The sequence below is a fragment of the Vibrio sp. B1Z05 genome, assembly GCF_052955985.1.
Map to the genome: position 1 here is coordinate 865,068 of NZ_CP130464.1, position 57,671 is coordinate 922,738.

Here is a 57,671-nt window from a genome sequence, read left to right on the forward strand (position 1 = left end):
TGCCTTTAGAAAAATGCTCATTTCGCACCCTGAGCAAAAAATTTATCAGACAGCTAGCTTGTGTGGTTTTTGGCACATGGGAAAATTAAGCGAAGATTACTTCAGCATGTTTGGCGAGTTACCTAGCCAAACTAGGCGAGCTGCCGAGCATGCGCCTAGAAAGAGGTTAACGGTAAGTTAGAGTAAGTGATAATACTTACAGCGACGATCTATAGATTGCGAGCATAACAAAACCAGCCATTTCAGACTGGTTTTTGTTTGTCATACCCTAACACTCAGAACTAACTGTTGTGATGATGAGTAATTGGATCCACTAAGTGATTGTCCATCTGATCATGGGCATTATGGTTACCATCGTGGCTACCTGTATCCGCCAGATCGTGATGCTTAACATCATGATTATGTTTATGACCCTTATGATCATGCTTATCATCAAGTGGATTAGCAAAAGCATCATGCCCGTGTTGCTGAGCATGTTTTGGATCTTGGAAATCATCCGCCAATGGATTGTGCGCAAAATGTTTGTGGGTATGAAGATGATCATCCCCATGTTTGTTATGCTCAATCTTCACATCTTTCGCATCCACACCCACCATATTCAGATAGTGACTCGCACTGTCTGATACGCTTGCGCCTTGCGAGTGACTTGCCACAGGGGCAGGAGATGCCGCAGACGTATCATGATGCTGCTGCGTAGGTTGTGCATGTGCTTGTACCATATCTAGGTATGGGTTGCTCGTTGCCGCTACGCTATGGGTTGAAGCGTCATCTTGGTCATGAGTTGCTGTGGCGACGCTTGGCATATCATCTGGCGCGTCGTGCTGCTCTGGCGCTGTGATGGTGACTGTTGGGACGTCGTCTGGTTCGTCGCTCTGGTCGTGTACGATTGGTAATCCACTATGACTACCAATGTTTTTAACCTCACCTTTTGCCATATCATCTTTCGCATCTTTATTCAGATAAATAGATAGTGGATGGGTCAACTGCGTATGTCCATCAGGCGCGTAAGCGTTCACCTCAATATGAAATGTGAATTGATCAGTACCTATCTTTGGAGTACGTACAAACAAACCAAGTGCAATCTGTCCTTGTGTTATATCTTGAAGACCACTAATAGTACCACTACCATCTGTCTTAAGAATTGAATGCCAACCAGTATGAGATATAGGATCGTCAAAATAACCAACTTGTGTTCCTGGGGTTGTAGAACCACTTTTGCTTTCCACTGTAAACTGATATATCACCCCTTCAACATGGTGGCGTAAGTGCACTGATTGACCTAAATCAAAACGCCAATATGTATGACCATCATGCTCATAGGCATAGCTATCATGGCGGTACTTAGTAGTATCTTTAAAATCATTTTTACCATCTGCATTATTAGCATCACTACCACCAGTACTACTATCATAAATAAGAGCCTGATCTTTAAATGTCGGATTTCCGAGTTCATCCTTGCCCGTAATAAGCACATCAATTGGCACTTTGACACCCGAGTTACTTACAACTTCAAAGTGCTCAACCAAGGCATTCTTACCTTCATGAATAAGCCCTGATTGTAAAAGCTCTTCTGTTATCTGGTAGGTTGAGTGCGTTGTACCTTGATGTGAAGAAATAAATTCATCAATCTTCACATCCGCATTTAACTCTTGAACTGCACGCTGATCATTGTTGGCATGATATGCCCAAGTACCATCTTTTTGGAGTTCAAGATCACCATAACGTCCATGAATAATCTGCGCTTGGAAAGCTAAATGACTATGGCTAGGGTTAATTCCGCCCTGCGCTATTACACCGTTGATATCAGCCGACGCGGTTAACATATGACCGTTACTTTTATCGAACGTAACATCTTCGACAAGGTGTATACCCGAGCCAGGTTTAGGCGCTTCTACCGTGACATCCATTATCGTTGCCGCCGAAGTAATCTGGCGTGTTTGACCTACAACAATTTGTCCTTGGTGATCATGTACTGGTATTTCCGCAGTTTGACGCACATGAATATGATTTTTACCGATATGCGTAGCGGGCTTAGTCGCTGACCAATGAGTACCATCTGTCGAATATTCAAGATGCGCACCAGACTGAGGTGCATCAACAGTGTAACTACCATCAGTGGTAACCCCATCACCAACTGTTCCAGTGTCATGCGTCAAATGTGCCGCGACTTCTGGCAGTTTATTCCCATATAAATTGATTTCAAAACTTGAGCTATAACTGTTACCCGCTGAGTCAATTAACTTGATTTCAAACTTACCCAAATCCGCCTTTTCACCAAATAAAAGTGCCGATTGGTCTGGGTTGTAATGACCAACACCTAATGTGTCATATGTGCGAACACCATGAGCTGGATCATGACCTGAATCATAATGAATAAACTGTTTTACGCCCGAATGTGTGCCTGAATGTACTTCAGAAACAGTTAAAACCCCTTGGTTTATACGAACACGAACACAACCGTACGGGCTTTCAATCATGAACTCACCATTGGCCCCTAGATGATAAGTTTTACCACCTATAACCATATCCTTGTGTATTACATCTATCGCTTCATTCGGATCTTTAAGGTCCATCTGCATAAACATACGCGAAGTATTGGTATTGATTTTATGTCCATGTTTATCAATAGGTAGACCTTGTGTATGGTGCTCATTGACAAAACGTTCAAGGACATAGTGATCTGCTTGAGCAAGAGGTTGAGATTGATCCTTTGCCGTCCATTCAGTATTAAAATATGGCACGAGTTCTGGATGGCGATTAATTTGGATCTGAGCGTGTTTAATTTTTGTATTACCTGCAGCATCTGATACATGCGCATGAGCAATCAGGCTTCCATCTGCAAACGGCGTTACATTTTGAATAAACTCATAATGACCCTGTGCATCAAGTGTCACCGTTATACCATTTACTACCTCTGTATGTGCCTTCCCATCATTCACTAAATGGTTGAATTTTAGTGTTTCTGTATGATGCCCAGAGCCTGTTAGTGTAATGCTATTGAGAGCCGCACCTGCATCGACAAAACCACTAATATGAGTAGTTGCAAGCTCTGCATCATTAATCTTACGATCATGATGATAGACTGTATTTTGATGAGCTGGATTGACCCCATCATCAATAGCAATTTTAGCAGCAAGCTTAGTATCAATCGTCACCGTAATTGGTATACCTATAGCCCTATTACCATGAAGGTCTTTTGTCTCTGTATGCAAAGTATGCAGACCGTCTGGCAATGCTGTGGTATCTGAATGGAAAGTCCATTGTGTGGCACCATGGCTACCAGTTGTCGAACTAAAGGAGCCTGTAATGATATTACCAGCTGCGTCTTTAACTACCACGCCACCGTTTTTCGGATCAACATCTGGATCAACAGAGCCCAGATTGAATATGAGCTTGCCATTGGCATCACCATGGGTGATGTTATCTGTGTGACTTGTACCTGAATCCGTACCATCGGTTAGATCGAGCGTTACTGGCGTTATATCGGTATCAACACTAAAGTGGCTATTGGCCGGTTGAGTAAAGGCATTCCCTGCGACATCTGTACCTGTCACCGTTGCTTTTACTTGGCCTGACATCACAGCATGACCATTGTTATCTGTCGTAAACTCACTGCCATCAACATCTAAATTAAAGACATTGCCTTTTTCGACCAACACATTGTTGTGCGTATTACCGTTGATCTCAATGCTAACGTAATCACCCACACTAGCATCTCCACCAACCTTACCCGATACGTGAACATTGCCTTTGGCATCCGTTTGGTTGATTGGATCGCCACCATTGATCTTATCAACAGAGATAGTAGCTGATGCATCAGTATCAATAGTGATATTGGTCGGTGTGCCTGTGGCGGTATTACCATGGCTGTCCGTTACCTCAGTGTGCAACGCATGATCGCCGTCGGTTAGCTTGCTCGCCGTCGTTGTGAAGGTCCATTTTCCGTTATGTTGATCAAAGGTGCCGTCAATTTTATGACCTTGACTGTCTTTAACAACAATGTCTTTAGCTGGATCAACATCTGGGTTAACCGAACCTAAATCAAATACCAACTGACCCGTACCATCACCGTGAGTGATGCTGTCTGTGGTTATCCCTGAGTTACTACCTGCTTGCAGTGTCAATGACACACCATCAACATGACTGTCCACTATTGGTGTAGAAGTGTCATGAACTTTGTTACCGGCGACATCCACAACCGTTGCGGTAAAGGTTGGCGTAAAGCCATCTGGAAGATTGGCGGCGCTCAGCTCTGATGCTGGAATGTGCGCATTCCAAGTTCCTGCGGTTTGACCTGCCGTTACCTGCGTTATTGCGTTGGCATCGGTCACGGTGTGTGTGGCGCCACTTTGGTCTTTCCAAGTGATGACCACTTGCTGACCTGCTTCTACGTGGTCAACCGTACCGGAGATAGTAAAGCCGTTGGTGATTTCAGAACTGTCAATGATGTCATCTTTAGCTACGTGCGTAATGCTGATGCCGGCTTTTGTATCGACGGTGACATTAGTGGGTGTGCCTGTGGCAGTGTTGCCATGGCTGTCCGTCACCTCGGTGTGCAACACATGATCGCCGTCGGTTAACTTATTCGCTGTCGTGGTAAAGGTCCAATGGCCGTTATTCGAAGTAAAACTGCCATCCACTTTATTGCCTAAACTGTCTTTCACCACAACGTCTGTAGCTGGATCAACATCTGGGTTGACCGAACCTAAATCAAATACCAACTGACCCGTACCATTACCGTGAGTGATGCTGTCTGTGGTTATCCCTGAGTTGCTACCTGCTTGCAGTGTCAATGACACACCATCAACATGACTGTCCACTATTGGTGTAGAAGTGTCATGAACTTTGTTACCGGCGACATCCACAACCGTTGCGGTAAAGGTTGGCGTAAAGCCATCTGGAAGATTGGCGGCGCTCAGCTCTGATACTGGAATATGCGCATTCCAAGTTCCTGCGGTTTGACCTGCCGCTACCTGCGTTATTGCGTTGGCATCGGTCACGGTGTGTGTGGCGCCACTTTGGTCTTTCCAAGTGATGACCACTTGCTGACCGGCTTCTACATGGTCAACCGTACCTGAAATAGTAAAGCCATTGGTAATTTCAGAGCCGTCTATGATGCCATCATTTGCCACGTGCGTAATGCTGATGCCGGCTTTTGTATCGACTGTTACTGCCGTCACACTACCATCAACGTTATTACCTGCTGTGTCTGTTGCAGACACATGAAGTGTATGATCACCTTCTGGCAATGCTGTAGTATCGGTGTGAAATTCCCACTTGCCATTAGTTTCTTTGAAACTGCCGTTTACAATGTGATCAGCACTATCTTTTACTACAATGCCACCGTTTTTTGGATCGATATCTTTATCAATTGTACTTAGGTCAAATACTAAATCACCCTTATGATTCGTATCATCAAAGTGGTTACCATGAGTAAGGTGGTCCGCTTTATCACCAGAATTACTACTTTCTTGAAGCGTAAGAGTCACTGGCGTGATATCAGTATCGACACTAAATTGCCCATTGTGTACTGGCGTGCCACCTGCCAATGCTGGCGTATGGTTCGTCACGGTAACTGAGTTACCCGCTGTGTCAGTGCCTGTTACCGTCGCTTTCACTTCACCCGAAGTCACTGCTTGACCTGATGCATCTGTTGTAAAATGAGTTGCTGGGATCGCAGCTGCGGTAAAGGTATGTCCTGCACCTACTACTGCTGTATGTGAATAACCGTTGATGTCTAAAGTGACGGTTTCACCCGTCTTAACATCCCCGGATACCGTACCTGTGACTGTAATATCACCCGTGTTCGCATTAATGGTAACGCCACCATTAATTCTATTAATGGTGATACCTGCATCCGCATGCAAATCCGTAGTTAAATGACCGTCAGTTACAGTCGCAGGGTTACCTGCCGCATCGCTGACTGAAGGGGTGATCTCAAGTGATGCGCCATCTTTGATACCAACAAGATCGGCATGGGGTACAGTCAATGTCCACTGGTTTCCGTGCACTTCAATAGGTACACCTGAAGCTGCATCGCCGTATTTATGGCCATTAAACTCCACAGTGACATACTGACCGTCTTCAATGCCTGTTGTCGTACCACTAATGACCAAGTCTTGCCCTTGCTCTGCAAGGTTTAGTACATCATCTTTATTGGCTGTGAGGCCTGTGTCGACTGCAATGGTGCCTGCTTGCGTATCAACACTGAATTGGCCATTGTGTGTCGCACTTGAAGTCGGACCCACTGGCGCTGTACCTGATATCGCTTGAGTAAATGCAGATTGACCATTGTTATAGGCTGAAGCCGTGTTACCTGATGCATCGGTCACTGAAACTCGCGCTTGCACCTCTCCTGATCCAGCTTTAAATTCGCTGACTGGAACGTCTATAGAGAAACCTTGACCGGTAGCGTCCACTTCCCCCGTAAACTGATGACCATTAACCACCAATACGACAGGATCGTGCTCTTTAGCATCACCACTGACTGTACCCGTGACCGCAAGGTTGCCATTTTGGTCGCCAGTGAAGGCCGCATTAATGGTTACGCCATTATGGATGCTATTCAGGGTGATTCCTGCTTCCGCATGTAAATCGGCATGAATAGACTCGGCTGTGCCTGTCATTGTTGCCGCATTGCCCGCCTTATCACTGACCTCTGCGGTTACAGGATAGTTCGTACCATCAACAAGATGAACAACATCCGCAGCCGGCACGGTTGCGTGCCACGTGCCATCAGTTTGGCTACCGGTATTTAACACTACTTTGGTCGTGTAATCGTGACCATTAAAGTGAACCGTCACCTCTTGGTCAGCCTCAATGCCTGTAGTGGTTCCCGATAAAACCAAATCTTGACCATGCTCAATGGCATTGACAATATCATCGGACTTCAGGGACGTAAGGTGATGATCGACTGCAATAGTGCCTGCTTGCGTATCGACACTGAATTGGCCATTGTGTGTCGCACTTGAAGTCGGACCCACTGGCGCTGTACCTGATATCGCTTGAGTAAATGCAGATTGACCATTGTTATAGGCTGAAGCCGTGTTACCTGATGCATCGGTCACTGAAACTCGCGCTTGCACCTCTCCTGATCCAGCTTTAAATTCGCTGACTGGAACGTCTATAGAGAAACCTTGACCGGTAGCGTCCACTTCCCCCGTAAACTGATGACCATTAACCACCAATACTACAGGATCGTGCTCTTTAGCATCACCACTGACTATACCTGTGACCGCAAGGTTGCCACTTTGGTCTCCAGTAAAGCCCGCATTAATGGTTACGCCATTATGGATGCTATTCAGGGTAATCCCCGCATCCGCATGTAAATCGGTATGAATAGACTCGGCCGTGCCTGTCGTTGTCGCCTGATTGCCCGCCTTGTCACTTACCTCTGCGGTTACAAGATAGTCAGTACCATCAACAAGATGAGCCACATCCGCAGCCGGCACGGTTGTATGCCACGTGCCATCAGTCTGGCTACCAGTATTTAACACTACTTTAGCCGTGTAATCTTGACCATTAAAGTGAACCGTCACCTCTTGGTCAGCCTCAATGCCTGTAGTGGTGCCCGATAAAACCAAATCTTGACCATGCTCAATGGCATTGACAATGTCATCGGACTTGAGGGACGTTAGGTGGTGATCGACTGCAATGGTGCCTGCTGCTGTATCAACTAACGGAGCACTCTTGTCTGTTCCAGTAAATGGGTTACCGTGGTTATCCGTACCTGTCACGATCGCTGTAACGTCACCACTGTGATTCTTAAGCTCCGACGATGGCACTTTAGCCGTAAAACCATATTGGCCTGCACTGCCTGTAATCGTACCGGTGTAGTGTTGACCGTTAAATACGACATCAACTTTGGACGTAGAGTCAACATCACCGGTTAATGTGCCTATAACGTCAACATCACCTGTCGTCGCCACATTAATGGCATTGCCACTATTGATGCTATTAATGGTGATACCCGCATCCGCATGTAAATCCGTAGTTAAATGACCGTCAGTTACAGTCGCAGGGTTACCTGCCCTATCGCTGACTGAAGGGGTGATCTCAAGCGATGCTCCATCTTTGATGCCAACAAGATCGGCATGGGGCACTGTCAATATCCACTGGTTGCCGTGCACTTCTATCGCTGTACCTGAAGTAGCATCACCGTATTTATGGCCGTTAAACTCCACAGTGACATGCTGGCCGTCTTCAATACCTGTTGTTCTGCCACTAATGACTAAGTCTTGCCCTTGCTCTGCAAGGTTTAGGACATCATCTTTATTGGCTGTGAGGTCAGTGTCGACTGCTATTGTGCCTGCGTGTGTATCAACCCAAAATTGACCATTATGTACTGACGGGCCACCGGCCGTTGCTGGCGTATGGTTCGTTGCCGTAAACGAATTACCTGCAGCATCTGTGCCTGTGACCGTTGCATTGACTTCACTCGATGTAACAGTTTGACCATTGATATCTGTCGTAAACTCACTGCCATCAACATCTAAATTAAAGACATTGCCTTTTTCGACCAACACATTGCTGTGCACATGACCATTGATTTCGATACTAATATGGTCTCCCACACTAGCATCTCCGCCAACTATTCCTGATACCTGAATTTTTCCTTTGGCATCCACCTCGTTGATTGGATTACCGCCATTAATGCTTCCAACAGAGATAGTGGCAGATGCACTTGTGTCAACAGTAACTAGAGTTGAACCACCTTCAACACTGTTTCCTGCTATATCTGTTACAACGGTGTGAAGTGTGTGATCACCATCTGGTAATTCAGAGGTAGTAGTATGGAATTCCCACTGACCATTAACCGGTATAAAACTACCTTTGACTTCATGACCAGTAGCATCTTTAACAACAACCCCACCATTGGACGGATCAATGTCTTTATCGACAGCACTGAGGTCAAAGATCAAATCCCCCTGCCCCGGATGCGTCTTATCATTAAAGTTTTCACCATGAGTAAGATGATCCGTTTGATCACCCGAATTACTACTGTTTTGAAGTGTAAGCGTTACTGGATTGATATCAGTATCAACAGTGACAGCCAGCGCAGGGGAACTATTACTCGTATTCCCTGCAGAATCTGTCACCTTAGCAGTGATTTTATAATCGCCATCAGCTAGATGGGCAGCAGTGAATGTCCAGTCGGTACCAGAGCGCATTGCAGTGCCTACAGACTTATCATCAATAAATACTTCTACTGAAGTAGCATCAGTATCAATACCATTTAATGTAAAGGTCGGATTTGTATCCTTGGTGATATTGTCCGTATCAGTACCAGCAGTATTTATGCCGTACGTATCAGAAGTCGCATTTAAATCAACTGTAGGAGTACTGACGACAAGATCTGATCCTGCTGCTGTTCCAAATGCATCCTTTGAAGTGTTACCCGCAGCATCGGTAACCGTAGCCGTAACTGTATCTCCTGGGCGAACTTCAATATCTACGCCTTGAGTTAAATCTATCGCAGTCAGTATATGTGTTTGCTTCACTCCGCTGGCTACAGTGTAGGTCAGAGTATCGCCTACCTTCGCATCTGTATTAGGAGTGATAGTCGCAGTCACTGTGCCATCAGTTCCGACTTCAACACTGTTATAAATGCTATCTTTACCTGTGCTTTCAAAGCTAACGGTTGGAGAAGCAACGCCTGTATCTAATGTGCTGTGCGTCGGTGTGGAAGTCGCCGTGTTACCCGCTTTATCCGTTGAAGATGCACTAACGGTTAAGTCACCATCAACCAACTGAGTCGCCGCACCTGACTTATCTTTCACACCCTTAGTTAAATCCACAGCAATGCTAAAGTCACCATTGCCATCGATTGTCATGCCTGTGGTATCCACATCTAAATGGTTACCCGCACTGTCCGTAATCGCTAATGTATCAAGGTGTGCACCAGGTTCTACATGACCTGTGATGACGGTAGCCGACTGTTCACCACTACCAATCAGTTTGTCCGTTAACTTGGCATTCACTGAGGTCTGAGTATCAACTGTAATGGTTAATGCTGGAGACGTCGTACTGGTGTTACCTGCGGTATCCGTCACTAAGGCCGTCACTTTATGATTGCCATCTGCTAGAGCCACTGATGTGAATGTCCAATCAGTACCGGTGTTCGTTGCATGACCTACAGATTTACCATCGATAAATACCTCAACAGACGCGGCATCCGTATCCACGCCATTTAACGTGAAGGTTGGCGTGGTGTCTTTGGTCAGATTATCCGTATCTGTACCAGTGGTATTCGCGCCATGGCTATCCGAGCTATCATTAAGATCTACCGTTGGCGTCGCAACGCCTGTATCTAAAGTGCTGTGCGTTGGCGTGGAGGTTGCCGTATTGCCGGCTTTATCCGTTGAAGATGCACTAACGATTAAGTCCCCATCAACCAACTGAGTCGCCGCACCTGACTTATCTTTCACACCCTTAGTTAAATCCACAGCAATGCTAAAGTCACCATTGCCATCGATTGTCATGCCTGTGGTATCCACATCTAAATGGTTACCCGCACTGTCCGTAATCGCTAATGTATCATGGTGTGCACCAGGTTCTACATGACCTGTGATGACGGTAGCCGACTGTTCACCACTACCAATCAGTTTGTCCGTTAACTTGGCATTCACTGAGGTCTGAGTATCAACTGTAATGGTTAATGCTGGAGACGTCGTACTGGTGTTACCTGCGGTATCCGTCACTAAGGCCGTCACTTTATGATTGCCATCTGCTAGAGCCACTGATGTGAATGTCCAATCAGTACCGGTGTTCGTTGCATGACCTACAGATTTACCATCGATAAATACCTCAACAGACGCGGCATCCGTATCCACGCCATTTAACGTGAAGGTTGGCGTGGTGTCTTTGGTCAGATTATCCGTATCTGTACCAGTGGTATTCGCGCCATGGCTATCCGAGCTATCATTAAGATCTACCGTTGGCGTCGCAACGCCTGTATCTAAAGTGCTGTGCGTTGGCGTGGAGGTTGCCGTATTGCCGGCTTTATCCGTTGAAGATGCACTAACGATTAAGTCCCCATCAACCAACTGAGTCGCCGCACCTGACTTATCTTTCACACCCTTAGTTAAATCCACAGCAATGCTAAAGTCACCATTGCCATCGATTGTCATGCCTGTGGTATCCACATCTAAATGGTTACCCGCACTGTCCGTAATCGCTAATGTATCATGGTGTGCACCAGGTTCTACATGACCTGTGATGACGGTAGCCGACTGTTCACCACTACCAATCAGTTTGTCCGTTAACTTGGCATTCACTGAGGTCTGAGTATCAACTGTAACGGTTAATTCTGGAGACGTCGTACTGATGTTGCCTGCGGTATCCGTCACGATAGCAGTCACTTTGTGGTGACCATCAGCTAGGGCCGCTGACGTGAATGTCCAGTCAGTACCGGTGTTCGTTGCATGACCGACTGATTTGCCATCGATAATGACTTCGACAAAAGCGGCGTCTGTATCCACGCCATTTAACGTGAAGGTTGGTGTTGTCTCTTTGGTCAGATTATCGGTGTCTGTACCTGTAGTATTCGCGCCATGAGTATCAGAAGTCGCATTGAGATCGACCGCTGGCGTCGCAACGCCTGTATCTAAAGTGCTTTGCGTTGGCGTGGAGGTTGCCGTATTGCCGGCTTTATCCGTTGAAGATGCACTAACGATTAAGTCCCCATCAACCAACTGAGTCGCCGCACCTGACTTATCTTTCACACCCTTAGTTAAATCCACAGCAATGCTAAAGTCACCATGGCCATCGATTGTCATTCCAGTGGTATCGACATCTAAATGGTTACCCGCACTGTCCGTAATCACTAGCGTATCTAGGTGAGCACCTTCCTCTACGTGACCGGTAATAACTGCTTTTGCTTGCTCACCACTACCAATCAGTTTGTCCGTTAACTCAGCATTCACTGTGGTCTGAGTATCAACTGTAATGGTTAATGCTGGAGACGTCGTACTGATGTTGCCTGCGGTATCCGTCACGATGGCAGTCACTTTATAGTGACCATCAGCTAGGGCCGCCGAAGTATATGTCCAATCAGTACCATTGTCCGTTGCATGACCGACTGATTTGCCATCGATAAGGACTTCGACAGAGGCGGCGTCCGTATCCACACCATTTAACGTGAAGGTTGGTGTGGTGTCTTTCGTCAAATTATCGGTGTCTGTGCCTGTGGTATTTGCGCCATGAGTATCAGAAGTCGCATTGAGATCGACCGTTGGCGTCGCAACGCTCGTATCTAAAGTGCTGTGCGTTGGAGTGGACGCTGCCGTATTACCCGCTTTGTCTGTTGAAGATGCCGTAACTGAGAGCTGGCCATCGGTAAAGTTGCCAGCTGTTAAATCAACGGTTGTCGTGAAGCTACCATCAGCTTTCACTGTAATACCCGAAGTCGGTACATCTAGATGATGACCTGCACTGTCCGTAATCACTAAAGTATCAAGGTGAGCGCCTTCTTCTACGTGACCGGTAATAACTGCTTTTGCTTGCTCACCACTGCCAATAAGCGTATCGGTGAAGCCCGCATCCACAGCTGTATGAGTATCGACCGTTACCGTCAACGCTGGAGACGTCGCACTGGTGTTGCCTGCATTATCGGTGACTATCGCAGTCACTTTATGATCGCCATCAGCTAGAGTCGCTGACGTGAATGTCCAGTCAGTACCGCTGTAGGCTGCACTGCCTACAGATTTACCATCGATAAATACCTCAACAGACGCGGCGTCTGTATCCACACCATTTAACGTAAAGGTTGGCGTGGTCTCTTTCGTCAAATTATCGGTGTCTGTACCTGTGGTATTCGCGCCATGACTGTCAGACGTCGCATTGAGATCGACCGCTGGCGTCGCAATGCCTGTATCTAATGTGCTGTGCGTTGGTGTAGAAGTCTCGGTATTACCGGCTTTATCCGTTGAAGATGCTGTAACCGTTAATGCACCATCTGTGAAGTTGCCAGCTGTTAAATCAACGGTTGTCGTGAAGCTACCATCAGCTTTCACTGTAATACCCGACGTCGGTACATCTAGATGATGACCTGCACCGTCCGTAATCACTAAAGTATCAAGGTGAGCGCCTTCTTCTACGTGACCGGTAATAACTGCTTTTGCTTGCTCGCCACTGCCAATAAGCGTATCGGTGAAGCTAGCATCCACAGTAGTATAAGTATCGACCGTTACCGTCAATGCTGAAGACGTTGTGCTGGTGTTGCCTGCATTATCGGTGACTACCGCAGTCACTGTATGATCGCCATCAGCTAGAGCTGCTGACGTGAATGTCCAGTCAGTGCCGGTGTTCGTTGCATGACCGACTGATTTACCATCGATAAATACCTCAACAGAGGCAGCGTCAGTATCCACGCCATTTAACGTAAACGTTGGAGTGGTGTCTTTTGTCAGATTATCGGTGTCTGTACCTGCGGTATTCGCACCATGGCTATCAGAGCTAGCATTAAGATCTACCGCTGGCGTCGCAATGCCCGTATCTAAAGTGCTGTGCGTTGGCGTGGAGGTTGCCGTATTACCCGCTTTATCCGTTGAAGATGCTGTAACCGTTAACGCACCATCAGTGAAGTTACCTGCCGTTAAATCGACGGTTGTCGTGAAGCTACCATCAGCTTTCACTGTAATACCCGAAGTCGGTACATCAAGATGATGACCTGCACTGTCCGTAATCACTAACGTATCAAGGTGAGCGCCTTCCTCTACGTGACCGGTAATAACTGTTTTTGCTTGCTCGCCACTGCCAATAAGCGTATCGGTGAAGCTCGTATCCACAGCTGTATGAGTATCCACCGTTACCATCAACGCTGGAGACGTCGCACTGGTGTTGCCTGCATTATCGGTGACTATCGCAGTCACTGTATGATCGCCATCAGCTAGAGCTGCTGACGTAAATGTCCAGTCAGTACCCTTGTGGGCTGCACTGCCTACAGATTTACCATCGATAAATACCTCAACAGACGCGGCGTCTGTATCCACACCATTTAACGTAAAGGTTGGTGTGGTGTCTTTGGTCAGGTTATCCGTGTCTGTACCTGCGGTATTCGCACCATGGCTATCAGACGTCGCATTGAGATCGACCGCTGGCGTCGCAACGCCTGTATCTAATGTGCTGTGCGTTGGTGTGGAAGTTGCGGTATTACCCGCTTTGTCTGTTGAAGATGCCGAAACTGAGAGCTGGCCATCAGTAAAGTTGCCAGCTGTTAAATCGACGGTTGTCGTGAAGCTACCATCAGCTTTCACTGTAATACCCGAAGTCGGTACATCTAGATGATGACCTGCACTGTCCTTAATCACTAATGTATCAAGGTGAGCGCCTGCTTCTACGTGACCGGTGATGGTAGCTTTTGCTTGCTCGCTACTGCCGATAAGTGTATCGGTGAAGCCCGCATCCACAGCAGTATGAGTATCCACCGTTACCGTCAACGCTGGAGACGTCGCACTGGTGTTGCCTGCATTATCGGTGACTACCGCAGTCACTTTATGGTCTCCATCAGCTAGAGCCGCTGACGTAAATGTCCAATCAGTACCATTGTTCGTTGCATGACCTACTGATTTGCCATCGATAAGGACTTCGACAGAGGTGGCGTCCGTATCCACGCCATTCAACGTGAAGGTTGGCGTGGTGTCTTTCGTCAGGTTATCGGTGTCAGTACCTGTGGTATCCGCGCCATGACTATCCGAGCTAGCATTAAGATCTACTGTTGGTGTCGCAACGCCTGTATCTAATGTGCTGTGCGTTGGTGTGGAGGTTGCCGTATTGCCAGCTTTATCCGTTGAAGATGCACTAACGGTTAAGTCGCCATCAACCAACTGAGTCGCCGCACCTGACTTATCTTTCACGCCCTTAGTTAAATCCACAGCAATGCTAAAGTCGCCATGGCCATCGATTGTCATGCCAGTGGTATCCACATCTAAATGGTTACCCGCACTATCCGCAATCACTAGCGTATCAAGGTGAGCACCAGGTTCTACATGACCTGTGATGACTGTAGCCGACTGTTCACCACTACCAATCAGTTTGTCCGTTAACTCGGCATTCACTGTGGTCTGAGTATCAACTGTAATGGTTAATTCTGGAGACGTCGTACTGGTGTTGCCTGCGGTATCCGTCACGATGGCAGTCACTTTGTGGTGACCATCAGCTAGGGCTGCTGACGTAAATGTCCAGTCAGTACCATTGTTCGTTGCATGACCTACAGGATTCCCATCAACCAATACTTCGACAGAAGCCGCATCGGTATCCACACCGTTTAACGTAAAGGTTGGCATAGTGTCTTTGGTTAGATTATCCGTATCTGTACCTGCGGTATTCGCGCCATGGCTATCCGAGCTTGCATTAAGATCAACTTTTGGCGTCGCAACGCCTGTATCTAACGTGCTGTGCGTTGGAGTGGAGGTCGCAATATTACCTGCTTTGTCTGTTGATGATGCACTAACGGTTAAGTCGCCATCAACCAACTGAGTCGCCGCGCCTGACTTATCTTTCACACCCTTAGTTAAATCCACAGCAATGCTAAAGTCACCATGGTCATCAATTGTCATGCCAGTGGTATCCACATCTAAATGGTTACCCGCACTGTCCGTAATCTCTAATGTATCGAGGTGTGCACCAGGTTCTACATGACCTGTGATGACGGTAGCCGACTGTTCGCCACTACCAATCAGTTTGTCCGTTAACTCATCATTCACTGTGGTTTGAGTATCAACTGTAATGGTTAATTCTGGAGACGTCGTACTGGTGTTGCCTGCGGTATCCGTCACGATGGCAGTCACTTTGTGGTGACCATCAGCTAGGGCTGCTGACGTAAATGTCCAGTCAGTACCATTGTCCGTTGCATGACCGACTGATTTGCCATCGATAAGGACTTCGACAGACGCGGCATCCGTATCCACACCATTTAACGTGAAGGTTGGCGTGGTGTCTTTGGTCAGATTATCGGTGTCAGTACCTGTGGTATTTACGCCATGACTATCAGACGTCGCATTGAGATCTACTGTTGGTGTCGCAACGTCTGTATCTAACGTGCTGCGCGTTGGTGTAGAGGTCGCCGTGTTGCCCGCTTTATCCGTTGAAGATGCCGTGACTGTTAACGCACCATCGGTGAAGTTGCCAGAAGTTAAATCAACGGTGGTGGTGAAGCTACCATCAGCGTTCACTGTAATACCCGAAGTCGGTACATCTAGATGATGACCGGCACTGTCCTTAATCACTAATGTATCAAGGTGAGCACCTGCTTCTACGTGACCGGTGATGACCGTCGTTGATTGCTCAGTATTACTAATCAGGTTATCAGTGAAACCTGCATCCACAGCAGTCTGAGTATCAACCGTTACCGTCAACGCTGGAGACGCCGCACTGGTGTTACCTGCATTATCGGTAACCACCGCGGTCACTGTATGGTCTCCATCAGCTAAAGTCGCTGACGTGAATGTCCAGTCAGTACCATTGTCCCTTGCATGACCTACAGATTTACCATCGATAAATACCTCAACAGAAGCGGCGTCCGTATCCACGCCATTTAACGTGAAGGTTGGTGTGGTGTCTTTGGTCAGATTATCGGTGTCTGTACCTATGGTATTCGCGCCATGACTGTCAGACGTCGCATTGAGATCTACCGCTGGCGTCGCAACGCCTGTATCTAATGTGCTGTGCGTTGGTGTGGAAGTCGCGGTATTACCCGCTTTGTCTGTTGAAGATGCCGTAACTGAGAGCTGGCCATCGGTAAAGTTGCCAGCTGTTAAATCAACGGTTGTCGTGAAGCTACCGTCAGCTTTCACTGTAATACCCGAAGTCGGTACATCTAGATGATGACCTGCACTGTCCTTAATCACTAATGTATCAAGGTGAGCGCCTGCTTCTACGTGACCGGTGATGGTAGCTTTTGCTTGCTCGCTACTGCCGATAAGCGTATCGGTAAAGCCCGCATCCACAGCAGTATGAGTATCGACCGTTGCTGTCAACGCTGGAGACGTTGTGCTGGTGTTACCAGCATTATCGGTAACCACTGCAGTCACTTTATAGTCTCCATCAACGAGAGCCGCTGACGTGAATGTCCAGTCAGTACCGGTGTGCGTTGCACTGCCTACAGATTTACCATCGATAAATACCTCTACAGAAGCGGCGTCCGTATCCACACCATTTAACGTGAAGGTTGGCGTGGTGTCTTTGGTCAGATTATCGGTGTCAGTACCTATGGTATTTGCGCCATGACTATCAGACGTCGCATTGAGATCTACTGTTGGTGTCGCAATGTCTGTGTCTAACGTGCTGTGCGTCGGTGTGGAAGTCGCAGTGTTACCCGCTTTATCCGTTGAAGATGCCGTAACGGAGAGCTGGCCATCGGTAAAATTGCCAGCTGTTAAATCGACGGTTGTCGTGAAGCTACCATCAGCTCTCACTGTAATACCCGAAGTCGGTACATCTAGATGATGACCGGCACTGTCCGTAATCACTAATGTATCAAGGTCAGCACCTTTCTCTACGTGACCAGTAATGGTAGCTTTTGCTTGTTCACCACTGCCAATAAGCGTATCGGTGAAACCCGCATCCACAGCAGTATGAGTATCGACCGTTACTGTCAACGCTGGAGACGTTGTGCTGGTGTTACCTGCATTATCGGTAACCACTGCGGTCACTTTATAGCCTCCATCAGCTAGAGCCGCTGACGAAAATGTCCAGTCAGTACCAGTGTGCGTTGCACTGCCTACAGATTTACCATCGATAAATACCTCAACAGAAGCGGCGTCCGTATCCACACCATTTAACGTGAAGGTTGGCGTGGTGTCGTTAGTGAGATCATCATGATCTGTACCCTTTGCACCATAGCTATCGGAGCTGGCATTTAAATCTACTGTTGGCGCACCAACGTTCTGGTCAATCACTATCGGTGTAGTGGTCGTTGTCTGCCCATCATGTCCTGATGGGTCAGTAACCTTCGCACCTAAATCATGATGAGTACCATCAACTGTTGATGATTTACCCAAGTCCACTGCAATTTCAAAATCGCCCTTCGCATCAGCAAAACCTGAGCCGACAATATGATCGCTGCCATCGGCATTTTTACCATCGATAATATCGACTTGTGAGAATGGGATATCAGTACTACCGGTGATCGATGGTGTTGGGTTCGATGTAATACCATCAGTATTATCGATACCGGTATCGGTATTTCCAGTAAGTCCTGTCAGCGTCACTGTTGGCGTGGCCGGTGTTAACGTTGGAGCTATCGGCGCTGTTAGCGTCAATTGCGCTTGAGTAGGAACGTTATTAGTTACGGTTGGCTGAGCGCCGACCACTGATGGCGCCGTTACTGTCGCTGTTGGATTGAAGGTTAAAAACTGAGAATCCTTACCACCATGATGATCATCGGTGCTGACCTCAAAGGTATCTTGTCCCGTGTAAGTCCCTGATTTCGCGTCGTAGTTCATGCCTTGATGAATGGCATCGGCGTGCATTGTATAGCTGTAAACGCCACTTGCATTATCCAGTGTTAAATCACCGAATGTGCCGTGCGCCACAACACTGCTGCCAGTGATAGTGCCACCGACTGCACCATAAGTATGTGTATCGGTTGTATCCACATCTGTTGTGCTGAGTGTACCGGTGGTATTAGCACTTTGAGCGATCTGCAGTGATGGGATATCGTTACTGCCATGGATAGTGACGGTAATTTCACCGGTATTGGTGTTGCCCGCTGTATCAGTCACAGTGTATTTAACGCTGTCTGTTTCAGATTCACCTTGCGCAAGATGCTGAGCCGCATTGTTATCAAGCGTATAGGTGTAAGTCCCATTCGCCTTCACATCAAAGTGACCATGCTTACCATCAGCATCGATGACAGTGACTACGTCACCCGCTTCGCCTTGCGGGTTAACATCACCTGTCGCAATAACATTTGTATCTTCAGTAACGGTATCTGTTGCATCCGGCGCAGCAACATTTTGGTCAATCACTATCGCTGTTGTTGCCGTTGTCTGTCCATCATGTCCTGATGGGTCAGTGACCTTCGCGCCTAAATCATGATGAGTGCCATCAACCTTTGATGATTTACCCAGATCTATAGCAATCTCAAAATCGCCCTTCCCATCAGAAAAACCTGAGCCAACAATATGATCGCTGCCATCGGCATTTTTGCCATCGATAATATCGACTTGTGAGAATGGGATGTCAGTAGTACCAGTGATCGATGGTGTTGGGTTTGATGTAATACCATCAGTATGATCGATACCGGTATCGGTATTTCCAGTAAGCCCTGTCAGCGTCACCGTTGGCGTAGTCAGTGTTATTGCCGGAGCGATTGGCGCCATCGGCGTCAATTGCGCTTGAGTAGGAACGTTATTAGTTACTGTTGGCTGCTGGCCAACCACTGACGCCGCTGTTACTGTCGCCGTTGGATTAAAGGTTAAAAACTGTGAGTCCTTACCACCATGGTGATCGTCGGTGCTGACCTCAAAGGTATCTTGTCCCGTGTACTTTCCGGAGTTCGCGTCGTAGTTCATGCCTTGATGAATGGCATCGGCGTGCATTGTATAGCTGTAGACGCCTGTTGCATTATCTAGTGTTAAATCACCGAATATGCCGTGCGCCACAACGCTGCTGCCTGTAGTGGTGCCACCGACTGCGTCATAGGTGTGTGTGTCGGTTGTATCAACATCGATTGTGCTGAGCGTACCGGTGGTATTCGTGCTTTGCGTAATATGCAAATCAGGAACGTCATTACTGCCATGGATAGTGACTGTAATTTCACCCGTATTAGTATTGCCCGCCTTATCGGTCACCGTGTATTTAACGGTGTCCGTTTCAGATTCACCTTGCGCAAGGTGTTGAGCGGCTTTGTTATCAAGCGTATAGGTGTAAGTCCCATTCGCCTTCACATCAAAGTGACCATGCTTACCATCAGCATCGATGATAGTGACTACGTCACCCGCTTCGCCTTGCGGGTTAACATCACCTGTCGCAATAACATTTGTATCTTCAGTAACGGTATCTGTTGCATCCGGCGCAGCAACATTTTGGTCAATCACTATCGCTGTTGTTGCCGTTGTCTGTCCATCATGTCCTGATGGGTCAGTGACCTTCGCGCCTAAATCATGATGAGTGCCATCAACCGATGATGATTTACCCAGGTCTACCACAATCTCAAATTTACCATTCACATCAGAAAAACCTGAGCCGACAATATGATCGCTGCCATCGGCATTTTTACCATCGATGATATCGACTTGTGAGAATGGGATATCAGTACTACCGGTGATCGATGGTGTTGGGTTCGATGTAATACCATCTGTATGATCGATACCGGTATCGGTACTTCCAGTAAGCCCTGTCAGCGTCACTGTTGGCGTGGCCAGTGTTAACGTTGGCGCTATCGGCGCCATAGGCGTCAATTGCGCTTGGGTTGGCACGCTATTGGTTACGGTTGGCTGAGCACCGACCACTGACGGAGCCGTTAATGTCGCTGTTGGGTTAAAGGTTAAGAACTGAGAGTCCTTGCCTCCATGATGATCGTCAGTGCTGACCTCAAAAGTATCTTGCCCTGTGTACGTCCCTGATTTCGCGTCGTAGTTCATGCCTTGATGAATGGCATCGGCGTGCATTGTATAGCTGTAAACGCCTGTTGCATTATCGAGTGTTAAATCACCGAATGTACCGTGCGCCACAACACTGCTGCCAGTAGTCGTACCACCGACTGCGTCATAGGTATGTGTATCAGTTGTATCGAGATCTTTTGTGCTGAGCGTACCGGTGGTATTCGTACTTTGTGTAATATGCAGATCAGGGATGTCATTAGTACCATGAATGGTAACGGTGATTTCACCTGTATTGGTATTACCCGCTGTATCAGTCACAGTGTATTTAACGCTGTCTGTTTCAGATTCACCTTGTGCAAGGTGTTGAGCGGCTTTGTTATCAAGCGTATAGGTGTACGTCCCATCCGCTTTCACGTCAAAGTGACCATGCTTGCCATCGGCATCGATGACCGTGACTACGTCGCCCACTTCGCCTCGCGGATTAACATTGCCCGTAGTGGTCACTTTAGTATCTTCGGTGACGGTATCTGTGGCATCCGGCGCAGCAACATTTTGGTCAACCACTATCGCTGTAGTCGCAGTTGTCTGTCCATCATGTCCAGATGGGTCAGTAACCTTCGCGCCTAAATCATGATGAGTGCCATCAACCTTTGATGATTTACCCAGATCTATAGCGATCTCAAAATCACCATTCCCATCAGAAAAACCAGAGCCAACAATATGAGCGCTGCCATCGGCATTTTTGCCATCAATGATATCAACTTGTGAGAAAGGGATGTCAGTAGTACCAGTGATCGATGGTGTTGGATTCGACGTAATACCATCGGTATGATCGATACCGGTATCGGTACTTCCAGTAAGCCCTGTCAGCGTCACTGTTGGCGTGGCCAGTGTTAACGTTGGCGCTATCGGCGCCATAGGCGTCAATTGCGCTTGGGTTGGCACGCTATTGGTTACGGTTGGCTGAGCACCGACCACTGACGGAGCCGTTAATGTCGCTGTTGGGTTAAAGGTTAAGAACTGAGAGTCCTTGCCTCCATGATGATCGTCAGTGCTGACCTCAAAAGTATCTTGCCCTGTGTACGTCCCTGATTTCGCGTCGTAGTTCATGCCCTGATGAATGGCATCGGCATGCATTGTGTAGCTGTAGACGCCTGTTGCATTATCTAGCGTTAAATCACCAAATGTGCCGTGGGCCACAACGCTGCTGCCTGTGGTGGTGCCACCGACTGCGTCATAGGTATGTGTATCGGTTGTATCTGTATCTTTTGTGCTGAGCGTACCGGTGGTATTCGTGCTTTGCGTAATATGCAAATCAGGAACGTCATTACTGCCATGGATAGTGACTGTGATTTCACCCGTATTGGTATTACCCGCCGTATCGGTCACGGTGTACTTAACGCTGTCTGTTTCAGATTCACCTTGCGCAAGATGTTGTGCCGCGTTGTTATCAAGCGTATAGGTGTACGTCCCATCCGCTTTCACATCAAAGTGCCCGTACTTGCCATCTGCATCGATGACTGTGACTACGTCGCCCACTTCACCTTGCGGATTCACATCACCCGTCGCGGTCACTTTGGTATCTTCAGTAACGATATCTGTGGCGTCTGGCGCAGCAACATGCTGATCAATCGTCACAGTCAAAGCATTTGACGTACTGGTGTTGCCCGCAATATCGGTCACTGTTGCGGTAATATCGTGATCGCCTTCACCCATGAATGATTTAGGCACAGTAACTTGCCAAACACCATTCTGGATAGCAGCATCACCAATAGAATGACCATCCACAAACACTTCAACTTGTTGAGCGTCTGTATCGATATTACCCAATGTAAAAGTCGGGTTAGCGATATTGGTAATGTTGTCAGTATTGGTGCCCATACCACCAAAACTGTCTGAAGTCGCATTCAAATCAACCGTTGGCTGAGCGGTATGTTGGTCAATCACTATCGGTATAGTGATCGTTGTCTGTCCATCATGTCCGGATGGGTCAGTGACCTTAGCGCCTAAATCATGATGAGTGCCATCAACCGATGATGATTTACCCAGATCTATAGCAATCTCAAAATCACCCTTCCCATCGGCAAAACCTGAGCCGACGACATGATCGCTACCGTCTGCATTTTTACCATCAATGATATCGACTTGTGAGAATGGGATATCAGTAGTACCCGTGATCAATGGTGTTGGGTTCGACGTAATACCATCGGTATGGTCGATACCGGTATCGGTATTTCCAGTAAGCCCTTTCAGCGTCACACTTGGCGTGGCCGGTGTTAACGTTGGAGCTATCGGCGCTGTTGGCGTCAATTGCGCTTGAGTAGGCACACTATTAGTTACGGTGGGCTGAGCGCCGACCACTGACGGCGCCGTTAATGTCGCTGTTGGGTTAAAAGTTAAGAACTGAGAGTCTTTGCCGCCATGATGATCGTCAGTGCTGACCTCGAAGGTATCTTGTCCTGTGTACGTTCCGGATTTCGCGTCGTAGTTCATGCCTTGATGAATGGCAACGGCATGCATTGTGTAGCTGTATACGCCTGTTGCATTATCTAGTGTTAAATCACCGAATGTGCCATGGGCCACAACGCTGCTGCCTGTGGTGATGCCACCGACTGCATCATAGGTATGTGAATCGGTTGTATCGACATCTGTTGTGCTGAGCGTACCGGTGGTATTGGCACTTTGAGCAATCTGCAGTGATGGGATATCGTTACTGCCATGGATAGTAACAGTAATTTCACCGGTATTGGTGTTGCCTGCCGTATCCGTCACCGTGTACTTAACGCTGTCTGTTTCAGACTCTCCTTGAGCAAGATGCTGAGCCGCATTGTTATCCAGCGTATAGGTATACGTCCCATCCGCCTTCACATCAAAGTGACCATGCTTACCATCGGCATCGATGACTGTGACTACGTCGCCCACTTCGCCTTGCGGGTTAACGTCACCCGTAGTGGTCACTTTGGTATCTTCAGTGACGGTATCTGTGGCATCCGGCGCAGCAACAATCTGGTCAACCACTATCGCTGTAGTTGCCATTGTCTGTCCATCATGTCCTGATGGGTCAGTAACCTTCGCACCCAAATCATGATGAGTACCATCAACTGTTGCGGAGTTGCCTAAGTCCACCACAATCTCAAATTGGCCATTCCCATCAGCAAAACCTGAGCCGACAATATGATCGCTGCCGTCGGCATTTTTACCATCGATGATATCGACTTGTGAGAATGGGATATCAGTACTACCGGTGATTGAGGGTGTTGAGCTCGACGTAATACCATCGGTGTGATCGATACCGGTATCGGTATTTGTAGTAAGCCCTGTCAGCGTCACACTTGGTGTGGCCGGTGTTAACGTTGGATCTATCGGCGCTGTTGGCGTCAATTGTGCTTGAGTAGGAACGTTATTAGTTACGGTTGGCTGAGCGCCGACCACTGACGGCGCCGTTAATGTCGCGGTTGGGTTGAAGGTTAAGAACTGTGAGTCTTTGCCGCCATGATGATCGTCAGTGCTGACCTCAAAGGTATCTTGTCCAGTGTAAGTCCCTGATTGTGCATCGTAGTCCATGCCCTGATGAATAGCATCGGCGTGCATGGTATAGCTGTAAACGCCTGTTGCATTATCCAGTGTTAAATCACCGAATGTACCGTGGGCTACAACGCTGCTGCCTGTGGTGATGCCACCGACTGCATCATAGGTATGTGTATCGGTTGTATCGACATCTGTTGTGCTGAGCGTACCGGTGGTATTAGCACTTTGAGCGATCTGCAGTGATGGGATATCGTTACTGCCATGGATAGTGACTGTAATTTCACCGGTATTGGTATTGCCCGCCGTATCGGTCACCGTGTACTTAACGCTGTCTGTTTCAGACTCACCTTGTGCAAGGTGTTGAGCGGCTTTGTTATCAAGCGTATAGGTGTACGTCCCATCCGCTTTCACATCAAAGTGACCATGCTTGCCATCGGCATCGATGACAGTGACTATGTCGCCCACTTCACCTTGCGGATTCACATCACCCGTAGTAGTCACTTGACTATCTTCCGTAACGGTATTTGTGGCATCCGGCGCAGCAACATTTTGGTCAACTACTATCGCTGTGGTCGCCGTTGTCTGTCCATCATGTCCAGATGGGTCAGTGACCTTCGCACCCAAATCATGATGAGTGCCATCAACGGTTGATGATTTACCCAAGTCCACTGCAATTTCAAAATCGCCCTTCGCATCAGCAAAACCTGAGCCGACAATATGATCGCTGCCATCGGTATTTTTACCATCGATGATATCGACTTGTGAGAATGGAATGTCAGTGCTACCGGTGATCGATGGTGTTGGGTTCGACGTAATACCATCGGTGTGATCGATACCGGTATCGGTGTTTATAGTAAGCCCTTTCAGCGTCACTGTTGGTGTGGCCGGTGTTAACGTTGGAGCTATCGGTGCTGTTGGCGTCAATTGCGCTTGAGTAGGAACGTTATTAGTTACGGTTGGCTGAGCGCCGACCACTGACGGCGCCGTTAATGTAGCCGTTGGGTTAAAGGTTAAGAACTGAGAGTCTTTGCCGCCATGATGATCGTCAGTGCTGACCTCAAAGGTATCTTGTCCAGTGTACGTTCCGGAGTTTGCGTCGTAGTTCATGCCTTGATGAATGGCATCAGCGTGCATTGTGTAGCTGTATACGCCTGTTGCATTATCTAGCGTCAAATCACCGAATGTGCCGTGGGCCACCACACTGCTGCCTGTGGTGATGCCACCGACTGCGTCATAGGTATGTGTATCGGTTGTATCGACATCTGTTGTGCTGAGCGTACCGGTGGTATTGGCACTTTGAGCGATCTGCAGTGATGGAATATCGTTACTGCCATGGATAGTGACGGTAATTTCACCCGTATTGGTATTACCCGCCGTATCGGTCACCGTGTACTTAACGGTGTCTGTTTCAGACTCACCTTGCGAAAGATGTTGTGCCGCGTTGTTATCAAGCGTATAGGTGTACGTCCCATCCGCTTTCACATCAAAGTGCCCGTGCTTACCATCAGCATTGATGACAGTGACTACGTCGCCCACTTCACCTTGCGGATTCACATCACCCGTCGCGGTCACTTTGGTATCTTCAGTAACGATACCTGTGGCGTCTGGCGCAGCAACATGCTGATCAATCGTCACAGTCAAAGCATTTGACGTACTGGTGTTGCCCGCCACATCAGTCACTGTTGCGGTAATATTGTGATCGCCTTCACCCATGAAAGATTTAGGCACAGTAACCTGCCACACACCATTCTGGTTGATGGCATTGCCAATAGAATGTCCATCAACAAACACCTCAACTTGTTGAGCATCTGTATCGATATTACCCAGCGTTAAAGTCGGGTTCGCGATATTGGTAATGTTGTCAGTATTGGTGCCCGTACCACCAAAACTGTCTGAAGTCGCATTCAAATCAACCGTTGGCTGAGCGGTATGCTGGTCAATCAAAATCGGTGTTGATGATATTGTCGAGCCGTCCTGACCAGAAGGGTCAGTGACTGTTGCAGTTAAATCATGATGTGTACCAGAATTTGTAGGCGACTGCCCTAAGCCAACAACTATTTGATAGTGACCATTTACATCAGCATAACCCGATCCAACAATCTTATCTGTGCCATCTAAATTTTTACCATCTACAATGCTAACGTGTGAAAAAGGAACGCCTGCAACCCCTGTTACCGTTGGGTTTTGGTTATTAGTAATGCCATCGGTATGATCCTGACCTGAATCGGTAGTTGGATCTAAACCATCAATACTCACCGTCGGTTGCGCCGGCGTTTTTACTGGCGTCGTTGGTGGTACTGGGGAAACTTGTGTCTGCGTTGGCACTGAATAATGAATTGACGGCTTAGCACCTGAAATTATCGGTACAGACAGTGTTGCTGTTGGGAAAAATGTTAAGTGTTGAGTTGCAGACCCACCATGATTATCTGTAGTCGAGATTTCAAAACTATCCTGACCTGAATAGGTGTGCGTTTTAGGATCATAGTTCATACCATGACCATTCTGAATAGCATCAGTATGGATCTTATACCCATATTCACCAGTAATAGAATCTAAGGTTAAATCACCATAGACGCCATTAGCTACAACTGTCTGCCCAACCGCTGAGCCTCCAACAACTCCATAAATATGTGTATCAGTTACATCGATATCGGTAGTGTGCAATTGACCCGATTTAGTTGAATTTTGGGTTACACTCAGGACAGGCAGATCATTGGTACCGTGTACAGTTACAACTACTTCTTGTGTTGTACCGCCATCTTTTGAAACAGCAGTAAAGGTTTGAGTAAAGGCTTCACCAGCGGCAAGTTGCTGAATGGCAGGATCGGCATTATTTGCAGTGAAGTGCCAGTGGCCTTGGTTATCAAGGGTGAATTCACCATGGTTAGTAGAAATAGTTTGCGGAATAAAGTAGGCATCATCGTGGTCATTATCAGTAATGATCAATTGACCTTCGGTGTTGAGTTTACCATCTTGAACCTGTACATCTTCGGTAACATCACCAGTGTGTACGCCCGCAATAATGGCTTTATCTTCGGCCCCTTTAATCACAACCGTCACACTAGAATCGATGCCACTATTGGTTGCAACCGTAAATGTATCGGTAATCGAATCACCCGGCTTCAATGACTGAATAGCCATTTGATGATCGTCGGCATGATATTGCCATTGACCATCGCTATTCATGCTTAAATGCCCATACTTGCCGTCGTGCTGGTATGTTTGGAACGCAGATGGGCCTTCTGTTTCATCAACCAAGGCACCTGAAGCCACCAAATCACCCGCTTTAACGTCCACATCCTCTGTTAGCACTACCGCACTATCACCAGAGATCACCACAGCGCCAGCTGAACCTGTTGTAAATGTGATTGGGTGGTTAATCTCATGCCCATCTACCACTTGACGAGCCATAAAAATGCCACCGCCAGAAGCTAAGATTCCTGGAGTAGTAAAGATATTAAAGGCACCCGTTGAAGCTACCTCTACAATACCGTGAGTGCTTCCAACGCGTGTAGCTACAAATTGTTGTGGATGCTCATTATTTGCCACCACTTTACCAGTAAATATTGGTTTAGCATCGGATACATGATGAGGCTGATGCATTGCTACAGGCGGCATGATATCTAGCCCTTGATGCGGCGCAGCATGTGTTTCTGTATTCTCAACAACTTGCTGTTGATGATGAGAATGTTGTGGCGCATTGTGAGCAAACACAGCGTTAGATTCCGCCATGACTAAATCTGATATAGGTAGTTCCGTATCACCCTCTTGATAGCGCAGTTCAGAGGCACGCAACTTTTCTGCTTGTTTTTGCTGCTCTTTAGCCTTTGCGATAGTTGGGTCGACAGGTTTTACTTCAGGTTTCTTAGCCATGGGTGGTTCCTATGCATTATTTTACTGTGGTATTTAAAATAAAATGCTCACAAAATATTTCGTTAACTTATTGAAGAATCAATAGAATAAATAGCTGGCACTAATTCAATAGTTAGAAAGTGATTCTTTCTTACTGCACATAATACCAATTAATTATCTAGATATAAAAAAAACCCTGATATTTTAATATCAGGGTTAATCACTCTTATGTAGGCGTTAAATAACTTAATATAATGTTTTGAAATCTTAATATTAAGTTAAAACTATTATTTTTGAAAACTTAGCGCTCACCAAAAGCACTTGCCATATTGGTAAATACTGGTTTCCACAAGTATTCAAATACAGTTTTTTTGCCTGTTATTATATCGGCCTCACCGGTCATGCCGGGGATGGTTTTAAGATACTCAGGATCCTTTTCAAAATAGGGTTTAGCAATGGCAATCTTAACTTTATAGTAAACGCCACCCCGTTCATCTTGGTCTGTTGTCGGAGAAATACTTTTAACCACTCCAGTTAAGGAACCATAACGAGAATAATCAAACGCATCTATCTTAATTCTCGCCAAATCACCCACTTGCACAAAACCAATATCACGAGGTGATAATTTGGTTTCCATCAAACCTTGCTTGGTCACAGGCACAATGACCGCGACCATACCACCGGGCTTAACCACACTTCCTGCAGAAGTGGTTGGAATAGATTGAATCACCCCTTCAACTGGCGCTTTAACCACGTCATCCTTTACATCAGCCGCACTAGAGCGCAGGCGAGCATTAGTTGCAATTAAGTCAGTTTGTGCTTCGGTACGCTTTTCAGATACCTCTGAAACCAAATCTATATCTTTTTGAATAAGCTGTTTATTTAAATTATCCAATGAACGTTTCAGCACCTTAGAGCGACTATTAAGCGAATTCACTTGTTGCTGATACGAATCGTATTTCTGCTTGGTTTCTAAGAACTTCACTTCAGATATAGACTGATTCTGCCCCGCCTCTTTCATCAATAAATACATTCGATGTGAAGCCTTTAGCTGATTGCGCAGTGAAGGTAATTCTTCCAACACCCCACTTAATTCCGCATTGGTCTTTTGAATCTCCGATTCAATCACCTTTTCACTGGCTTCACGCTTTTCCTTCATTTTATCAAAGGCTTCAATGTGGTTGGCCGTCAGCTTGGGGTACTTGGTGGCATACTCCGTAAGATCTAACGCTTGTTTGTTGATATAAGCATCGTAGCGTTTGATTCTCATCTCAAAATTAGCGCGCTTAACTTCTAATTCATCTTTAGTTGATAGATTTTTCTCGGAAACAAAGTGCACCAAATGCTGACCTTTTTTCACCATTTGCCCTTCTTCAACATCAACCGATGCAATGGTGCCGCCACTCTGAGATTGAATCACTTGCTTATGGCCCAAAGGAATAATTTGCCCCTTACTCTTTGAGATCTCTTCGACCGTAGCTTGAGTCGACCACAACAATAAAATAGCAATCGCAAAACAAATCAGCAGTGCCACACGACGAATCAGTCGGCGATCTTTAGAGGATTCAATGCTATTAGAAAACTCATAGTCTGGCCAATCATCGTTATGTGGCGTTCGGCTATTACGCATCGGCTTCTCCTTGTGGTTCAACAGCAGGTTGCTGTGGTAAAGGACCGGCAAAGGCCACTGCGCCCTTGTCCAGCACGACAACCTTATCTACCAGCGGTAGAAGATTTTGATCATGCGTCGAGAAAATCAGGGTTTTCGAGCCCTTGCAAGACTGGATAAATTTAACAAAAGCGGCCTTCACTTTCGGATTGCCACATGCAACCGGCTCGTCCATCAAAATAAAGTTTGAGTCAGAGATGATAACGCGAGCCAATGCGATAGCCTCAGCATCGACCGAACGTAGCATGATATTGCATGCCTCAAACATGCTTGCGTATATGTCACCTTCAACCAAATCAAGCAGTGCTTGTCCACCTGCTTGTTTAAGCGCAGCAATGATTTCTTCATCCGTTGCTGACGGCTTTTGCAAACGAATATTATCCGCCAGTGAGCCCTCAACTAGCTGTGTTTCTGCAGGGGCATAACTGCACCAAGTTCGATACACCTGTGGATCATACTGACGGATATTTCGTCCATTTAATGAAATATAGCCTGCTTGAGGCTCTAAAACACCTAACGTAGTGATCAGCAAAGAGGATTTTCCGCAGCCATTTGGCCCTAATACAGCAACGCTTTCACCCGCGAGCGCCTCAAACTCAACACCATAGAGCGCAGGAGCAGATTCAGCATCATAGCGCAAAGTCACTCCTTTAAAGTTAACCTCAGGGGCTTTATCCATCTGCGGAATGTCCAAACGCAATTCATTATTTTCCGTTTGCACTGTTAAAAAACCATCAAATTGAGTCACCGCGCTCTTTAACATATCAATTTTAAGTGATGACGAAAACGCCATAGCTGCCGGGCCTGTAATGCGCCAAATAAGCATCACACAAGCAATCAAAGCACCGGAGGTAATGCTATGGTTTAGCACCAAAAAGATACCGACAAAGATAGTGACTAGGCCTGTAACCATGGTCATTACATGGCTTACCGCGCCATACAATCCATTGCGTTTAGCAAACATAAAGTTTTGACGGCTATTTTCACGATTTAAACGATGTAAACGCTGAATCCAGCCTTTGGCATTACCACCCGATTTTAAAAACAGAATATTTTTCGATAATTCGGTAATGCCGTCTTGATGTTCATTATAGATAGCCGGCAAGGCCGCATTGGTAAATTTAGTCAACAAAGAAGAGACGAGTTTATGGAGCAGTATCATAATAATCGGAACTAACACTAACCAACCTGCCAGCAGTGCAATGGTAATCAATACAATGACGACAAAAGGCAGATCCAACATACCGCCACCCACAGTACCCGCTAACATAGAACGTACACGTTCTGTATTTCTCATACGGTTGATGTGGTTAGTGATCCCCACTCGCGTAAGCAAAGTGAGAGGCATATGGATTAATCGATGTAACGTCGTGTTTGATATTTCACGTACAAACTCAGTCACAACCTTAGATAAAATATAGCCACGAACTAGCCGCGCACTCACATAAATAAAGACTGCAATCGCCGCACCCATACCAAGTTCAGGCAACACCTCAACTAAGTGTCCACCAATGACTTTGTCATAAACAGACATAGTAAACAGTGGAATGGATAGGCCAGTAACCGTCGACATAAAGGTTAAAACAAGGACAGGCCAATACCATTTTTTACGCAGGTTCACTTCCTTGATAAAAGTACGAACTGATAATTGCTTACTTGGGATCGATTCCAGTACCACAATATGGCTAAACTGTTGTATTTCACTAAAATCAGCATCTTGCCAGCGGCGATGTCCAGGCACTTGTTTTTGAAATTTTTTACCGCTGCGACGAAACAAAATAGCATGATACTCACCATCCTCTTCACGCCCTGACGTAATACCAATAAACGGATAATGGGTATCCTCAAGCTGGTCTTGGTTTGGGATATCAATGGTATAGGTAACGTTAAACTTTTTTAGTTGCTCTACCAAATCTAGCGGTGACATGTGTTCAAGATGCGGATTTTTTGCAATATTGCGCGCCTGTGCATGCATACCCACTTGCTTTAAGAAACTGCCTGCAATACTGCGCAATGTATTTTCAGATTGTGTCGTCATCTTATACGTTTCCTTGCTCATTCATCGCAGGGTTTGTGAGCAGTTTGCCCTCACCTGTCGCATCAATTCTCAATATGTAATCATATTGCAGGCTCTGTGGACTCAAATAGCCGGTTGTGAAAATACTGCGTTGATGTTTTTCCTCTTGCAATACTTGTGCTACTAATTCTGCAGAGGGAATGTCTAATGATAAAAAGGGTTGTTCAAGCATTAAAAATGCTGGGTCTTGTACTAACGCTCGTACCAAGGCGATAAGCTTAATGGTGCCTTTATTAAAGGTTTCTATACCACTTTCATCAATTCGAGTTTGATAACCGGAAGGCAACTCCGCAAGTGTGGCTGTCAGGCCTAATCTATCGGCCATTTGCATAGCATCGGCCTCTAACTCTGGCTTAAACATGGTCATATTTTCAAGCAGGGTTCCTGAGAATAAATTTGGCCATGCGGATACCAACACCACTCCATCACGGTAAGCTTCATATTCAAGATCATAAATATTATTCTCACCAATACGTACTTCACCTTCCGTCGGTGGCTCAAGCCCTACCATCATAGATAATGCTTCACTGGCAAAATACAGTGAATCGGATGTAACCTGAATCAGTGATTTTTCAGGCAATGCGATATCATCTAGCGACAATAGCTTGCTCGCGACTGGCATTTTTACGCCATCAAAAGAGATAACATCTGATTTTAGCCGCTCATCAAGTTTTACTTTGCCGCTAAACTTAGCCTCTGGAATATTAATTAATTCAAGAACTTCTTCTTTAGCCACTTCTGCAGACGCAACTCGTGTATATAAGCCAATAATTGCTGATAGCGGGGCAACGGCGCGACCCGCCAGAATTGAACATGCAGTCAGCCCCCCAGTGGTCATATGACCATCAATAACAAGAAGCGCACCAAGCATAATGATTAATAGTGTTGTTGCCTGTGATGCCCCGCCGATACACTCTTGAAGTCGGATAGAGAGCCAATCAACGCGCTTTTGCTGTTGCTGCAATTGATAGTTGGTTGTTCTAAAAGAGGCTGAAAGCTGCGCTTCTTGCGCAAGGGCTTTCACGCTTGTCAGGCCCGAAAAAACGCGAATAAAAATACGTGTACGTTGGCTTTCGGTTAACGAAAGAGATTTGGTTAGCTTAGTCAACTTGCGACCCAAGAAAAGAATCATCAAGGTCACTACTACCCACACCGCAATAGGGATGAAGACTAGATTGCCACCGATAAAATAGACCAGCCATAGGAACAAACAAGCAAAAGGGAGATCGATTAAGGCAACTTTTGCCTGACCTGAGTACATATCACGCATGTGTCCAATGGCACTGACGCCGTTAAAGATTCGGCCGACATTCATATTAGCAACGAGTTTATAATCACTTTTGAACAGAGACGTCACTACCTCTTTAGACACTTTGAGCTCGAAATTAGCGGCGGCAGAGGCCATCATCCAACTGCGAAAATAGCGTAGGAAACCTTCCAGAAGTACCGCAGTTACTACTCCAACAAATAAAATAGTCGCAGTGTCGTAGCTCTGATTCGGTAATATTCGATCATAGGTATGCAGCAGGGAAAATGGCATTGCCAATGATAAGATATTAATAAATAAAGAAATTAGTAGCAGAAAAAATAAACTGCTATCGCGATTAAAAAAAAGTCGAAAATTTCGTTTCATTGGTTGTATGCGCCCAAATGCATTAAATAATTAGTATTGACCTAAGTACCATTGAATTAATCCGAAGATATCATTTTGTTTATTAAGCAATTTTTTGAATTTATACCAAACCCATTTCCTATAAGAGCGAAACAAAAACGATGCTCATTTTCAATGAGTCGTTCAAATATTAAAATTAACGTGTACAATAAACAACTAGGCATTATATAGCCAATTTAAAATTAATCACTTTTACTTGCGATCTTCCGTTGAAGCTATGAAACGAATTCCATTATCCCTACTTATCTCAGGCCTTGTTGGCTTGCCACATCTTGCAGCCGCAACCAACCTGTCAGAAGTCTATTCTCAGGCTAAAAGCAGCGATACTGTGGTACAAACAGCCAAAGCAAATAAAGACGCTGCCTTTGCCAATGTCGATGCAAAACGCGCGCCACTACTACCACAAATCAGCTTAGTTGGTACTGCTGAGGGTGAATTAGGCGATCATTATTATCAGGCCCCTGGTAACAAACCGTATAGTGATGGATATACTACAGGTGCTAAGATCGTCTTAGAACAAGACTTATATCTTCGCTCTAGTTGGATTGAACTGGGCATTGCCGAGAAACAAGCCCGTCAAGCTGACGCCAATTACGCCGCTGCCCAGCAAGAGCTGATCATGCGCTCTGCTCAAGCTTACTTTGACGTATTGAAAGCGCAAGATGAGTTGATATCCGTTCAAGCGGAAAAAAAGGCCACGAAAAAGCAATGGGATCAAGCGAAACAACGTAATCGTGCAGGACTTGCCGCTATTACAGATGTCTATGATGCCGAAGCTCAATACGATACTGTGCTAGCAACGGAAGTATTGAAACAAAATGATCTCACCAACAGCTATGAAAAGCTACGTAAGATCACCAACCAACCTTATAATGAAATTGACACTCTAGACTCTGAACGTTTTAGCCCCGCTAAAAACAACACCGATTCTACTGCTCTTATCAATGAAGCCCACGAGAAAAACCTTGAGCTTCTGGCCGCACGTATCGAAAAAGATGTTGCGCAAGATAACATTAAGTCTGCTAATTCAGGCCATTTACCTAGCCTGCACTTCAATGCTTCCTACGGTAATGAAGACTACCAAAATGCATGGGGTAGCTCGCCAGTGGATCACAGCCATGGTAACGACCTGCATGCAGGACTGACGCTATCTGTTCCTGTATACAATGGTGGTGCTACTTCGGCTAAAACAGATTCCGCACAAGCACAGTACATTGTCGCCAGCCAAAGCCTTGAAAACAAATACCGTGAAGTAGACGCCAACATTCGCGCCTATAACAACAATGTTTCCGCAGCTTACAGCGCCATCCTAGCCTATAGACAAGTGGTTAAATCAGCGCAAGCTGCACACAAAGCCACACTGTCTGGCTTCCGAGTCGGCACCCGTACCATTGTGGATGTTCTCAACTCTTCGCGTCGCGTTTTTGAAGCGCAACGCAGCTTATCCGATGCACGCTATGACTACATTACCGCAGGGCTTCGCGTGAAGTTAGCGGCAGGTAGCCTAACCGAGCAAGATATCCTAGATATTAATGCTGGGCTTGAGTCGCCACACAAATCGAGTGATGCTGCACTAAAATAAATAGCTTCAGTAGAGAGTAGAAAGGCTGCTAATTAGGCAGCCTTTTTTGTACGCTGTTACTCAGCATTAGACCATTCACTTTGCTGTTGAATGCCGTGATTTCACTTTGATAAAAACGATAGAAAGATCTTGAGAGTCTCTCTGAATCTGTAAATTTCAGACACAAAAAATCACGCAACAAAGCGTGTTATTTTAAATAATTAAGCAAGAGATTTGATAGAGAGAGATTGGAGCGTGCAGCGGGAATCGAACCCGCATCATCAGCTTGGAAGGCTGAGGTAATAGCCATTATACGATGCACGCACATCGTGTTGACGAAAGTTAATATGCCATAATAATTTGAAAATAAAAGCTCTAATTTCAGATTATTAAGGATTTCCAATCTGTTTGCGTGCTTTTCAGGCTATATGCATAAAAAAGAGGCAGGCTGTAGTCACCTATATTCCTATGCAATTTATCGATGTTCCACCGTGATAACTCGCCTCGCACAGGCTTTAACCCTAGCTAAAATTAAGATAATTGCTCTCCTGCTTGTTGGAGACTGTAGGCGGTAAGTGGATCAATTTCTGCTATCAAGCGTTCTATCTGTTTTATCGCATCTATAGAGTTGCTGGATTTTCTGTAGCTAAGATAGATGGGTCTGCACCAACCTTTACTGTCATCCACTTTATATAATTGTTCACTTGCCACAAAAGGCTCTACCACAGAGGTGGGTAGATAGGCTGTGCCGCCTTTTTCCAGAACAAAATCTAAGGCTATTCTGGCGGTCGATGTTCTCAAAAAAGGAGCCGGAATATTCGGATGGCGCTCTGCATGTTCCGAGGCGAAGCGGGTTCCCCAATCTATGTATACGTATTTATTGTCGAACGCTTGCTCTTCATGGCAGGGCTCGGTTGATACTAAGGTAAGGTTAAAATCAGCAATATGTTGGCAAGCCAGTTCGTCAGACTTAATTGGGTCTAAGGCAAATGCCATGTCGAGTGTTCGCTCTAGCAACTGTCTATTAATTTGTTCTCTGGATAACGCTTCAGCAATAAAACCATAGCCATCAAATGCATCCGTCACTACGCTTAGACAGTTTTGTAAATATGCATCCCAAATCGTCGGCGTGCCACCGATAGTCAGTTGCAGTGCTTTACCTTTTTCTAATGACAACTCAAATTTTGCCTGCTTGAGGGAAGAAACCATCACTTCGGCATATCCGACTAAACGCTCCCCTGCAGATGTGAGTTTTATGGCATTTCTATCGCGAGTGAACAAGCGCGTATCAAAGAAGGATTCTAGTTGTTTGATTCTCGCGCTCACCGCAGCTTGAGTGATATAAAGATTCTCTGCCGCGTGACCAAAATGTTTCTCTTTCGCCACTTCAAGGAAGGTCTGGAATACTTTTACATCCATATTTATATCTCTGATTATTGCTGATAAAACATAGTAATATTTAATGATTGAGACGACAAAATGTTTTTGATTTTCTCGATTTGATTAAGTCTAAGACTATGAAAAATTATCCCAATTCTTTCGATAAATTTTCTTTATCGTGAAGATAAAACTTTTTCGTTTTACTCCCCTCTCTCAAAAGCTCATATTCGCTAAAAATAGAGATTTAAATCTATTTGTCACATGGCTGATTGATGAGGTGATAAAGTGGAAACCACAACGGATTTGCAAGTAAAAACAGGCTTTAAAGTGCCCATTGCGGCGCTATCACTTTATGCAATATCTTCTGCTTACCTCATGACTCTCGTACCACTGTTACTCAGTAAATACGGTATCGATGATAGCAATGCCAGTTGGTTAGCAAGTGTGTTTTATTTAGGTTTATTTGTCGGCGTAACATCAATTAAGTCACTTATTACCTACATTGGCTATCGTTTAGCTTTCATCACCTGCTTATTATTATTCATTGCCACTATTATTGTCCTTCCACTGGCGCCAATCGTGGCGATATGGTTTGTGGCTCGTTTTGTGGCAGGTGTTGCAGTGGCGGGATTATTTGTGGTCGTAGAATCTTGGTTACTTGCAGGGGACGAAGCCAATAGAGCAAAACGTTTTGCTTTATATGTATGTTCGTTCACTGGCGGTGTTGCACTTGGGCAATTAGGCATTGGTTTTGTGGGCGTGCAAGGCGCGTTACCTTTTGTGGTTATACTATCGCTATTATTTATCTCAATGCTAGTCATGTTGCTCGTCCCAACCCAACCGCCCTTGATTCAACATTCTGTCACTTTATCATTAAGAAAAATTTCACATCTCAACCACTCCGCGATTATCGGTTGTACTGTCGCGGGGTTAATACAAAGTTCTATTTATGGATTGATGCCAATTGAACTTTCCAATCGCGACATATCACAAACTGATCTTAGTCTTTTAATGGCACTGATTATTGTGGGTGGCATGTTAGTGCAAGCAATTATTCCCAAACTAATACGAGTTTCTGGACGTACACCTTTGATGGGGATGTTCTGCATCCTTGGTATCTTTGCCGTAGGTTTAATCATTCTAAGTAACCGCCTAAATGTGCTCGCAATTAGCTTATTGTTGATTGGCATGACAAGTTTTGCTCTCTACCCTATTGCTATCAACTTGGGCTGCGATAAGTTAAATAAAAACTGTATCGTCTCTGCAAGCCAAGTGATGCTGTTTAGTTACAGCCTAGGCTCTGTTGTTGGCCCCTTAGTCGCGGGGTGGTTTATGGGTAGCACACAAGGTTTGATGACCTATTTGCTAGCGATTATGATGAGTACTGCTATTTATATGGCGGTAGCGAGTGTTCGCACACATAAACATGTCATCGTAAAATAATAAACTCTAGCCAATGACGCCCCTTTGTTAGTTCACTACCAAGGGGCGTTATAGATCTCAGAAAAGGTTTTGTTTGCGTTGACTATCTCGTTGTTAATGATCTTGGTAACTTCTCAGCACTTTCACCGAGCCTATAGCTGTAGAACGATCGCTATGATCTTACTTATTTTCCGAGTCACTCTATGCTTAGTACAAATTATCGCCTCCAACAGCGTAAGTATCCCTTCCTAATACATATCAAACTTAGCTGAAATCTAACCCATCTCTGTCAATGCGAAGATTTGTAAACCTTGTTACTCGTCATTACGACTATCAAGATCTATAGCTTCTATTACTGACCAATAAGGCAAACAATCTAGGTTATTTCATTGTCGAAATAACGAGCACTTAGTTTCATATTAATATAAAACTAAGTGCTTTGATTTTCTGCAAGCAAGATAAAACTCAAAATAAAGTGTAACAAAATATAGAGATCCTCATCACACGAATCGTTAAATAATACAATAATACTCAATGATAAATAACACCTCGTAAACCACTGATTTAAAACATATTTTTAAGCGGAAAATATGTTTTAAATCGTGTTTTCCGAATAAACAGCACTTAAAAACAAGATCTGAATCACTGTTTGAAACATCTCTAAGAGTAAGCTTTTGTCCATAGATATTACCAAGAGGTAGAAAATAATGAACAAACATGCACTCGCCATTTTAATAGGATTGGCACTCGCTGGGTGTAACAGCGAATCCAATACAAACTCCACCTCTCAAACTCAAGTTAAAGAGCCAGTAACTGCTTCTCAGCCAGTAGTAACCGAGTCAAATACAAAGACTCCAGAAGTTGTAAAAGCACCAACTACTACTCCATCGAATGAAGTAGCTAAAGCACCAGCGACTACACCTTCAGGTGTTGCTCTAATACAACCTGAAAACCAAAACGACTCTATATTTGAAAGTTCAGGTATTCCATCTGGCGTTGTAATGGTTCCTAGTGTTAATTGTACAGAAACCTTTCAATCAGTAAGTAAGCTACAAGATGCTGCTGAGGAGCTTGTTGACGCGCTTAAAGATGAAGACAACCCAACAAAACCAGCTGCAAATACAACCCTGTGTTTAGCTGACGGTACTTATGATAAAGACCTTGAATTAAAAATCTCCGGATTTAAAGTTGCTGCGGAAAACCCTGGTCAAGCAATCCTTAAAGGTGGTGAAGTATCCGTTGCAATGGGTGGTGAACACAGCCAATTCCAAGGCTTCGTTCTAGATGGTGTGAAATTTGACAGTGCTTTAATTAATACTCGTCTAAGCAGTAGTGATATTTGTCAAGATTGTCGTATTTCTGAAGTATCGGTACTTAACGCTGTAGGTGAAAATGAATACGGTAACTTAGTTAAAGTTTACGGTGGCGGTACTTGGTTAGACCATAATATTTTTAGTGGTAAAACTATTAAAAATCCTATGGTTTCATTGGTTCGTGAAAAAGGTTTATCAACAGAACAACGTGCACACAAAATCGTTGTTTACAAAAACTACTTTGCAAACCGTCCACCAGCAGATGGCAAAATCTATGCAGGCTCTAAAGACAACGACTATGAAGCCATTCGTACTGGTTTAAGTGAAACTCATGGTGAAGACAGTAACTCTTTTGTTGTTGGTAACCTGTTTGAAAACATTCAAGGTGAAGCTGAAGTTATCTCTAACAAAGCCAGTCACAACACCATTAGTTTCAACACTATCCGTAATAGTTATGGTTCTCTTACCAACCGTCACGGTCACGCCAACACCATTGAAAATAACTTCATTCTTGGTGAAGGTTACCCACTAGCAGGCGGGATTCGTATCGGTGACTCTGACCATCAAGTGAACAACAACTACATCGAAGGTACACGTTACTTAAGCTCAACTCACCACGGTGGTATTGTTCTATTAGGTTCTGATAGTGATCAAAAAGATGGCAATGGTACCGGCAATGGCTACCAATTAGTTACAGATGTTCATGTCTCTCACAATACCATTGTAGATAGTGTAAATAGCTTCAACCTAGATGGTGGCGGTAAATCACATCAACCAAACCATGTTTTCATTGACCACAACATTGTTGAACAAGCGATTGGCCCAGTATTCAAAAGCTCTGACCGTGGTTTACCAGAAAATTCAGAAATTATTGGTAACCTATTCTCTGGTCAACAAGTTGCCGATAGCGATGGAATCAAACAATCTGATTTAGCATCTCAAAACAGATTTAAATCAGCGGTTCTAGCACGTGATGATCATGACAACTTATTCCGTCCAACAGTAAATAGCCCAGATCTCACTGTAGCTGTGCAAGCTACTAAAGCACTTGATTCTATATATGATATGGATGGTCAAGTACGTAGCACTACTACTACAATCGGTGCAGATGAACCCAGCACCTCTGAAATCAAAGTGAAACCACTGACTTTCGCTGATGTAGGTCCTGTAAGCTACACAGTTCCAAAACCTGCTGCAATTGTGATTACTGCACCGATTAAAAATAGTAATTTTGAAAACTGGTTAACTGACTGGGATAACGGTAAAGGCGACTACTACACAGTTACTGGTCAAAATGCATTCTCTGGTCAAACACTAGAACTTGCTAACAACGGTTCTATTAGTCAAAAAGTTGATGTTCTACCAAATCATCACTACGAGCTAAGTGCCTTTGTAAAAGGTAACTATGCACTGTCTATTGATGGTAAAGAGCTGACTAAAGGTGCTGTATCTGGCGACCAATACAAATGGGTAACTGTGCCTTATGATTCTAAATCAGCAACAAGTGTAGAAAGTGTAGATTTATCATTAAGCATTCCTGAGTATGTGACTGTCAACGCACCAGTTACTGACCCTGACTTCACTAACTACTACCACAAAGATGCTGGTAGCTGGATTATCCATGAAGAAAGTGGTGATGTAGGTTCTTCAAGCGACAGTGCATTCACCGAAAAAGGTTCTATGCGTCTACGCTTTAAACTTGACGATGATGCAACTAATAACTTCCAAGACCAACCTGGTGTAAGCCAAATTGTTGATGGATTGCCAACCAACACAGACGTTACTTTCTCTATGTACTACTGTGACAAAATGGGTGACAACTCTATTGCAAGCCTTGGCTTTGGTGCTAAAACTGTAGCCGCTAAATCACTACAAGGTGCTGTTCTTGGCCAATCAGTTGCTCACAATAAAGACTTAGCCGATGCTGCGAAAGGCACATACAAAGATTGCTTCAAACATGTATCTACAACCTTTAACACTGGTGACAATGGTAGCGTTGAACTCTTCGCTAACTTAATCATCGATCAAAGCTTAACTAGCGACGATGTTAAAGCTGATAGCAACTACAAAAATGGCAAACTTGAAGTTCGTATCGACCACTTTGCTCTTACTTACCAAGCTAAAGCAAGTGACGACTTAACTGCAAACTTTGACGAAGTGCGCCTAGCAACTCGTACTGACCAAAATACTCCAAAAACTGATGACTAATCCATTAGTTAATTATAACTAGCCAAAGGCACCTCAAATGAGGTGCCTTTTTTTACTCTTGTCACTTTATTCTTGCCACTATTGCCTTGCTCGCTTATTAAAGCTCATTGTCTTCTGCTACTTCCCAGCCCTTAGCACTACTCATCAGCAAAACAGTCATAGACTTTATTTATAGCAACCCTAGTCATCAATTGTAGGTTCTAGCGTAGCAACAGCATTGAACGTTTTGATTATATAGCTATGGCTTATCGGGAAGCGAACGCTTTACTTGGTGGTTTTTCTACGCCATTTATGGATGGGTAATATTAAGAAGATACATTATAAGTAAGCCATCCTACCTGCGTAGCTCAGCAATGCAGAACCTAATATAACTATGGCTATAAAAAGAAAGCGACATACAGAGAAGAGTAATGTCTAAAGAGTCGTAAACAGTTGGAATAAAAAGAATTACAGCGTTTTCGAAGTGAAATAATAATTTGAGTTTTCAGTGATATTTACAGCGTTCTAAAGAAGTCTTTTAGCAGGCACACCCCTTCAATAAATACCAAGGGTTGCGCCCGTTATTTAAGCATTAACGCTTATAAGTCACTGCTTCACTTTCATCTAAGTGAATAGATGTTTGTGCAGGTTTCGTCTCTGCAATCACCTGTCCGTGACGAACAGAATAACGCACAGGAACTTGGCGACGCACAGCGTCAAAACCATTTTCTGCAGGAAGGATAAGAAGGCTAGCGGGTTTGCCCTCTTCAATGCCGTATTGATCTTGAATATTTAACGCCTTGGCGGAGTTAGTGCTGATCAAATCTAATGATTGGTTTATCTGATCGTAACCCATCACTTGCGTGACATGTAGCCCCATATGCAGAACTTGAAGCATGTTTGCGGTGCCCAATGGATACCAAGGGTCAAACACATCATCGTGACCAAAACAGACGTTGATATTCGCCTCTAGCATCTCTTTAACTCGGGTAATGCCACGACGCTTAGGGTAATCATCGAATCGACCTTGCAGGTGAGTATTCACCAGCGGGTTTGCCACAAAGCTAATGCCTGACATTTTAAGCAAGCGGAATAAGCGAGAAGCGTAAGCCCCATTGTATGAACCCATTGCAGTGGTGTGACTTGCCGTCACCTTATCGCCCATTTGGTGTTTATGAGCCAATGCCGCTAGCGTTTCGACAAATCGCGATTGCTCATCATCAATTTCATCACAATGCACATCAATCAAGCAGTCGTATTTACGCGCTAATTCAAAAGCAAAATGCAGCGATTCCACCCCATACTCACGAGTAAACTCGAAGTGTGGAATAGCGCCAATGACATCAGCGCCAAGCTGTACGGCTTCTTCTAATAGCTCTTTACCGTTAGGGTAAGACAAGATGCCTTCTTGAGGGAATGCTACAATTTGGATATCTACCCATTGCTTCATTTCTTCACGCACTTCGACTAAAGCGCGCAGTGCCAACAACGTAGGATCAGAGACATCAACATGAGTTCTAACATGCTGAATACCATTCGCTATTTGCCATTTTAAGGTTTGTTTTGCTCTAGATTTTACGTCTTCAATGGTGAGCGTTTGTTTGCGCTCAGCCCAACGTTCAATCCCTTCAAATAAGGTACCAGAGATATTCCAGCTAGGCTCACCGGCTGTTTGCGTGGCATCTAAGTGAATGTGTGGCTCACAAAAAGGAGCGACCACTAATCCGCCTTCAGCATCTAGCGTTTTGCCATTAAATTCGGTAATCGAGTTGGCATCAGCAATGCGTTTAAATTTGCCGTCTTCGATTAAAATCTGTTGCAGATCGTTTTTATCCGCCAAGCGAACGTTATTAATTAATAGTGAAGTCATAATGCACCGTTACGCCGTTTGTTTATCAAGTGATTTTTTGTTTAACGCAGGGTTTAATATCACATAAGAGATAGCGCCGCCCAATACCGCATTTAAAGGTACGATACCTGGGATAAATGCACCCGCTGCCACGCCAATCGCTACCGCAATAATTGCTGCCCAATTCACGGTGACAAACTCAGCTTTAGCGAAGTTTTTGTAACGCTCTTTGTTCATCACAAAGTCGGCAATGATAACGCCGCCAATCGGTGGAATCGCCAACGACAAGAAGGTTAACCAACCCACAAAGTTATTGTACAGCCATAAAGCAAATACAGTACCAATCAAGCCGTTAATGATAGAAAGCATAGTGCTTGAACGGCCGGTAATATTCGAAAATCCGAGGCCAGACGCGTAGAGCGCATTCTCGTTGGTCGTCCAAATATTAAGACCTAATACCACAATTGCAGGCAGCAATAAGCCCTGAGCCATCATCACATCAGAGATATCCGCTTGACCGGTCACAGCTGCGCCTGCCGCGCCAAAGATAAACATTAAAGAGTTACCGATAAAGAATGCCACCATAGTGATCACTACTGCGCCAGAAGCTTTTTTACCAAAGCGCACAAAATCGGCAGTCAACGTACCCGCACTGATAAATGAGCCCACAACCATAGCTAACGCAACCGAGAAATCGATTGGTGTTTCAGGCTGGATAAGTTGCAATTGATCTACGCCACCCACAGAGTGCACTGCGGTCAAAACCGAATATCCACCTAATACTGCAATAGCAGGAACGGCGATAGCTGATAACACCATTAGTGCCTTAATGCCAAAGTAAACCGTACCCGTCATTAGTAGGCCAGATACAACAATCAAAATGTTGGTATCAATGCCAGTCGCTTTTTGCACAGGAATAGCAAACATAGCTACACCCACACCAAACCAACCCACTTGAGTTCCGCCAAGTAGTGCCGACGGCAACCAAGAACCTTTAGTACCAAAAGAGAAGCGAGCTAATAAGTGAGTGGAAAGTCCAGTAGAAGCGCCGATGTAACCAAGAAAAGAAGTGTAAATACCTAGAATAAGGTTGCCGATAATCACGGCGAGGAAGAAATCGTTGAAATTAAGCCCTGTACCTAGTGAGCCACCTGTCCACATACTTGCTGAGAAGAAAGTAAGCCCTAACATCACCATTGTAAGTGATGCCATACCCTTTCGAGCATTCGCCGGAACCGGACCAAGACTGTAATTGTTGTCGCTTGCCATTTTTATCTCCGTACTACATAAACCAAAAGACCGTATATGTGTAAATTTCACACAAACGGACAATATTATGGTGATATAAATTACAGAGTCAATTTATTTTGATACATATAAACGTTTGCTTTTTATTTATATATCATAAAACATTTAATATACAACAACTTGAAGTTTTCATAATGACATTAAAATTCATTAAATACATACATAATTCAAATGGTTTATTGTTGAATTAGCAGTAAGAATCATTTACACAAACAAAAAATAAACCCTACTCTTTTGGTAGGGTTTATTTTATAAGCAACGCATTAACAATGAATATTAAATATTAAATATTAAAAGCAAATAGTAAATGCATTATTTAGCTACCCAAGTGTGTTCAACTAGGCATTGTTCACCTTGTAAGACTCGCCCTATAAAGCAATCGCCTTTAGTCACAACCCCAACACCTTTTGGGGTGCCTGTCATCACTACATCACCTTCTTCAAGCGTCATAAACTGAGCAAGCTGCTCTTTTATTACTTTAGGTGGATACAGCATTAACTGAACTCCGCCTTGTTGAATCAAAGTGTCATTAATCCAAAGTTGCAAAGATAAATCGGGGCCTGCGGGATCAAACGGCACAAATTCGGAAAATAACGCCGAGCCATCAAATGCTTTAGCACGCTCCCAAGGCAAGCCCTTATTTCTAAGGCGAGTTTGACTCTCACGCTTGGTAAGATCTAGCCCCAATGCCACCGCTTTAAATTCACCCTCTTTCACTAAAAAGCTCAGCTCGGCTTCATAGTGCAGTGCTTCACCTTTATCACTGTGTAAAGTTGTACTAATTGATGAATTAGGTTTTAAGAAAACCACCATATCCTCAGGGATTTCATTTCCTAATTCTTCAATATGAGCCACATAGTTGCGGCCAACACAGACAATTTTACTTGGCGTATAAATTTGATTTAGAGCGCGAACCGTATTTAATGGCATACTTTAAAACCCTTATATCTGAATTATTCGGCTTTTATAACAATATCATAGTGTCGAGAAACATCAGCAGTAACCTTGCCCCAAAAAGAGTCTTTTACTCGGCGTTGATGAAATTCAAAGGAGGGTTTATCGATAAACTCTTCGTAGACATCGAAGCGTTGTGGTGTGTCCGCTGATTGCTGAACACGAAAAGTCATATTGCCACACTCTGCCTGAGTCAAACGAATGTGCTCAGGCAAAGCATGGAGAACGGCGTCAAGGTCTTTATCAGGCACAATGATGTAGCCTGACAAAATCACCTTAGCCATAACTGTGATTATCCGCGATAGTAACGCTGAGGTACAAACGGCATTTTCTCAACCGTCATCGGCAGTTTTTTACCACGTACTTCGGCGAAGATCTCTGTGCCTACTGCCATCAAATCACTGCGCACATAAGCCATAGACACCGGCTTACCTGCGTTAGGGCCCGCTGTACCACTGGTTACAATGCCCACTTCAACATCGTTGGCATCAAACAGGTTGCAACCTTCACGCACTGGCGCTTTGGTTTGCCCAACTAGGCCGACACGTTTGCGTTTTACGTCTTTGGTCGCAATTTGCTCAAGGATGATATCGGCGCCAGGGAAACCGCCTGCACGCTGACCATCAGCGCGACGGACTTTACTAATACCCCAAAGCAAGCTTGCTTCGACAGGTGTCGTTGTTGTATCAAGATCATGACCGTAAAGACAAAGACCACATTCAAGGCGAAGTGAATCACGAGCACCTAAACCAATCCATTCTACCAAATCAGAATCCGTTAGCGTATTCGCAAGCGCTGCGGCTTGCTCACTTGGCACTGAAATTTCAAAGCCATCTTCGCCTGTGTAACCTGAGCGGCTAACGATACATTCAACGCCAAGTAGCTCAAGTCGAGCCACATCCATAAACACCATCTCTTTAACCGCAGGGTTTAAAGTGGCTAATACATCTACCGCTTTTGGCCCTTGCAGTGCAAGTAAAGCACGATCTTCAAGCACTTCTAGCTCAACACCGTCTAAAAGGTTGGCTTTTAAGTGTGCTATATCTTGTTCTTTACACGCCGCATTCACTACTACAAACAAATGATCGCCAAGGTTAGCCACCATTAAATCGTCCATGATGCCGCCTTGTTCATTGGTAAAGAAGGCATAACGCTGATTACCGTTTGGCAAATCAATAATATCTACCGGAACCAAAGCTTCTAGTGTTGCCGCCGCATTTTCACCAGTTAGGCGCAGTTGTCCCATATGGGAAACATCGAAAAGACCGACCGCATCACGCGTATGTAAGTGCTCTTTTTTAACCCCTAATGGATATTGCACTGGCATATCGTAGCCGGCAAAAGGCACCATTTTTGCGCCGTGTTCTACATGTAAAGCATGCAGCGGGGTCTTTAGTAAAGCTTCAGTCATTGTCTCTCCTTAGTCGCGCTCTAATCCCAACTGTTGATGTGGTTTAGAGCAACATATTCTTTATGATTGATTCTGTTTCTTAATCAAAGCAAACGTTTGCTGTCACTATAGGAAACTTCATCTCTTAACACAACCACTACATTAGCCGTGGTTTATTTGGCTGTCACCCACAGGATTTGTGCATCTTGTTCACTGCGTGAAATCAATGCGTGTCCCATGTTTGCGTCGTAATAGACGCTATCGCCTTCAGCAAGTACTAAAGGCTCATAAAATTCTGAATAGAAAAGAACTTCACCAGAAAGTATCAATAAAAACTCTTCTCCATCATGGCGAACCCAACCTTGAAACTCATCAAAACTGCGTGCATGAATCAAAGATTTAAACGGCATCATTTTCTTTTGCGACATTTCAGTAGCAAGCAATTCATGCTCATAGGTCACGGTTGGATGCGGTTTACCCATGCCTTTCAATGTAATGTCTCGACGACCGCTCGCGCCTTTATTTTCGGGCGGTGCGAATAATTGAGGCATATCAATATTTAAGCCATTGGCTAATTTTTGCATCGCCTGAAACGTCGGGCTAATTTGTTCATTCTCAATTTTACTTAACGTTGAACGAGCCAAGCCAGTGCGCTGACTCGCCTCTTCCAATGTCAAACCAAGCTGGCTACGAATCGTTTTGATTTTTTCGCCTAGCTTTAGTGGCTCTACACTGTTTTCAACGGAGGACTTCTCTACGCTAAGCGATGGATATTCATCCAATGTCGGTTCTTTCATGAGGCCCTTCACATAAAATTAATAAAAATATCTTATGAAAAAGTGTGCCTTAAAAGCGCCTTCGTATGAAGAGCATAAGAGAAGATTTAGTGAGAAATAAGTAGCAAAGTTGAATTTTTTGTTTCCAATAGGAAATTTCGACTTGAGAATGTACACAACTCAGTTTATTTTATCTTCAATACAAAATTTTTATTAATTTCAATCTGATTAAGTTGGAGATTCAAAATGGACAACACTCTAAAGTTTGCTGATAGCCATGAGTGGGTGAAAGACAACGGTGATGGTACTGTGACAATCGGTATTTCAGAGCACGCTCAACAAATGCTTGGTGATGTTGTTTTTGTCGACCTACCAGAAGTAGAAGACAGCATTGAAGCAGGTGATAGCTTCTCTCTTGTTGAATCTGTAAAAGCAGCGTCTGACATCTACGCTCCAATTACGGGTGAAATTGTTGAAATTAATGAAGAGCTAGAAGACAGCCCTGAATTAATCAACGAAGAACCGTACGAAGGCGGTTGGATTGTTAAAGTGAAGCTTGAAGATCCTTCAGAGCTAGACAACTTAACAAACGCAGAAGACTACTTAGCGAGCATCGAAGACGAGTAAGCTGTAGTCCGAGTTTATTGAGTAAAAACAATAAATTCAAAAAATCCCCGCGATTGCGGGGATCTTGCCATTTAGAGACACGTAAAAGTAACAGAGCGACATCACTGCATATCCACAGCGGGCTATTAACACTCTTTGCTTATGCATCTAGGAAATTGACTAACACCTAAAGTCTCATAGTAAGGCTTCAAGTAAGGTATAAAGGAATTATGACTGATCTACTACGCAGTTTAAGTACAGACAACGAGTTTGTTTCACGACATAACGGTCCCAACTTAGCTGACCAACAAAAAATGCTTGAGCGCATTAAAGCGACAAGCCTAAATGAATTGGTGCAACAAACCGTGCCGCAGCAAATCCAGCTGGAAAAACCATTAACTCTAGACGCGCCGCTTAGCGAAGCAGGCATGCTAGAAGAGATGAAAAAGTTTGCTCAGCAAAACCAAGTCAAGCGTACCTTTATTGGCCAAGGTTACTACAACACCTTTACGCCAAACGTTATCTTACGCAACGTACTAGAAAACCCAGGTTGGTACACAGCATACACGCCGTATCAGCCAGAGATTTCTCAAGGTCGTCTTGAAGCCCTACTGAACTACCAACAAATGATCATCGACCTAACCGGTATGGAGATTGCAAACGCTTCTCTACTGGATGAAGCGACAGCCGCTGCTGAAGCGATGACTCTTTGTAAACGTGCTGGCAAAAGCAAAAGCAAAACCTTCTTTGTCGCTGATGATGTTCACCCACAAACAATTGAAGTTGTAAAAACTCGCGCAGAGTTTATTGGCTTTGACGTTGTGGTTGGCGCAACGGACTCTTTACCTGAGCAAGATGTGTTTGGCGCACTACTGCAATACCCAAACACCACAGGCGAAGTTCGCGATCTCACGGATATCATCAGCCAAGCACAAGCCAATAAAACCTTAGTGACTATTGCGACCGACCTACTCGCTTCAACGCTGTTAAAGCCAGCTGGCGAAATGGGCGCCGATGTAGTCATTGGTTCAGCACAGCGCTTTGGCGTACCTATGGGCTATGGCGGTCCTCACGCGGCATTTATGGCTACGCGTGACAAACACAAGCGCACTATGCCGGGCCGCGTTATCGGTGTGTCTATCGATAAAAACGGCAACCAAGCACTGCGCATGGCAATGCAAACTCGTGAGCAGCACATCCGCCGCGAAAAAGCGACTTCAAACATTTGTACCGCGCAAGCATTGCTGGCTAACATGGCGGCGTTTTATGCGGTATTCCACGGCTGTGAAGGGTTAAAAACCATTGCTCGTCGCACCCATCACATGACCGCAATTTTGGCTGCTGGCTTAACCAAACAAGGTTACGAGCTTTGCCACAATTCTTTCTTTGATACGCTGACTATCGCAACGGGTGATAGAACAGACGCGCTTTATGGCGCAGCGCAACGCGATAACATCAACCTTCGCAAACTGGATGGTAAGCTAGGCGTAAGTTTTGATGAAACCACAACCGTTGCCGACATTGTTGCACTGTTTAGTGTCTTCCAAGTGAGCGAATCGATTGAAGCGCTAAGCAACGAAGTATCACAAAACGAATTTGCCGCAATCCCTGAAGATTGTCGCCGCAGTTCAAGCTTCCTAACGCACCCTGTGTTCAACACTTATCACAGTGAAACTCAGATGATGCGTTACCTAAAACAGCTTGAAAACAAAGACTTCTCACTAACGCACGGCATGATCCCGCTGGGCTCTTGTACTATGAAGCTCAACGCTGCCGCAGAAATGATTCCAGTGACTTGGCCAGAATTTGGTTCAATTCACCCGTTTGCTCCTACCGAGCAAGCCGCAGGTTACACTGCACTGGCAAAAGATCTTAAAGCTAAGCTGTGTGAAATCACCGGCTACGACGATTTCTCTTTGCAACCAAACTCGGGGGCTTCTGGTGAATACGCCGGTCTAATTGCCATTCAGCGTTACCACCAATCACGCGGCGAAGGCCATCGTAACGTCTGCTTGATCCCAAGCTCTGCGCACGGCACAAACCCAGCATCAGCCTCTATGGTGTCGCTAAAGGTAGTGGTCGTGAAATGTGATGACGATGGCAACATCGACATGGCAGATCTAAGCGCTAAAATCGAAAAACACGCTGATAACCTATCTAGCATCATGATCACTTACCCTTCAACACACGGCGTGTTTGAAGAGCAAGTAAAAGAAGTGTGCGAAATGGTGCACGCCGCGGGCGGTCAAGTGTACCTAGATGGCGCGAACATGAACGCACAGGTTGGCCTTACCAGCCCTGGCTTTATCGGCTCTGACGTATCGCACCTTAACCTACACAAAACATTCTGTATCCCGCACGGCGGCGGCGGTCCTGGTATGGGTCCAATCGGTGTTAAATCTCACCTTGCCCCATTCCTACCGGGTCACATCGAAAACGGTGAACACGGTCAAGATTACTCTATCTCTGCCGCAGATATGGGCAGCGCTTCCATCTTACCTATCTCTTGGGCATACATCGCCATGATGGGTGAGCAAGGCTTAACTAAAGCCACAGAAGTTGCGATTCTAAACGCCAACTACGTGATGGAACGTTTACTGCCTTACTACCCTGTATTGTACCGTGGTAAAAACGGCCGTGTTGCACACGAATGCATTATCGATATCCGCCCTCTAAAAGAAGAGACTGGTATCAGCGAAGAAGACATCGCAAAACGCCTAATGGACTACGGTTTCCATGCGCCAACTATGTCATTCCCTGTAGCCGGCACATTAATGATTGAGCCAACTGAGTCAGAAGACTTAGAAGAGCTAAACCGCTTCTGTGACGCGATGGTCGCCATCCGCAAAGAGATGAACAAAGTCCGCGACGGCGAATGGCCATTAGACAACAACCCACTGGTCAACGCCCCACACACCCAAGTTGACCTAGCCAGCAGCGAATGGGATCACCCATACTCACGCGAAATCGGCGCCTTCCCATCCAAATCACAAAGCATTTGGAAATACTGGCCAACCGTAAACCGCGTAGACAACGTGTATGGCGACCGCAACTTGATTTGTACTTGTCCAAGTATTGATGAGTATGTGGAAGAGTGATTGGTGTTGATCACAGATAACTAAGTTGGAAACTGACTGATAGTACAAAGGCGAACCGTTTGGTTCGCCTTTTTTTAAACCCTAGCTAAGCCAAGATACTCATACCAATCGTACATTTATGAATTTGGCTGAACCTAATTTTAGTAATGATAACGACACGAAATTATCGTTATTACTTGATCATCGACTGCGTAAACAAGTCGATTAGTGTCGTCAATACGACGAGACCAAAAACCAGATAAATTTTCTTTTAATGGTTCAGGTTTACCAATACCCTCGAAAGGAGAGCGCTTAACATCGTTAATGAGTTTGTTGATTCGCTTGAGTGTTTTTTTGTCTTGGGTTTGCCAATACAAGTAGTCATCCCAAGCATCATCCGTCCACGACAGTAAACGTTGACTGCTACTCATCAATTAACTCGCGTGTAGTTGTTTTGCCTGCACGATACTGTTCTATCGAACGGTTTAGGTGTTCAGCATTTTGAGGAGAGCGTAGTAAGTGAACTGTCTCCATAAGACTATTGTAGTAATCTAAAGACATAACCACAGCATCTTCAGAATCACGGCGTGTAATAACGGTTGTGTCTGCATCATTAACTACACCGTCCAAAACCGCTTTAAGGCCATTTCTAGCCTCAGTAAAAGATACTATTCTCATCAGAATCTCCACATGTACATTTAATGGGACAAGTATAGTATTCACTCACATAGTTGTACAGTAAATTGGACATAATCTATTGGAAAGTATTGATAAGGAAACTAACGTCCCATTGAATAATGAGCAGTACCACAGATACATTGTATGAACTTTCAAATACGATAATTGCAACTACTTTCTTGTATCTATCTGAATTTATCCTCTATTTTCTTATTCAACCTCCCTCTACGACATAATCAAAACCGTGTATCCAACGAAATCAAGGCACTTTGACGATCGCCAAAGCCGAATTCACCGATGATATTAAAGGTGGGGTTAATCACATAATTAAAACCAACAACGGCGTTCCATTCATTGGCTAGGCTTTGCTCTACAATGAAGCGTCCTTCATCATCGCCATTAACGAAATCCAATAAGCCTTCCAGAGCTGAGGGCAATTCAAGGTCGCTAATTTTGCCTTTTAGAGTTTGTTGGATATTTTGATATTGTGCGCCGCCCCATACTCGTATCGGCACGCCATGATTAGTAAAGTCGTAGCCAAGTCTTGGGGTTATGACGATGGAATCAATCCCGCCTTCGATGACAGTTAAATTGGTCTTGGTGTAGCTGGCATCAATGATGGTAAACCATTCTTTATAACCACCCGCTAGCACTAAGCCGCCACCGTACATATTGCCATCTAGGTCTAAAAGAAACCTTTCATCTTGTACTGGTTCAAAATCTATTCCGCCAATATCGACACTGATATTGGTTTCCGAATAACCGCTGATTTTCCCCGCGATGGCATAGAAGTTTAAAAAGGGAAATAGCCACATATCGGCTCGCACGGTAAACACATCACTGCGCTGAAAACCAGGGGATGTCTCTATGCCGATAAGTTCAGCAGGGATAGGCTGCTCTGGTATCACTGTAGGAGGTCTGCCCGGAATGATTGGCGGAATGGTTATCTCAGGGGTTTTTAAACCGTCAAACGAAATAGAGTCGACACTAATGCCTTGCTCAACTCGCATGTAGCCAACACTGATGCCAAATGCTTTGGGCAGAACATAACCACGCTCTTCCGCTTCTGACTTCCAGATCGGCAGTTCAAATGATGTCGCAGATGAATATAAAGGGGCAAAAGAAGTGCCAATAATGACAGCGGCTTTGGAAAAACATCTCAGTTCCATTAAGAAGTCCAAAAGATAGATAATGATGAATCACATAACAATAACTATATACGCTATAAACAAAAAAGTGAGATTTTACACAGATTTAGAGTCATCTAGTCAGGTTATTGGCGAGCTTTTCCATGACACATACAAAGGTCTCGAGCTCTTGTTCGCTCAGATCTTGCTGCATCTTATCTTGGATTTTTTGTTGGGCATTGGATATTTGTTGACTCAAGGCGATGCCTTGTTCAGTCAAAGAGAGCAGTTGACTGCGTTTGTCTCCTGGGTTTGGGGATTTGATTAACCAACCGTTGTTGATCATTTCTTTGACTAAACGAGCCACTTGCGCTTTATCACGAGAAAAGTGCTGCACAATATCATTGGCAGTGCATTGTGTATTTCGCTCAATGAAAGAGAGGCAACGAGCGTGCATTCCATTTAAGGCAGAATGTTGGGTTTGAAGCTCAGCACGAATGGCATTTCGGTATGAGTGAACGATATTAAAAATCGCTTCTGAAACTGTGTTCTTGTCCATGCTTAGCCCTTTAAATTACATCAATCAACTGCTGTCATTAAGTTGATTTTATCTACTTAATAGGCTCGACTCAAGTTACTGTTGTCACTCAGCACTAGGATTTCACTAGAAAGAAAGGGGAACGCCAACAAGTGTCTACTCAACAACGATGTATTGAACAACATCCTCATCAAGTAAGCCGTGTTTATCGATTGAATCAAAGTCTAATATTTGTCCAAGAATCAAAGCTGATTTAATAACAATAGTGGCTATCGTTAGTACAAGAATGGCTCTATTTAAGCTTAGCTTGGCAAAGTTCTTACGGATGTGTTTGTCAGAAACGTCTTTTCTTTGTGCAGATGCAATACCATCTTTTAAAGACTGCATCGATTTTCTAGCCGCGACAGCTAAAACTACTAGCAATAGCACACTCATCAAATCAAAAACAATCGGCCAAGACAAAATAGCACTCCAAATCACAAAGACAAAAAATTCAAAAGAATTATAGTAATACAAATAAACTTATACCGTGGGCACTTTCACATTTTTGGTCATTAATTACCACGCAAATAACAAAATAAGTGATCAGGATCACACTTTACATTTTCTTTGTAATTTTATTTCATAATTAAATTACAACACGAGTAACTATTTGCTTATAAAATTTTCAACATCACTCTATATATGCAAGTCATAGAATATAAGTGCCAAACACATTAATAATAGTATAAAAGGCATATGACAACCGCATGTCCAAATACAATAAAGGGCCTAGATATCACCTATCTAAGCCCTAATTCATAGTTATTCAGCTGTTTATTTTTTTGATGGCTTGTCTAACAGTTTCTCCCAATAAGTCGCACCTTTAATGCCAAGCTTTACTGGATCAAATGTATAGACGGATACGCCACGTTTTTTTTGCTCTTCATAATCTTTCAACGCTTTTAGAGCAGGTTTAGACATAACGAAGATAATCAAAATACCAATAATATTGAGCCAAGCCATCAAGCCTACCCCAACGTCACCCATCGCCCATGCTAAATTGGCTGATCGAACCGTGCCATAAAAAACCGAAGTAATAATGACTAATTTGAGTAAGAATTTTAAGCCGTTAATTTTAAAAGTACGACGGATATAAGCAATATTGGTCTCCGCTATGTAGTAATAAGCCAAGATAGTGGTAAAAGCAAAGAAGAACAGTGCGACGGCAATGAAAGGCTTACCGATGCCGGGAAGTGTGTTATCAATAGCTAATTGAGTAAATGCAGGACTGTTAGCGCCAATATTTGCCGCAATGTTTTGCACAATAAATACACCTTCGCCTGCACCTTGGACATTGTACATCCCAGTAATTAAGATCATAAATGCGGTAGCAGAACACACCAACAAAGTATCGATATAGATAGAGAAGGATTGCACTAAACCTTGTTGCGCCGGATGATCAACGTTGGCCGCTGCCGCCGCATGTGGGCCTGTGCCCTGACCTGCTTCATTAGAATATACGCCACGCTTAACGCCCCAACCGATTGCAGCACCAAAGCCAGCCATAGGTGTAAACGCGTCGCCGATGATCATGGCAAAGATGCGAGGCACCTCTGTAATGTGCAGCAAAATGATAACAAATGCAGTTAAGACATAAGCCAAAGCCATAAAAGGCACCACAATTTGGGTAAAGTTAGCAATGCGCTTAACCCCACCAAAAATGATAAAGCCAAGTATTATTGATATGAAAGTACCAGTAACAACCTTCGCAAAGCTAAATGTTCCGATCGCAGTTTCAATCATAGGACCGGAGCCAAATGCCGTTTCAACCGCATTACCGATGCTGTTAGACTGGACTCCTGGTAATAGCACCCCACAAGCAAAAATGGTGGCGATAGCAAAGATCCATGCGTACCATTTCTGACCCATTGCCTTCTCTATATAATAAGCTGGACCGCCGCGAAACTGACCTTCGTCTTCTTCTTTATATATTTGAGCTAATGTCGATTCTGCATAAGCCGTCGCCGCGCCAAAAAATGCCACAACCCACATCCAGAAAACCGCTCCAGGCCCACCAAAACCAATAGCGGCGGCAACTCCTGCGATATTACCTGTGCCCACTCGCCCAGATAAAGAGACGGCTAATGCCTGAAATGACGAAATACCTTTCTCAGAACTTTTTCCAGACAGCAATAAACGCCACATTTCAAAGAAATGACGAATTTGAACAAATCGAGTTAGGATGGAATAGAATAATCCCGCACCTAAACAGAGGTAGATAAGAAAGGGACTCCAAATAACCCCATTCAAGAAATCTACTAAGCCTTGCATAAACAACTTCCTTATTGAATAAATAGTGCAAATAAAAATCGAAGGAAACAGTATCTTACTTATGTAACTTGATCCATATACTTCTCGTAATAATTCGTATCACGCAATATAAGATCCAATGCAAAGGAGGAGGGAGTAATTTAAAAAGATGATTCAGCTCAACATTTTTAATGAATCAAAGAACACAATTTTTCTGGTGCATCATTTCGCTTTGAGAGAAAGCATAATATCAAACTGTGCCATGGGCTTATCGCCATGTAGGGTTGGGCAGAGGGCAATAACACGCATGTCTTTGTTGACCCGCTTACCGGTGGCGATAGTTTCTTCTAGCATTTGGTCAATAAGCTGTCCATCATGGCAAACAAAATGCACATCACTTTCCGGACGCATGAAAAACTCAGCGTTAAGCCCTTTAAAGGCTAATGATATCTTTCGCCCCTGATCCTTGGCTTTCATTGCAGCTAAAAATCCACCAGCCACATCAGCGCCAACCACTAATGCCCCAAGATACATGCTATTTAAATGGTTTTTAGTGCGCCTTCGTAGCGGAATTTTTATCTCTACCATTTCTTCATTCATGGTGATTATTTTAGGTCGACTCAACCACAATAAAGGCACTTTAAAAAAACCAAAGTAAGCAAGGTATAGATTGGCTTTTTGTAATGTAGAAAGCATAACGGTCACCGAAAATGAACTTGTCGTACCAGTTAAGCAACACCACTGTGAGTTGTCAAAGAAATGTTAATAATAGATGTGCATAGAGAGAAATGTCTCACCTTATCGGCGCAAACAAGAGGTGCAACCACGGCACGCTGAGCGCGTAGCTGGGTCTAACCTTCCCCGTTGAATTTTACAATACGCATTTCTTAACACCCTGCGCGCTGCAAACCAATCATCGGGCTTTTCCAATAGCAAATAACCGTTAAATCTTTTTAGCAATGGCAAGCGATACTCTTCGATGCATTGGCGTTCAAAGTCCACTTCAAAATACTCAAACACTTGCTCTAAAGAAGTGAAAGATTGTAGTTTTTGTTGAATGTCGTTAAAGCTCATACTCACTGCCATCTGCTATTTGGTTACCGCCATCACCACAAACAAGTTTTGACTCACTAACTCAGCCAATTATTGTCTGCGATAAGTGCTCCATGTTACCGCAAAGCAAAGCTGTCGTCTCAGCCTCTAACAACTGAATAATTTAACCTCTTGAAGCCACACCAAGAATGTATACTTAGCCCTAAATTAATTTTATAGGATAAACAGATGATCGTACTTTCGACCAACCTCGGTGATATCAGTATCGTTCTCAACAAAGACAAAGCACCCGTGAGTACTAAAAACTTTTTAAAGTATTGCGAAGAAGGCTTCTTTGAAGGCACGATTTTCCACCGCGTGATCGATGGTTTTATGATTCAAGGTGGCGGGTACAACGAAAAGTTACTCGAAAAAGAAACCTACGCTCCTATCGTGAATGAAGCAAACCGAGGATTGAAAAATAAGCTAGGTACCGTAGCGATGGCTCGCACCGATGCACCACATTCTGCCACCTCGCAGTTTTTCATTAACCTTGATGACAATGACTTTCTCGATTACACCGCCACAACAAACCAAGGTTGGGGTTATACGGTCATTGGTGAAGTCACTGCGGGAATGGATGTGGTCAATGCCATTGCAAAACGAAAAACACATTCACTATTTGGTATGGACGATCTTCCTATTGAGTCTGTTGTTATTGAAAAGGTAACAATCAGCGAATAGTCACTCCCCTCACGCTGATTAAAACTGATAGGTTAAGGGGCAGATTTCGGTGCTTCCGATTGTTAAGACGTAGGTATCACCTAACACATCATA

27 protein-coding genes and 1 tRNA gene (2 of these 28 cut by a window edge) are annotated in these 57,671 nt (G+C 44.7%); 7 read left to right on the forward strand and 21 right to left on the reverse strand.

The window, feature by feature from the left end; all coding sequences use genetic code 11:
- A protein-coding gene (locus QV280_RS16535) for a helix-turn-helix domain-containing protein (protein ID WP_023404862.1) crosses the window boundary here: on the forward strand, positions 1 to 181 show its end. It extends 797 nt beyond the left edge of the window; 181 of the gene's 978 nt are visible here — the last part of the coding sequence; its start codon lies off the left edge, out of view; its stop codon occupies positions 179 to 181.
- A 100-nt stretch (positions 182 to 281) separates the two neighbouring features.
- Here QV280_RS16535 and QV280_RS16540 read toward each other — a convergent pair whose 3' ends face one another.
- The 4 genes from QV280_RS16540 to QV280_RS16555 all read right to left on the reverse strand — a co-directional run bounded on the left by QV280_RS16540 (position 282) and on the right by QV280_RS16555 (position 33,305).
- Positions 282 to 27,947, reverse strand: coding sequence for an Ig-like domain-containing protein (locus QV280_RS16540; RefSeq protein ID WP_447026282.1), 27,666 nt, complete (start codon positions 27,945 to 27,947; stop codon positions 282 to 284).
- Positions 27,948 to 28,227: 280 nt separating this feature from the next.
- Entirely contained in the window at positions 28,228 to 29,556 is a 1,329-nt protein-coding gene (locus QV280_RS16545; RefSeq protein WP_152820099.1) for an HlyD family type I secretion periplasmic adaptor subunit, read from the reverse strand.
- Positions 29,549 to 31,633: a peptidase domain-containing ABC transporter gene (locus tag QV280_RS16550; protein WP_172972798.1), complete on the reverse strand. Its 2,085-nt coding sequence runs from the start codon at positions 31,631 to 31,633 to the stop codon at positions 29,549 to 29,551. The genes QV280_RS16545 and QV280_RS16550 overlap by 8 nt, the downstream gene beginning before the upstream one ends.
- Before the next feature lies 1 nt (position 31,634).
- Entirely contained in the window at positions 31,635 to 33,305 is a 1,671-nt protein-coding gene (locus QV280_RS16555) for an ABC transporter transmembrane domain-containing protein (RefSeq protein ID WP_152820101.1), read from the reverse strand.
- Between the two features lie 256 nt (positions 33,306 to 33,561).
- Between QV280_RS16555 and QV280_RS16560 the strand changes: the two genes are divergently transcribed.
- The gene (locus QV280_RS16560) at positions 33,562 to 34,926 is read left to right on the forward strand and encodes a TolC family outer membrane protein (RefSeq protein ID WP_152820102.1); all 1,365 of its coding nucleotides are present in this window, start codon (positions 33,562 to 33,564) and stop codon (positions 34,924 to 34,926) included.
- Between the two features lie 228 nt (positions 34,927 to 35,154).
- Here the strand turns inward: QV280_RS16560 and QV280_RS16565 are convergent.
- Together QV280_RS16565 and QV280_RS16570 are read right to left on the reverse strand one after the other, a co-directional pair.
- A tRNA-Gly gene (locus tag QV280_RS16565) sits at positions 35,155 to 35,229 on the reverse strand.
- Positions 35,230 to 35,436: 207 nt separating this feature from the next.
- Positions 35,437 to 36,324 carry a LysR family transcriptional regulator gene (locus tag QV280_RS16570; protein WP_152820103.1) on the reverse strand — a complete coding sequence of 296 codons (888 nt, stop codon included), beginning with the start codon at positions 36,322 to 36,324 and terminating at the stop codon, positions 35,437 to 35,439.
- Positions 36,325 to 36,570: 246 nt separating this feature from the next.
- On the opposite strand from QV280_RS16570, the gene QV280_RS16575 reads away from it, so the two are divergent.
- Both QV280_RS16575 and QV280_RS16580 read left to right on the forward strand, forming a co-directional pair.
- Positions 36,571 to 37,728: an MFS transporter gene (locus QV280_RS16575; RefSeq protein WP_367869552.1), complete on the forward strand. Its 1,158-nt coding sequence runs from the start codon at positions 36,571 to 36,573 to the stop codon at positions 37,726 to 37,728.
- A gap of 686 nt (positions 37,729 to 38,414) precedes the next feature.
- Positions 38,415 to 41,228, forward strand: a complete 2,814-nt coding sequence (locus QV280_RS16580) for a polysaccharide lyase 6 family protein (protein ID WP_152820104.1) — start codon at positions 38,415 to 38,417, stop codon at positions 41,226 to 41,228.
- A 571-nt stretch (positions 41,229 to 41,799) separates the two neighbouring features.
- Here the strand turns inward: QV280_RS16580 and QV280_RS16585 are convergent.
- The 6 genes from QV280_RS16585 to QV280_RS16610 all read right to left on the reverse strand — a co-directional run bounded on the left by QV280_RS16585 (position 41,800) and on the right by QV280_RS16610 (position 47,505).
- Positions 41,800 to 43,077 carry a cytosine deaminase gene (locus QV280_RS16585; RefSeq protein ID WP_152820105.1) on the reverse strand — a complete coding sequence of 426 codons (1,278 nt, stop codon included), beginning with the start codon at positions 43,075 to 43,077 and terminating at the stop codon, positions 41,800 to 41,802.
- Between the two features lie 9 nt (positions 43,078 to 43,086).
- Positions 43,087 to 44,325, reverse strand: a complete 1,239-nt coding sequence (codB, locus tag QV280_RS16590) for a cytosine permease (protein ID WP_152820106.1) — start codon at positions 44,323 to 44,325, stop codon at positions 43,087 to 43,089.
- A gap of 351 nt (positions 44,326 to 44,676) precedes the next feature.
- Positions 44,677 to 45,294 carry a fumarylacetoacetate hydrolase family protein gene (locus QV280_RS16595; RefSeq protein ID WP_152820107.1) on the reverse strand — a complete coding sequence of 206 codons (618 nt, stop codon included), beginning with the start codon at positions 45,292 to 45,294 and terminating at the stop codon, positions 44,677 to 44,679.
- Between the two features lie 23 nt (positions 45,295 to 45,317).
- Positions 45,318 to 45,602 carry a putative quinol monooxygenase gene (locus tag QV280_RS16600; protein ID WP_152820108.1) on the reverse strand — a complete coding sequence of 95 codons (285 nt, stop codon included), beginning with the start codon at positions 45,600 to 45,602 and terminating at the stop codon, positions 45,318 to 45,320.
- Between the two features lie 8 nt (positions 45,603 to 45,610).
- Complete coding sequence (gcvT, locus tag QV280_RS16605) at positions 45,611 to 46,729, reverse strand: glycine cleavage system aminomethyltransferase GcvT (protein WP_152820109.1); 1,119 nt, start codon at positions 46,727 to 46,729, stop codon at positions 45,611 to 45,613.
- 152 nt (positions 46,730 to 46,881) lie between these two features.
- The gene (locus QV280_RS16610) at positions 46,882 to 47,505 is read right to left on the reverse strand and encodes a helix-turn-helix domain-containing protein (RefSeq protein ID WP_152820110.1); all 624 of its coding nucleotides are present in this window, start codon (positions 47,503 to 47,505) and stop codon (positions 46,882 to 46,884) included.
- A 225-nt stretch (positions 47,506 to 47,730) separates the two neighbouring features.
- Here QV280_RS16610 and gcvH point away from each other — a divergent pair, with 225 nt between their 5' ends.
- Both gcvH and gcvP read left to right on the forward strand, forming a co-directional pair.
- Positions 47,731 to 48,111 carry a glycine cleavage system protein GcvH gene (gene gcvH, locus QV280_RS16615; protein WP_021713911.1) on the forward strand — a complete coding sequence of 127 codons (381 nt, stop codon included), beginning with the start codon at positions 47,731 to 47,733 and terminating at the stop codon, positions 48,109 to 48,111.
- Between the two features lie 209 nt (positions 48,112 to 48,320).
- The gene (gene gcvP, locus QV280_RS16620; protein ID WP_152820111.1) at positions 48,321 to 51,188 is read left to right on the forward strand and encodes an aminomethyl-transferring glycine dehydrogenase; all 2,868 of its coding nucleotides are present in this window, start codon (positions 48,321 to 48,323) and stop codon (positions 51,186 to 51,188) included.
- A gap of 140 nt (positions 51,189 to 51,328) precedes the next feature.
- Here the strand turns inward: gcvP and QV280_RS16625 are convergent, their stop codons facing one another.
- The 8 genes from QV280_RS16625 to QV280_RS16660 all read right to left on the reverse strand — a co-directional run bounded on the left by QV280_RS16625 (position 51,329) and on the right by QV280_RS16660 (position 56,876).
- Complete coding sequence (locus QV280_RS16625; protein WP_039452891.1) at positions 51,329 to 51,598, reverse strand: Txe/YoeB family addiction module toxin; 270 nt, start codon at positions 51,596 to 51,598, stop codon at positions 51,329 to 51,331.
- Entirely contained in the window at positions 51,591 to 51,845 is a 255-nt protein-coding gene (locus QV280_RS16630; protein WP_152820112.1) for a type II toxin-antitoxin system Phd/YefM family antitoxin, read from the reverse strand. The genes QV280_RS16625 and QV280_RS16630 overlap by 8 nt, the downstream gene beginning before the upstream one ends.
- A gap of 236 nt (positions 51,846 to 52,081) precedes the next feature.
- Positions 52,082 to 53,014 carry a hypothetical protein gene (locus tag QV280_RS16635; protein ID WP_152820113.1) on the reverse strand — a complete coding sequence of 311 codons (933 nt, stop codon included), beginning with the start codon at positions 53,012 to 53,014 and terminating at the stop codon, positions 52,082 to 52,084.
- 91 nt (positions 53,015 to 53,105) lie between these two features.
- Positions 53,106 to 53,531, reverse strand: coding sequence for a MarR family winged helix-turn-helix transcriptional regulator (locus QV280_RS16640; protein WP_152820114.1), 426 nt, complete (start codon positions 53,529 to 53,531; stop codon positions 53,106 to 53,108).
- Between the two features lie 135 nt (positions 53,532 to 53,666).
- Complete coding sequence (locus tag QV280_RS16645; RefSeq protein ID WP_023404567.1) at positions 53,667 to 53,972, reverse strand: hypothetical protein; 306 nt, start codon at positions 53,970 to 53,972, stop codon at positions 53,667 to 53,669.
- A 354-nt stretch (positions 53,973 to 54,326) separates the two neighbouring features.
- Entirely contained in the window at positions 54,327 to 55,823 is a 1,497-nt protein-coding gene (locus QV280_RS16650; protein ID WP_152820115.1) for an alanine/glycine:cation symporter family protein, read from the reverse strand.
- Positions 55,824 to 56,024: 201 nt separating this feature from the next.
- Positions 56,025 to 56,498 carry a DUF4442 domain-containing protein gene (locus tag QV280_RS16655; protein ID WP_152820116.1) on the reverse strand — a complete coding sequence of 158 codons (474 nt, stop codon included), beginning with the start codon at positions 56,496 to 56,498 and terminating at the stop codon, positions 56,025 to 56,027.
- Between the two features lie 102 nt (positions 56,499 to 56,600).
- Positions 56,601 to 56,876: a nitrogenase-stabilizing/protective protein NifW gene (locus QV280_RS16660; RefSeq protein ID WP_039970782.1), complete on the reverse strand. Its 276-nt coding sequence runs from the start codon at positions 56,874 to 56,876 to the stop codon at positions 56,601 to 56,603.
- Between the two features lie 207 nt (positions 56,877 to 57,083).
- Between QV280_RS16660 and QV280_RS16665 the strand changes: the two genes are divergently transcribed.
- Positions 57,084 to 57,578, forward strand: coding sequence for a peptidylprolyl isomerase (locus QV280_RS16665; protein ID WP_152820117.1), 495 nt, complete (start codon positions 57,084 to 57,086; stop codon positions 57,576 to 57,578).
- Positions 57,579 to 57,596: 18 nt separating this feature from the next.
- Here the strand turns inward: QV280_RS16665 and QV280_RS16670 are convergent, their stop codons facing one another.
- Positions 57,597 to 57,671 carry the end of a hypothetical protein gene (locus tag QV280_RS16670; RefSeq protein WP_367869553.1) on the reverse strand. The gene runs 375 nt beyond the window's last position, so the window shows 75 of its 450 coding nt (coding positions 376-450); its start codon lies off the right edge, out of view — the gene reads right to left on this strand; it ends in the stop codon at positions 57,597 to 57,599.

Excerpts from the sequence above, each read along its gene's own strand:
- QV280_RS16600 (WP_152820108.1), bottom strand. The coding sequence starts at position 45,602 with ATGGCTAAGGTGATTTTGTCAGGCTACATCATTGTGCCTGATAAAGAC.
- QV280_RS16555 (WP_152820101.1), bottom strand. The coding sequence starts at position 33,305 with ATGAAACGAAATTTTCGACTTTTTTTTAATCGCGATAGCAGTTTATTT.
- QV280_RS16625 (WP_039452891.1), bottom strand. The coding sequence starts at position 51,598 with ATGAGTAGCAGTCAACGTTTACTGTCGTGGACGGATGATGCTTGGGAT.
- QV280_RS16585 (WP_152820105.1), bottom strand. The coding sequence starts at position 43,077 with ATGACTTCACTATTAATTAATAACGTTCGCTTGGCGGATAAAAACGAT.
- gcvT (WP_152820109.1), bottom strand. The coding sequence starts at position 46,729 with ATGACTGAAGCTTTACTAAAGACCCCGCTGCATGCTTTACATGTAGAA.
- QV280_RS16655 (WP_152820116.1), bottom strand. The coding sequence starts at position 56,498 with ATGCTTTCTACATTACAAAAAGCCAATCTATACCTTGCTTACTTTGGT.
- codB (WP_152820106.1), bottom strand. The coding sequence starts at position 44,325 with ATGGCAAGCGACAACAATTACAGTCTTGGTCCGGTTCCGGCGAATGCT.
- QV280_RS16580 (WP_152820104.1), top strand. The coding sequence starts at position 38,415 with ATGAACAAACATGCACTCGCCATTTTAATAGGATTGGCACTCGCTGGG.
- QV280_RS16630 (WP_152820112.1), bottom strand. The coding sequence starts at position 51,845 with ATGAGAATAGTATCTTTTACTGAGGCTAGAAATGGCCTTAAAGCGGTT.
- QV280_RS16570 (WP_152820103.1), bottom strand. The coding sequence starts at position 36,324 with ATGGATGTAAAAGTATTCCAGACCTTCCTTGAAGTGGCGAAAGAGAAA.
- gcvH (WP_021713911.1), top strand. The coding sequence starts at position 47,731 with ATGGACAACACTCTAAAGTTTGCTGATAGCCATGAGTGGGTGAAAGAC.
- QV280_RS16595 (WP_152820107.1), bottom strand. The coding sequence starts at position 45,294 with ATGCCATTAAATACGGTTCGCGCTCTAAATCAAATTTATACGCCAAGT.
- QV280_RS16665 (WP_152820117.1), top strand. The coding sequence starts at position 57,084 with ATGATCGTACTTTCGACCAACCTCGGTGATATCAGTATCGTTCTCAAC.
- QV280_RS16660 (WP_039970782.1), bottom strand. The coding sequence starts at position 56,876 with ATGAGCTTTAACGACATTCAACAAAAACTACAATCTTTCACTTCTTTA.
- QV280_RS16635 (WP_152820113.1), bottom strand. The coding sequence starts at position 53,014 with ATGGAACTGAGATGTTTTTCCAAAGCCGCTGTCATTATTGGCACTTCT.
- QV280_RS16540 (WP_447026282.1), bottom strand. The coding sequence starts at position 27,947 with ATGGCTAAGAAACCTGAAGTAAAACCTGTCGACCCAACTATCGCAAAG.
- QV280_RS16640 (WP_152820114.1), bottom strand. The coding sequence starts at position 53,531 with ATGGACAAGAACACAGTTTCAGAAGCGATTTTTAATATCGTTCACTCA.
- QV280_RS16610 (WP_152820110.1), bottom strand. The coding sequence starts at position 47,505 with ATGAAAGAACCGACATTGGATGAATATCCATCGCTTAGCGTAGAGAAG.
- QV280_RS16545 (WP_152820099.1), bottom strand. The coding sequence starts at position 29,556 with ATGCGTAATAGCCGAACGCCACATAACGATGATTGGCCAGACTATGAG.
- QV280_RS16560 (WP_152820102.1), top strand. The coding sequence starts at position 33,562 with ATGAAACGAATTCCATTATCCCTACTTATCTCAGGCCTTGTTGGCTTG.
- QV280_RS16650 (WP_152820115.1), bottom strand. The coding sequence starts at position 55,823 with ATGCAAGGCTTAGTAGATTTCTTGAATGGGGTTATTTGGAGTCCCTTT.
- gcvP (WP_152820111.1), top strand. The coding sequence starts at position 48,321 with ATGACTGATCTACTACGCAGTTTAAGTACAGACAACGAGTTTGTTTCA.
- QV280_RS16550 (WP_172972798.1), bottom strand. The coding sequence starts at position 31,633 with ATGACGACACAATCTGAAAATACATTGCGCAGTATTGCAGGCAGTTTC.